Source organism: Nitrospiria bacterium (genome assembly GCA_036397255.1).
Classification (GTDB): Bacteria; Nitrospirota; Nitrospiria; order DASWJH01; family DASWJH01; genus DASWJH01.
Window position 1 is genome coordinate 1 of record DASWJH010000025.1, and the last position, 44,215, is coordinate 44,215.

40 protein-coding genes are annotated in these 44,215 nt (G+C 46.6%); 26 read left to right on the forward strand and 14 right to left on the reverse strand.

The annotated features are described in order from the left end of the window. Positions 1 to 324: 324 nt before the first annotated feature. Positions 325 to 639 (forward strand): co-chaperone GroES, encoded by a 315-nt coding sequence (locus tag VGB26_03445; protein ID HEX9756837.1) that lies wholly within the window; start codon positions 325 to 327, stop codon positions 637 to 639. A 71-nt stretch (positions 640 to 710) separates the two neighbouring features. Here the strand turns inward: VGB26_03445 and VGB26_03450 are convergent, their stop codons facing one another. Then, positions 711 to 1,433: a hypothetical protein gene (locus VGB26_03450; protein ID HEX9756838.1), complete on the reverse strand. Its 723-nt coding sequence runs from the start codon at positions 1,431 to 1,433 to the stop codon at positions 711 to 713. Between the two features lie 154 nt (positions 1,434 to 1,587). Here VGB26_03450 and VGB26_03455 point away from each other — a divergent pair, with 154 nt between their 5' ends. The 8 genes from VGB26_03455 to VGB26_03490 all read left to right on the forward strand — a co-directional run bounded on the left by VGB26_03455 (position 1,588) and on the right by VGB26_03490 (position 13,802). Further along, entirely contained in the window at positions 1,588 to 2,433 is an 846-nt protein-coding gene (locus tag VGB26_03455) for an amidohydrolase family protein (GenBank protein ID HEX9756839.1), read from the forward strand. A gap of 340 nt (positions 2,434 to 2,773) precedes the next feature. Beyond that, on the forward strand, positions 2,774 to 3,595 hold the full coding sequence (gene rsmA / locus VGB26_03460) for a 16S rRNA (adenine(1518)-N(6)/adenine(1519)-N(6))-dimethyltransferase RsmA (protein ID HEX9756840.1): 822 nt from the start codon (positions 2,774 to 2,776) through the stop codon (positions 3,593 to 3,595). A gap of 40 nt (positions 3,596 to 3,635) precedes the next feature. Then, positions 3,636 to 5,327, forward strand: coding sequence for a ribonuclease J (locus tag VGB26_03465; GenBank protein ID HEX9756841.1), 1,692 nt, complete (start codon positions 3,636 to 3,638; stop codon positions 5,325 to 5,327). A 14-nt stretch (positions 5,328 to 5,341) separates the two neighbouring features. Then, complete coding sequence (locus VGB26_03470) at positions 5,342 to 7,558, forward strand: DNA translocase FtsK (protein ID HEX9756842.1); 2,217 nt, start codon at positions 5,342 to 5,344, stop codon at positions 7,556 to 7,558. A 15-nt stretch (positions 7,559 to 7,573) separates the two neighbouring features. Beyond that, positions 7,574 to 8,260, forward strand: a complete 687-nt coding sequence (locus VGB26_03475) for an outer membrane lipoprotein carrier protein LolA (protein HEX9756843.1) — start codon at positions 7,574 to 7,576, stop codon at positions 8,258 to 8,260. A gap of 424 nt (positions 8,261 to 8,684) precedes the next feature. Further along, positions 8,685 to 11,060 (forward strand): vitamin B12-dependent ribonucleotide reductase, encoded by a 2,376-nt coding sequence (locus VGB26_03480; GenBank protein ID HEX9756844.1) that lies wholly within the window; start codon positions 8,685 to 8,687, stop codon positions 11,058 to 11,060. Positions 11,061 to 11,532: 472 nt separating this feature from the next. Continuing rightward, positions 11,533 to 12,369, forward strand: a complete 837-nt coding sequence (locus VGB26_03485; GenBank protein HEX9756845.1) for an alpha/beta fold hydrolase — start codon at positions 11,533 to 11,535, stop codon at positions 12,367 to 12,369. 569 nt (positions 12,370 to 12,938) lie between these two features. Next, complete coding sequence (locus VGB26_03490; GenBank protein ID HEX9756846.1) at positions 12,939 to 13,802, forward strand: SPFH domain-containing protein; 864 nt, start codon at positions 12,939 to 12,941, stop codon at positions 13,800 to 13,802. Positions 13,803 to 14,140: 338 nt separating this feature from the next. Here VGB26_03490 and VGB26_03495 read toward each other — a convergent pair whose 3' ends face one another. The 5 genes from VGB26_03495 to VGB26_03515 form a co-directional block, all read right to left on the reverse strand. Continuing rightward, entirely contained in the window at positions 14,141 to 15,700 is a 1,560-nt protein-coding gene (locus VGB26_03495; protein HEX9756847.1) for a radical SAM protein, read from the reverse strand. 162 nt (positions 15,701 to 15,862) lie between these two features. Next, entirely contained in the window at positions 15,863 to 16,591 is a 729-nt protein-coding gene (gene ubiE, locus VGB26_03500; protein HEX9756848.1) for a bifunctional demethylmenaquinone methyltransferase/2-methoxy-6-polyprenyl-1,4-benzoquinol methylase UbiE, read from the reverse strand. Further along, the gene (larB, locus tag VGB26_03505; GenBank protein HEX9756849.1) at positions 16,588 to 17,346 is read right to left on the reverse strand and encodes a nickel pincer cofactor biosynthesis protein LarB; all 759 of its coding nucleotides are present in this window, start codon (positions 17,344 to 17,346) and stop codon (positions 16,588 to 16,590) included. Before larB ends, ubiE begins: the two co-directional genes overlap by 4 nt. A gap of 17 nt (positions 17,347 to 17,363) precedes the next feature. Next, a complete protein-coding gene (locus VGB26_03510; GenBank protein HEX9756850.1) occupies positions 17,364 to 18,983 on the reverse strand; it encodes a Na/Pi cotransporter family protein in 1,620 nt (539 codons plus the stop codon). Continuing rightward, entirely contained in the window at positions 18,980 to 19,996 is a 1,017-nt protein-coding gene (locus VGB26_03515) for an NAD(P)H-dependent glycerol-3-phosphate dehydrogenase (GenBank protein ID HEX9756851.1), read from the reverse strand. The genes VGB26_03510 and VGB26_03515 overlap by 4 nt, the downstream gene beginning before the upstream one ends. A 166-nt stretch (positions 19,997 to 20,162) precedes the next feature. Between VGB26_03515 and VGB26_03520 the strand changes: the two genes are divergently transcribed. The 8 genes from VGB26_03520 (at position 20,163) to VGB26_03555 (ending at position 30,909) form a co-directional block, all read left to right on the forward strand. Further along, the gene (locus VGB26_03520) at positions 20,163 to 20,915 is read left to right on the forward strand and encodes a prepilin peptidase (GenBank protein HEX9756852.1); all 753 of its coding nucleotides are present in this window, start codon (positions 20,163 to 20,165) and stop codon (positions 20,913 to 20,915) included. Between the two features lie 10 nt (positions 20,916 to 20,925). After that, entirely contained in the window at positions 20,926 to 22,851 is a 1,926-nt protein-coding gene (locus VGB26_03525; protein HEX9756853.1) for an ATP-binding protein, read from the forward strand. A gap of 658 nt (positions 22,852 to 23,509) precedes the next feature. Further along, on the forward strand, positions 23,510 to 24,889 hold the full coding sequence (locus tag VGB26_03530) for a sigma-54 dependent transcriptional regulator (GenBank protein HEX9756854.1): 1,380 nt from the start codon (positions 23,510 to 23,512) through the stop codon (positions 24,887 to 24,889). Continuing rightward, positions 24,867 to 27,029 (forward strand): sigma-54 dependent transcriptional regulator, encoded by a 2,163-nt coding sequence (locus VGB26_03535; GenBank protein ID HEX9756855.1) that lies wholly within the window; start codon positions 24,867 to 24,869, stop codon positions 27,027 to 27,029. Before VGB26_03530 ends, VGB26_03535 begins: the two co-directional genes overlap by 23 nt. A gap of 262 nt (positions 27,030 to 27,291) precedes the next feature. Beyond that, positions 27,292 to 27,762 carry a GspH/FimT family pseudopilin gene (locus VGB26_03540; GenBank protein ID HEX9756856.1) on the forward strand — a complete coding sequence of 157 codons (471 nt, stop codon included), beginning with the start codon at positions 27,292 to 27,294 and terminating at the stop codon, positions 27,760 to 27,762. Continuing rightward, on the forward strand, positions 27,759 to 28,196 hold the full coding sequence (locus tag VGB26_03545; protein ID HEX9756857.1) for a hypothetical protein: 438 nt from the start codon (positions 27,759 to 27,761) through the stop codon (positions 28,194 to 28,196). Before VGB26_03540 ends, VGB26_03545 begins: the two co-directional genes overlap by 4 nt. A 244-nt stretch (positions 28,197 to 28,440) precedes the next feature. After that, on the forward strand, positions 28,441 to 29,175 hold the full coding sequence (locus tag VGB26_03550; GenBank protein ID HEX9756858.1) for a hypothetical protein: 735 nt from the start codon (positions 28,441 to 28,443) through the stop codon (positions 29,173 to 29,175). A gap of 369 nt (positions 29,176 to 29,544) precedes the next feature. Continuing rightward, entirely contained in the window at positions 29,545 to 30,909 is a 1,365-nt protein-coding gene (locus tag VGB26_03555; protein ID HEX9756859.1) for a hypothetical protein, read from the forward strand. Positions 30,910 to 31,061: 152 nt separating this feature from the next. Here VGB26_03555 and VGB26_03560 read toward each other — a convergent pair whose 3' ends face one another. Further along, positions 31,062 to 31,208 carry a hypothetical protein gene (locus VGB26_03560; GenBank protein HEX9756860.1) on the reverse strand — a complete coding sequence of 49 codons (147 nt, stop codon included), beginning with the start codon at positions 31,206 to 31,208 and terminating at the stop codon, positions 31,062 to 31,064. Between the two features lie 287 nt (positions 31,209 to 31,495). Here VGB26_03560 and VGB26_03565 point away from each other — a divergent pair, with 287 nt between their 5' ends. The 3 genes from VGB26_03565 (at position 31,496) to VGB26_03575 (ending at position 33,709) form a co-directional block, all read left to right on the forward strand. Continuing rightward, positions 31,496 to 31,897: a polymer-forming cytoskeletal protein gene (locus tag VGB26_03565; protein ID HEX9756861.1), complete on the forward strand. Its 402-nt coding sequence runs from the start codon at positions 31,496 to 31,498 to the stop codon at positions 31,895 to 31,897. A 73-nt stretch (positions 31,898 to 31,970) separates the two neighbouring features. Next, positions 31,971 to 32,570 carry a hypothetical protein gene (locus VGB26_03570; GenBank protein HEX9756862.1) on the forward strand — a complete coding sequence of 200 codons (600 nt, stop codon included), beginning with the start codon at positions 31,971 to 31,973 and terminating at the stop codon, positions 32,568 to 32,570. A 515-nt stretch (positions 32,571 to 33,085) separates the two neighbouring features. Further along, positions 33,086 to 33,709 (forward strand): NUDIX hydrolase, encoded by a 624-nt coding sequence (locus tag VGB26_03575; protein ID HEX9756863.1) that lies wholly within the window; start codon positions 33,086 to 33,088, stop codon positions 33,707 to 33,709. Positions 33,710 to 34,157: 448 nt separating this feature from the next. On the opposite strand, the gene VGB26_03580 is transcribed toward VGB26_03575, so the two are convergent. Next, entirely contained in the window at positions 34,158 to 35,024 is an 867-nt protein-coding gene (locus VGB26_03580; protein HEX9756864.1) for a PEP-CTERM sorting domain-containing protein, read from the reverse strand. 557 nt (positions 35,025 to 35,581) lie between these two features. Here VGB26_03580 and VGB26_03585 point away from each other — a divergent pair. Continuing rightward, complete coding sequence (locus tag VGB26_03585) at positions 35,582 to 35,839, forward strand: hypothetical protein (GenBank protein ID HEX9756865.1); 258 nt, start codon at positions 35,582 to 35,584, stop codon at positions 35,837 to 35,839. A gap of 82 nt (positions 35,840 to 35,921) precedes the next feature. On the opposite strand, the gene VGB26_03590 is transcribed toward VGB26_03585, so the two are convergent. Together VGB26_03590 and VGB26_03595 are read right to left on the reverse strand one after the other, a co-directional pair. Beyond that, the gene (locus VGB26_03590) at positions 35,922 to 36,161 is read right to left on the reverse strand and encodes a hypothetical protein (GenBank protein HEX9756866.1); all 240 of its coding nucleotides are present in this window, start codon (positions 36,159 to 36,161) and stop codon (positions 35,922 to 35,924) included. A gap of 670 nt (positions 36,162 to 36,831) precedes the next feature. Next, positions 36,832 to 37,074: a hypothetical protein gene (locus tag VGB26_03595; protein HEX9756867.1), complete on the reverse strand. Its 243-nt coding sequence runs from the start codon at positions 37,072 to 37,074 to the stop codon at positions 36,832 to 36,834. Positions 37,075 to 37,181: 107 nt separating this feature from the next. Here VGB26_03595 and VGB26_03600 point away from each other — a divergent pair, with 107 nt between their 5' ends. Together VGB26_03600 and VGB26_03605 are read left to right on the forward strand one after the other, a co-directional pair. Continuing rightward, positions 37,182 to 37,880, forward strand: coding sequence for an ankyrin repeat domain-containing protein (locus tag VGB26_03600; GenBank protein ID HEX9756868.1), 699 nt, complete (start codon positions 37,182 to 37,184; stop codon positions 37,878 to 37,880). A gap of 219 nt (positions 37,881 to 38,099) precedes the next feature. Next, entirely contained in the window at positions 38,100 to 38,243 is a 144-nt protein-coding gene (locus tag VGB26_03605; GenBank protein ID HEX9756869.1) for a hypothetical protein, read from the forward strand. Between the two features lie 577 nt (positions 38,244 to 38,820). Here the strand turns inward: VGB26_03605 and VGB26_03610 are convergent. Then, a complete protein-coding gene (locus VGB26_03610) occupies positions 38,821 to 40,098 on the reverse strand; it encodes a hypothetical protein (protein HEX9756870.1) in 1,278 nt (425 codons plus the stop codon). Between the two features lie 346 nt (positions 40,099 to 40,444). On the opposite strand from VGB26_03610, the gene VGB26_03615 reads away from it, so the two are divergent. The 3 genes from VGB26_03615 (at position 40,445) to VGB26_03625 (ending at position 42,189) form a co-directional block, all read left to right on the forward strand. After that, positions 40,445 to 41,086, forward strand: coding sequence for an NUDIX hydrolase (locus VGB26_03615; protein ID HEX9756871.1), 642 nt, complete (start codon positions 40,445 to 40,447; stop codon positions 41,084 to 41,086). Between the two features lie 399 nt (positions 41,087 to 41,485). Beyond that, entirely contained in the window at positions 41,486 to 41,767 is a 282-nt protein-coding gene (locus tag VGB26_03620) for a type II toxin-antitoxin system prevent-host-death family antitoxin (GenBank protein ID HEX9756872.1), read from the forward strand. Continuing rightward, positions 41,764 to 42,189: a type II toxin-antitoxin system VapC family toxin gene (locus VGB26_03625; protein HEX9756873.1), complete on the forward strand. Its 426-nt coding sequence runs from the start codon at positions 41,764 to 41,766 to the stop codon at positions 42,187 to 42,189. Before VGB26_03620 ends, VGB26_03625 begins: the two co-directional genes overlap by 4 nt. Positions 42,190 to 42,372: 183 nt before the next feature. Here the strand turns inward: VGB26_03625 and VGB26_03630 are convergent, their stop codons facing one another. From VGB26_03630 to VGB26_03640, 3 genes are all read right to left on the reverse strand, one after another. Further along, positions 42,373 to 42,498 carry a hypothetical protein gene (locus VGB26_03630; GenBank protein ID HEX9756874.1) on the reverse strand — a complete coding sequence of 42 codons (126 nt, stop codon included), beginning with the start codon at positions 42,496 to 42,498 and terminating at the stop codon, positions 42,373 to 42,375. 184 nt (positions 42,499 to 42,682) lie between these two features. Beyond that, positions 42,683 to 42,937: a DUF86 domain-containing protein gene (locus VGB26_03635; GenBank protein HEX9756875.1), complete on the reverse strand. Its 255-nt coding sequence runs from the start codon at positions 42,935 to 42,937 to the stop codon at positions 42,683 to 42,685. Positions 42,938 to 42,979: 42 nt separating this feature from the next. Continuing rightward, positions 42,980 to 43,468: a nucleotidyltransferase domain-containing protein gene (locus tag VGB26_03640; protein HEX9756876.1), complete on the reverse strand. Its 489-nt coding sequence runs from the start codon at positions 43,466 to 43,468 to the stop codon at positions 42,980 to 42,982. Positions 43,469 to 44,215: the final 747 nt, after the last annotated feature.

Genomic DNA, 44,215 nt, shown 5'->3' on the forward strand with positions numbered 1-44,215 from the left:
AATCGCCCATGAAAACGGGGAAAAGTCAACGAATGTTGATGAAGCGTACTCGAAGATGCGAAAACAGGCGGACATCTGCGCACCATGGCGGTTCCCTCTGTCCAAGTTCAATCTAAATGCGCATTAAAATACAGACTCTAAATAATAAACCTTGCTTCGACACCCTTTTAGCGAGGAAATCCAATCACTCCCGCCTAGAAGGCGGGGTCCTCTTGCTTGAGTCGCAGGTGGGAATCTACCCAGCGAGCGAGAGGGGAAGGCTCCATCCGGCTTTGCCGGTGGAGGGGCGACGCTAGCCCCAAAAAATAGAAAGGAGTATGCACCATGAAGTTTAGACCGCTTCAGGATTGGACGTTGATTCGGCCCAATCTCGCTTCAGAAAAAACCTCCGGGGGAATATATATCCCCGATGCGGCACAGGAAAAACCACAGCACGGAGAAGTCCTGGCTATCGGAGAGGGGCGTTTTAAAGAAGAAAAAGATAAAAAAGGAAAGGTAACGGAAAAAAAATTCGAAAAAACCACACTGAAACCGGGAGACCGTGTTTTCTACGAAAAATATTCCGGGACCAAAATTGAAATTGATCATGAAGAGTTGGTTATGGTCCGTGAGGAAGATGTCCTTGGATATATCCAATAATCACATCCGCGGGTAGCCCCTGTCCCCGGGTCTACCCGGTTTGTTCCATGGTTGAACATCCAATCCAACCTTCATGCCTCTCGGGAAAAAGGTTGATACCAGGGAATTTCTCCCACCGTTCCGGCCTCAAAAACCGAAACCTTCATTTCCGACCTCGAACTAGAACGCTCCATCTCCGCTTCCAGTTCACCGTTGATCCAGGATATGCCCTCATTGATTGCCCTGGGATGAATCGGCCCCGGATAAAGGAGCAGATCATATCCGGAAATCATATTAAAAGAGGAATAAAAAATTCTATTCAAAGAGGCCTGTGTGACTTCGGGAAGTTGAACCCAGGAATCATTTAAAAACCCCTTTAAACCCGCGCCTTTGACCAAACAAAGAAGGGGAAGAATTCCCAACCGAGGTTCTTTTCCTTCATTCACGGGATGAACATAGGGCCCCATGGGGATCAACCGGGTTTGGACAAACATATTGGCTAGTTTGCCAGGCTCCCCTCTCAGTCCCCAATCCAAATATTCCTCCCTGGAAAGGGGGCGCTCTCCTAAAATAACGGGATATCCAAAATGATCGGAAAGGATCATTCGTAGGTCTTCTGGCTTTTCCAATTCCCAAAAAAAATCTTTGCCCTCTCGTTTGAGTCCATATAAACCGGTCATTACCAAAACCATTGGAACCGAATAGTCGGCTTTGGGCCCCTTTTTAAATGGTTTTCGAATCTTTTTGACCATAAACACCCAATAATGATGGAGTCCGTTTTTCAATATCATAACAGAACCATTGTAAGGGTGCATCCTGTTTCCTTTGCTACCCATTTTCATCAACATGGATACCCTAAAATTGTTCTCAAATATAGTCTCGGTTAGGGGGCGTCTTGACAACCTCCCTTCGGAGTGTGATAACGTTTAGCCTATAAAATTTTTTGGGGATTTAAAGGAGTCCTTTGTTATGAAAGCCATCGACATGCATGTTCATCCCGGAACCCGCGAATACCTGGTAGAAGGCGGGGGAAAATACATGGCCGATGCCATGCGGTATTTCCACAAACACGGAGAACCGGTCAGTATCGAAGAGATGGCAAACGTCTATCAAAAAGCGGACATGATGGCGGTCCTATTGGCTTGGGATGCGGAAACCCATACAGGGCTTCCCGCCGTCACCAATGATTTTGTAGCCGGTGTGGTCAAACGCTATCCCGAAACCTTTATCGGATTTGCCAGCATCGATCCCTGGAAGGGAAAGATGGCCATTCAGGAACTCGAACGAGCGGTCAAGTCACTGGGACTAAAGGGACTGAAGTGCCACCCGATTGCTCAGGCATTCTATCCCAATGACCGCCGGTTTTACCCGTTATGGGAAACCTGCGCGGGACTCAAAATCCCTCTTCTCCTTCACACCGGAACCACCGGAGTGGGTGCGGGCGTCCCCGGAGGAAACGGTCTTAAATTGGATTATGGCCGACCTATTCCCTACATCGATGATGTGGCCGCGGATTTCCCAAACTTGACCATTATCGGGGCCCATCCCTCATGGCCCTGGCAGGAGGAGATGCTGGCCATCGCTGTTCATAAAACCAATGTATACATCGATCTTTCGGGTTGGTCACCAAAATATTTTCCGCCATCTCTGGTCAAATACGCCAACACACTTTTACAGGACCGTGTTCTTTTTGGATCGGATTATCCATTCTTAACCCCTGAGCGCTGGGTGGCCGATTTTGAAAAAGCGGGATTCAAACCCGAAGTTCATGAAAAAATCATGCTTCTGAACGCGAAAAAATTGTTGAAGCTTTAAATCCATCCTTAATAGACCAATTACTAAAGCTATTCACATTGCTAAATAAAAGAACGGTTTTTTTCCTTTAATTCTAAAGGAACGTTTAAAGGAGTCAGGAATAATAAACCCTTCTACCTCCCTTTTGTCCCTCCTTACAAAGGAGGGAAATTCAAAAATTGAAAAAAAATCCTGGATTCCCGCTTGCGCGGGAATGATGGCATTTTGGAAACTTTTAAAACTTTTAAACAGGTATGATTCAGAAAAATATTTTAAACAATTTGAGTGAAAGATTTTCTCTCCATTTTTTTTCTTCCCGATTCAATACTTTCCCTCCTCCCTTTATGATAAGATCGACTAGATGCATCCTCCCGAAAGCAAAAAACTACACAGACCCAAAAAATCCCTGGGACAAAATTTTCTGGTCAGTACTGCGGTTGCGCAATCCATTGTAGACCTTGCCGAATGTGACGGGACCGATACCATCATTGAAATTGGCCCTGGACGGGGTATCCTGACCCGGCTTTTGGCCCCCCGTGTCAAACACCTGGTCGCCCTTGAATTTGATTCCCGCCTGACCGAACACCTTAAAAAAACATTTGAAGGCCAGTCCAATGTTGAAATCATTCAGGCCGATGCCCTTTCTTACCCGTTTGAGGAAATTCCCAAACCGTTTAAGGTGGTGGCCAACCTCCCTTACCATATTTCAACCCCCCTCTTGTTTCGATTACTGAAGGAACGGAATCGAATCTCCATCATGGTGCTCATGTTTCAGCGGGAGGTGGCCCGTCGCGTGGTCGCCGTTCCCGGAAAAAAAGATTACGGCTCCCTCTCCCTATCGGTTCAGTATCAGGCAGCGGTCCGGATGCCCCTCCGTGTAAGTCGAAAATCGTTTTACCCCAATCCCAAGGTAGAATCGGCGGTGGTGACCCTACAGCCTCATCCTTCTCCTCCCATTTGCCTTGCCAATGAAGACCTTTTTTTTAAAATGATCCGGTCGGTTTTTCAGCATCGACGTAAATCGATCAAAAACGCGTTAAAGGAAGGCGGGTTTGAGGAACCGGCGGTGTCGGATGCGCTCCTGAAAAGCCACTTGGACCCTCTTCGTCGACCTGAGACCCTTACGCTGTCCGAATTCGGCCTGCTGACGGATCATCTCTTTTTTTCTTTGAAGAAACTGTGATATAATCACCCCTTGAATATTTTTGGGGGCCAAATAGAGCATGACACAACTATCAAATAATTTAACCCCTTCACAGGACCTTCCGCTCAAGATCATTCCCTTGGGGGGCATCGGCGAAATCGGTCTGAACATGACCCTTTTTCAATGGGGGGAAGATATCCTGGTGGTGGACTGTGGACTGATGTTCCCGGATGCCGAAATGCTGGGAGTGGACATCATGATCCCCGACATGCGTTATATTCAGGAAAACCGCCAGAAAATCCGGGGTTTGGTGTTAACCCATGGACACGAAGACCATATCGGGGCCATTCCGTACTTCCTTCGAGAGGTCAATCCGCCCATCTACGGAACCCCTTTAACCTTAGGACTGGTTGCCGAAAAATTTCGCGAGCACGAACTTCCAGAAGACCCGAAACTGTTTCCCATTCAACCCAAAGACACCGTCCAGCTGGGCGCTTTTACCGTTGAATTTATACAGGTCACCCACAGTATCGTAGGCGGGGTTGGCCTCGGAATTACAACACCCGTCGGCCGGGTGGTTCATACAGGGGATTTTAAAATTGATCATACCCCTGTGGATGGAAAGGTTCCGGACCTGTCCACCTTTGGTGAATATGGCCGCAAGGGAACCTTGGCTCTTCTCTCCGACAGCACCAACGCCGAACGGAAGGGTTTCACTCCTTCGGAAAGTGAAGTGGGAAAAGCCTTCCAGGACGTTTTTGCACAGGCCCCTGGTCGCATCATCATTGCCACCTTCGCCTCCAACATTCATCGGATTCAACAAGCCGTCAACGCAGCGGTCCGGACCAACCGGAAGGTTTGCCTCAATGGAAAAAGCATGGTCAATAACGCTGCCATTGCGCTTCAGTTGGGCTACCTTCACATTCCTAAAGACGTCTGGCTTGAAATGGACGACATTCAAAACCTGCCCGATCAACAAGTGGTCCTGATCACTACGGGGAGCCAGGGAGAACCCATGTCCTCCCTTTTTAGGATGTCCACGGGGGAACACAAACAATTTCAAGTCCATGATGGGGATACCATCATTCTGTCCTCAAGGGTCATTCCCGGAAATGAGCGGGCCATCGGCCGGGTGATCAATAACCTTTTTCGCCAAGGAGCGAAGGTCATTTATGAAAGGGTTTCGGACATCCATGTGTCGGGCCACGCCAGCCAAGAGGAATTGAAGTTGATGATCAATTTGGTGAAGCCAACGTTTTTTATCCCCGTCCATGGGGAATACCGGCATCTGGTCCATCATTCCATTCTGGCCGAACAGCTTCAAATTCCAAAAGACCGAATTTTTATTCTTGAGGATGGTGATATCCTTGAACTCACGAAAGATAAAGGGATGAGGATTGGACAGGTCCCCGCCGGCCGTATCTATATTGCGGGCAAAGGTCAGGGACCCATGGATGAGGTCACCATCAAGGATCGGCAACGCCTGGGCCGTGATGGCCTTTTAATTGTTCTATTGAGAGTGAATAAAAAAACATGGGAGTTGACCCATACCCCGGAACTTTTTTCCATGGGATTCATGTCCGAAGAGGAATCCCCTGAGGTCCTGGAGGATCTCAAGCGACACATCCGGGAAACGTTTGAAAGTGTTATAGAAGAATTGAAAGAAGACGAAAATGCCTTAAAAACCCGGATTCGAAATAGTTTACGAAAATTTCTTTTTAAAAATTTGGAACGCCGGCCCATAGTCATTCCCATCCTATTAGATCAATAAAAAGGGGAAAGGTCATGGCATTGAACAGAAAGCGATGGAAACGGTTCCAAGAGATGTGGGGGGTCGTTTTATTTGGCATTTCCCTTTTTTTGGCCCTCAGCCTTCTCAGCTTCCACCCTTCGGACCCCTCTTTCACCTCCATTTCTTCCACCCCGGAAGTTAAAAACCTGACCGGTAGAATCGGTTCTTACCTGGCAGATTTCCTCCTTCAACTGTTTGGGGGAGCGGCTTTTCTATTCCCAATGGTCACCCTCATATTGGGATGGCGAAAATTCAAAGCCCAAGAACCCTCCCGAGGGCTCATGGAGATTTCCGGAGGAATCCTATTTTTGTTGGGGGTTGCCGCTCTGCTGGGTCTCCACCATGAAACCATAAAAGGATTGTGGAAAAATTTAACGGGTTCAGCGGGGGGAATCATTGGAAGCCTTTTTTCCTCTTTGCTGGTCAATAATATGGCCTGGATCGGGGCCCATTTATTTTTAGGGGCGATGATCACCTTATCCCTCCTGATGTGCACATCGATCTCCCTTCAAAAAGGTTTGGAGTTTTTCCCCGCTTTGTATCAAAGGTGCAAAGCCCTGTTGAAGGAGATCAAAACGGAATTTACCATCTCACGGGAGAAAAACCGACGATGGGAAAAACAGGTGATTCAAAAAGCGTTTCAATTCACTGAGAGAAAACCCAAAATCATTGAACAGGCTCCCCCTCCACCCCCACTCCCTCCCCCTGCCACGGAGCAGATTCCCTTCCAATTTGTAAAAGGAGCCAAAGGCCGTTTTCAACTTCCACCCCTTTCCCTTTTGGATGGACCCTCTTCTTCATCGGGGAAAACCTCCCGGGAAGAAATGCTCAAAAATGCCTCCCTCTTAGAAAAGAAGATTTTGGATTTCGGAATCGACGGCAAGGTCACCCAGGTTCACCCCGGGCCTGTCATTACCATGTATGAGTTTGAACCCGCACCGGGGGTTAAGGTGAACAAGATTGTGAACCTGTCCGATGACATTGCCCTGGCCATGAGGGCCATGTCGGTCCGAATTGTGGCCCCTCTTCCGGGAAAAGCCGTGGTGGGAATAGAAATTCCCAATTCCCAACGGGAGGAGGTCACCCTCAAAGAAATATTAACGCAAAAAGAACACCTGGCCGAACGCCCGGTCCTTCCCCTTGCACTGGGCAAGGATATTTTTGGCCAACCGATCATCACGGACCTTTCCGCCATGCCTCACCTTCTGGTGGCGGGGGCTACGGGATCGGGAAAGAGCGTTGCTTTAAACACCATGGTTTTAAGCCTCCTTTTTTCGGCGAGCCCTCAAGAAGTTCGTCTATTAATGATCGACCCCAAAATGCTGGAACTCTCTGCTTACGATGGGATCCCACACCTTATTGCTCCCGTAATCACTAAACCACGGGATGCTGCCCGTATGCTTCACCGCATGGTCATAGAAATGCAAGACCGGTATAAAAAGCTGGCTGAAATGGGGGTTCGTAATATTGAAAGCTACAACAAGGCCATTTCCTTAAAAGAAAATTCTAAATCGGCAAAATCAGACTCAAAGGAGACGGAAGAAAAAACCAACCCAGAAAAGCTTCCCTATCTGGTTATTATTATTGATGAGCTGGCCGATTTAATGTTTTCCGTTTCGTCGGAAGTAGAGGACTCCATTACCCGGTTGGCCCAAATGGCCCGGGCGGCGGGAATTCATTTGATTTTGGCCACACAACGGCCTTCCGTGGATGTTCTAACCGGCGTCATTAAAGCCAATTTCTCCGCACGTATTTCTTTTCAGGTCACCTCTAAAACCGACTCAAGAACCATTCTAGACACCAATGGTGCCGAAAATCTATTGGGAAGAGGAGATATGCTTTTTCTGACCCCCGGAACCGGAAAAATTACCAGAATTCACGGTTCCTTCGTCTCGGATATTGAAATTAAAAAGGTAACGGAATTTATCAAAAAACAAGCCCCCACCCAATATGAGGATCTTCTCCCTTCCCCCACGGATCAGGAATCCGGGCAAGAAAGCGAAAGGGATCAATTCTACGAACAAGCCATCGACTTAGTCACCACTACAGGACAGGCGTCCATATCCATGATTCAAAGACGTCTGCGCATCGGGTTTAATCGGGCCGCCCGTATGGTCGAAATGATGGAAGAGGATGGCATCGTTGGGCCCTCCATTGCGGGAAGGCCCCGAGAGGTCCTAGCCAAAGGATTTACCCGGGAGCAAGGTTAAACCATGGTGCGCTTGATGACTTGGAGGGGGAAATTCCACGCTTCAAACCAAAAGATGATTTTCCCTGTTTTCCTTTTCCTGTTCGGGTTCACCCCATCGGCCCAAGCGGTGACATTAGAAGAATTGATTGCCCAGGTTCAAAATACCTATGCCCAACTAAATGATCTTCAGGCGGATTTTACTCAAGAAACCGCCTTTGAAGGTTTCTCCACTACCCATCGTCTGGATGGCATCCTATATTTAAAAAAACCCACAAAAATGAGATGGGATTACCGCACCCCCAGCCAACAGCAGATTTTTTTAGAAGGGGAAAAATTTACCTATTATATTCCAGAGCACCAACAGGTAGTGATTTCCTCTTTAACCCAGGAAACAGCCCAAGAAATTCCCATCCATCTACTGGCCTCCCTTTCCACACTCCAAAGGGATTATACAGTCACCTGGAAAGAGGAGCCCACAGGTGAACCTCTTTCTTATCAACTTCGCCTTCACCCGAAACGAACCCAGGAGACCTCCCATGTAATTGTGGCGATTAATCCAAAGAGCCATTTTATTGAAAAAATGGAAGTGGCCTCTTTGAACGGGAACCGTTCAAGCTTTTCCTTTTCAAATATTAAAGTGAATCAAGGTATATCCGATTCTCTTTTCAATTTTTCGGTTCCGAAAGGGGTAGAAATCGTTTCTCCACCAAAACTGAATTAGGACATTCAGTTTTTTGAAGATGACCTTTTTTTTAGCATAAATGGGTCCCAAACCACCTTTTATTCACCCCTGATTCACAGGTTCTCCACCCAAATATCCACAATATTTAGTCTTACTTTTAAAAAAAACACAATATATAGAATTTTTTCTTGACTTCTTAAAGCCGCGTGCTATATTAGCGCCCTGGGTTAGGCCCCGGACAGCATTGTTCTTTCGAAAGGAAATTTCGTCCATCTGATCCAAGGCAAAATATACTCCAAAATTTTCTTTGCCTGTCCCAGTAAAAAAACAAGCTCTACATCTTGTGAAATCAAGTTCAATCCATCATTTTTGAAATGACTTATAAAAACCCTTTTTAGATTAGGAGGAGATATTCATGGAGACCCTTCAAGATTTTCATTCTTCGGGCGATTCTCTGCAACCAATGGAAAAGCACTACCCCCGGTCACCTGTTTCATCCCAAGAGTCTGAACCTCTCTCTGCTAATGCACACCGGGTTTTGGAAAAAAGGTATCTATTGAAAGATGAAACGGGGAAGGTCGTGGAGAAACCCGATGAGCTCTTTCGTAGGGTTGCCAAAAATATCGCGTCTGCCGACCTCCAATACGGTAAAACCAGTACGGAGGCGGTAGAGGAAGCCTTTTACCAGATCATGCGGTCACTTGAATTTCTTCCCAACTCTCCCACACTGATGAATGCGGGTAGAGAGCTACAGCAGCTTTCGGCCTGTTTTGTTCTTCCGGTTGAAGATTCAATGGAGGGAATTTTTGAAACCGTCAAACAAGCCGCCATTATTCACAAAACGGGGGGAGGAACGGGCTTTGCTTTTTCCCGCCTTCGCCCAAAGGAAGACATGGTCCGAACCACTGGGGGAGTGGCTTCGGGACCAGTTTCTTTTATGAAGGTTTTTAATCATGCAACAGAAGCCGTCAAGCAGGGAGGTACCCGACGTGGGGCCAACATGGGAATTCTAAGGGTAGATCATCCTGATATTCTTGAATTTATCCAATGTAAAGCCGATAAAAAAGAAATAACCAATTTTAATATCAGCATTGCCATCACGGACCGTTTTATGGAAGCCTTTCAAAAAGGGGAATCCTATGACCTCATTAATCCTCGAACCCAACAAATCGTTCGCCAGTTGAATGCCCGTGAGGTCATGGACCTCATTGCTCACAACGCATGGTTGACCGGGGAACCGGGCCTTTTCTTTATTGATGCAACGAATCGCACAAACCCCACACCCCACATCGCTGAAATGGAAGCCACCAACCCTTGCGGCGAGCAGCCGCTCCTGCCCTATGAATCCTGCAATCTAGGCAGCATTAATCTGGAAAAACATATGTACAGCGTTGGAGGAAGGCTTTCAATTGACTGGGTCAAATTGGGCCAGACCATCCGGACCTGTGTTCATTTTCTTGATAATGTGATCGACATGAACCGTTATCCCATCCCCGAAATCGAGGAAATCACCAAAGCCAATCGAAAAATTGGCCTGGGTATTATGGGGTTCGCGCGAATGCTGTTTAAGCTGGGCACTCCTTATGATTCAGAAGAAGGCATTCAAACGGGACGTCGGGTCATGAAGTTTATCCATGATATCGGTTACGAAGCATCAACCCAATTGGCTGAGGAGCGGGGAGTCTATGCCAACTGGAAAAATTCCATGCATGATCGAATGGGTTACCGGTTGAGAAATTCTTACGTCACCACGGTGGCACCCACAGGAACACTGTCCATGATCGCAGACACCTCCGGTGGGTGTGAGCCGGAATTTAGTCTGATTTGGTACAAAAATGTAATGGATGGAGAACACCTTCCCTATGTTCAGGAGGAATTTATCCAAACCGCCAAAGCCGAAGGGTTTTGGAACAAGAACCTTCTTGAGAAAATACAAGCCAACCACGGATCGGTCAGAGGGCTTTCCGAAGTTCCCAAAAAGTGGCAGGATATTTATGCCACCTCCCACGATATTGCACCCGATTGGCATGTCCGAATGCAAGCCGCTTTTCAGGAGTATTCAGACAGTGCCGTTTCCAAAACCATCAACCTCCCAGAGAAGGCATCCGTAGAGGATGTTAAAAAAGCCTATCTCCTGGCTTTTAAGTTGGAATGTAAAGGGATCACGGTTTACCGCGATGGCAGTCGGGACGAACAGGTTATGAATGTGGGAAAATCTAAAAAAGGGGAGGTCCTGGAAACCCGGGATAGGGAAAAAGCAGAACCATCAAGAGATGCAGAGCTCAGTCCAGAAACAGTCACTCCGTCAAAAATTAAGCCTAGGCCCTATAAACGGACTGGGACCACGGTCAGTAAAGAAACACCCTTTGGGACAGCCCATATCACCATGAACACCGATGAGGATGGCCCGGCAGAGGTATTTATTACCATTGGAAAAGCCGGGAGTGATGTGATGGCCATGGCTGAAGGTTATGGGCGGTCCATTTCGCTTTATATGAGAACGCCTTCACCGCTCTCCAGAAAAGATAAGGTCCGTGAACTGGTCAACCAACTCAAGGGAATCGGGGGATTTAGAACCATCGGCTTTGGTGGAAACCGTGTGTCTTCTCTTCCCGATGCAATCGCACGGGCTTTAGAGGAGCATTGGCTTCTGGAGGAAGAAGTGGGTGAGCAGGTGCCCTCACTATCGGGAAATAAACCTTCTCTGCACTCAAATGGTAGAAAAGGAAACGGCCCCGCTGCCTATCTTACCGGAAACATATGCCCGGATTGCCATATGCTGTTAACCCGGGAGGAGGGTTGCCAAAAATGCCTGGCCTGCGGGTTTTCGGAATGCTAATAACCTTAAAATCTTAGTTAGTTTTAAAGTGCCCCCTAGTGTCCTGTCCCGGGAAAACTTTGAATAAATTAAGGCCGTCATTCCCGCGCAAGCGGGAATCCAGAGTTTTAAAAAACAAAAGAATCCCCCTAATTCCCAGGAATCTGGCTCATGGCAAATAGTGCGAGGTGGGTGGGAATGATATCAATGTAATTCAGGTTATTGGGGAATTTACCCCCTTTCCCTATTTTCCCTAAAACTAGCCAATTCTCTAAATCCAATCACAGACTTTAACTGAACAATTCACTCCAAACCTAACCATAGACAACCTAAATCCCGCCCGCGATCAATACCGCTTCCTTCCTTAAGTCAATATTTGAGAAAATCTTATAAATGGTGTAGATTTCAACAGGAAATGATCCAATGAAAAACGGGACCTTTCAAAAGAAAATCCACTCCGATTACTGCAAGGCCATTATAAATGGTAAGAAAAATGCTCAGTGGATTCTTTGCGATTTTCCTTTTCCTTATCCTCTTTAGCCTTTTTGGCCTCCTCGTTTCGATCCGACCCCCACGAATCCATTCTCATGTTCACCCCGCTCAATATGTCTCATCTTTTGAGGATATTACCCTTAAGACGTCAGATGGCCTGGCATTAAAAGGATGGTTCATCCCGCAACCAAAGTCAGATAAAGTAATCGTGGCACTTCATGGATATCCCGCGGATAAAGGCGATATTCTACCAGGGCTGTTTTTTTTAAATAAGGATTTCAATTTACTTTTTTTTGATTTTCGTTATTTTGGTGAGAGTGAAGGATTCATAACGACCGTAGGAGCCCGGGAAGTAAGGGATCTTTTGGCCTCCCTCGAATTTTTAAAGACCCGTGGGTTTCATAAGATTGGGGTGTGGGGATTTTCCTTGGGTGGTGCCGTGGCGCTGATGAGGGCTGATCATTCTAGCGATATCAAAGCAATTGTTTCGGAATCTGCCTATGCAGAGCTCTCTTTAATGGCCAGGGAGACTTATCGCCATCTCTTAATCTTGAAATACCCTTTGGGCTTATTGACGGGAATTTGGGCAAAGCTCCTCTTGGGAGTGAATATTTATGATGTCTCTCCGGTAAAGAAGATTAAAAATAGTCAGAATCCCATTCTCATCATTCACTCCACCACTGACCAGGTTATTCCGTTCTCACATGCTCTTCTTTTAAAGGAGGCTCTTGGGAACAATCCAAAGGCAGAATTTTGGTTTAGGGAGGGGTTAAGCCACGGTCAGTTGGGAACAGAATACGAAAATCGGATTCGGGGTTTCTTTCAAAAATATCTTTAGAGATTTTCTATCCAGAAGAAGGAAAAAATCACTGAGTCTGCGAGAAGTGAAGGAGGTTGAAATCCTTCCCGAAGCATTGAACCTTGAATGATTCCCTTGATACAAGATTTTATTTGAAAATAAAACAAGGGTCGGACCAAGCTAACCTATTAAATGGAAAATAAAAATCAAAAATACACGCACTTTCCTGCCTTAAAACACCTTTTTAAATTCCAAAAAACCCGGTTAACCCAAATTTACCCTCCATTGTTTTCACTTTTAATCAAAACTTCAATCCCGTACATTGGAACGATCCCTGATTCTGAAGCTTTGAAAAATCCAAAGAAAGTTTAATAAAAAAAACCCGTTAAATCTTTTGATTATAGATAGATGGAAAAATCTTTTGACCCTTTAAAAATGCTGAAAATTGGGTGTTTGAATTTCCAAGAATTTAAGAGTATCCTTCCCAAAGTTTAAAAAGTTTAAAATGTTATATCACCTGGGAATATTAAACAGAAGGATTGAATTCCAAATCAATTCAGTTGGATAGACCCTTTCAAACAGGTTTTGCGAACAATTAGGAGCGTGTCATGAATACAGGGCTAATTATTGCGGCCATTATCCTTTTAATCTTCCTGGTCTTCATGTTCCGGATCGTTCCGGAATACCAACGAATTGTGATCCTCCGACTAGGGCGCGTACTTCCAAACCCCAAAGGTCCGGGCATTGTGATCGTTATACCCATCATTGATGTTGCGATAAGAGTAGACCTGAGAGAAAAGTTCTTTGAGATTCCACAGCAAACCTGCATTACCAAAGACAATGCCCCCATTTCTATTGATTTTCTGATCTATTCTCGTGTAACGGATCCTACTTCAAGTGTCATTCAGGTACAAGATTTCGCAGGGGCTTCTCAAGGGATTGCCACAACAACTTTACGTGCAGTCGTTGGCGATATTCCGCTAGATGATGTTTTGGCCCGACGAGATCAAATCAACCGGATTCTGCAATCAAAGATGGACGAGGTGACACAGCGTTGGGGGGTCAAGATTACCGGGGTGGAAATTCGGGAAATTACCCCACCGAAAGAAGTCCAGGATGCAATGACTCGACAGATGTCTGCGGAACGAGCGCGCAGGGCAACGGTGACCGAGGCAGAGGGACAGAAACAGGCGGCGATTGCTGTGGCGGAAGGTGTAAAACAGTCTGACATCCTAAAGGCTGAAGGAGAGCGACAGGCGGCTATCCTTCGTTCCGAAGGATTCGCATTAGCATTGGGAAAAATTTTTGAGGTAGCCCGGGGAGTGGATGAAAAAACCTTAAGCCTTCAGTACCTGGAAACCTTAAAATCTTTAGGAAGTAGCCCATCCACCAAATTTATCTTCCCAATGGAATTTAGTAATATGTTAAATACCTTTTTGGATAGTACCAAAAAGAGCTTCAAGAAGGAATAAGGTCTACTTTCAGGAAAGATCCAATCAAAATAATTCGTTTTGGGTCAGGTTGAGTCAGCGGGCACTTCCCTGTTTAGTGGGCTCAGAATTGTACTCATCTCGGAAATTTGTAGAATTCAAGGAATGTCGAACAAACAGGATTAACCAAGGTGTGGAGTACTTCCTGTACTAAACAACTTTGAAGTCTATCCCAGAATACAATATTTCTTTTCGGTAATCGCTAAACTTCTCTCCTGTGGGTCTTAAGCATTAGTAGGAGGTGAAATGGGTGGAAGAACCTGAGATCTCAGGGATTGACAGATTAGGTGGGTTTTACTTTTTTACAACTTTTTAATATTCTATTTTCCTTTAATAATATTTTCGATCTGAAGAAGCGCTTCCCGGCCGGAATCCTTCATCACACTTTGATACAAATTCTCATCGGCGTAATGGGACCCATCGGAGTGAATCCCGCTTTTTTTCAGTGAGGTCTCTTTTTCATCCCACGCCTTAAGGCAGGCTTTAGCGATGATTTTACTCAATGGTTGAGGGTTGTAGAGCATTTTCTTAATGGCAAGTGGGTTTAATGAGAGAGGGTTATAACCCTGGTAGAGATACCCTTCATCAATTAAACGCTGTTCAAAGCCCGTGTGGGGCTGAACGCCTAAGAAAAAGAGGGTTGGAAAGACCCTCTCCTCCCCCATGATTCCCGCAATTTTACGATAAGACCCAACGCTTTGAAGAAGGCCCTCCTCAGAATCACCGGGAGAATTCAGGGAATAGTTCAAGATCAGTTTCCCGGTAAACCCAGCCTCTTTTAGGTAACGGCAGCCCTCGTAAAGCTTTTCAACACTAAATCCCATATGCAGTTCATTAATGACTTTTTGGGATCCCGAAGTAATGGATACCTCCAGATCCCCCACACCGGAACGGACCATCAATTTTGCCAAATCCCGTGTAATCATACTGGTCCGTACATATCCGCTCCACTCAATATCAAACCCTTCTCTAATAATCCGCTCGAGCATTTCGGTGCATTGGGGATAGGCCTCCCGTCCGGTTATAAATTGTGCATCCGTAAACCAAAACCGCCGGTTTCCCCACAGCTCATAATGTTGCCTGAGATCCGCAATCACATCTACCGGGGGACGGTATCGAACCTGCCTCCCTTCTAAATAAGGATATTCACAGAATTGACAATCGTAGGGGCACCCCCGCTTGGTTTGAATCCCGATATTATCATTCTGATAAGCCGGGTATTCCGGGAAAATGCTGGAGAGGTAGGGTAAATTGAGGACCATTCCCTCAACAGGAAAATAGTTTTGGCGGTCCCCTTTGATGACCTCTTTCCCGCGACGGAGAATATACCGTTCATCGGATAGGTCTTTGCCCTCCACCATTTTCAGAACCGCCCCTTCCCCTTCTCCTAAAATGCCGATGGTTCCTTCCGGTAATCGTTGAATCAATTGTTCGGCAAAAACCCCAAAGGCCCCTCCCCCGATCATCATTTTTTTTTCTGGGAAATGCCGGTGTATCTGCCAGGGATAAGAAAGATTCTCGCGGATCCCCTTGTAATAAGATAAAAGGAACTGAAGCCCTTTTAAAGAAGCGCCAATACGCTTGATCGGATTTTGAGAGTAATAAAAATTAAACGCATATTTGAGCGAGGCATCTCCCTCGTGAGGAGCAAACACCTGAATATCACGCCATGAAAAAAGGATTAAATCGGGATTAAAATCCCCAACGGTTTTTAATAGATTTTCCCGTCGTTTCCTTTTGGGAATCAGGGAGAGGTCCAGAATTTTTTGTTGAACCTCTGGATGATGCTGATGGACATGGTGGGCCAGATAGGTTAGGCCAACAGGATAAACCTTTTTACATGGCAACCAGATATAAAGAACCGATCGAACCGAAGACATTTAAAACTCCATGGATCCCGAAAAATAAAATGTACCCTTATGGGTACCACGACTGGATTCAATTTTTCAACAAAGATTTTTCCAGGAAGTGCGATTTGAAAAATCCCCGGGGAAAAGTGATACAGGCAGACGGTTTAAGGGGGAAAGAAAACAAACCCGATTCTAGGGTTTCACACCCTGATGAATGGCCACGATCCCCCCCGACAAGTTGGTATATGCAACATCGGTAAAACCGATCTGCTGGATCATGGCTTTCAACGCCTCTTGATCCGGAAAATGGCGGATGGAATCCGGTAAATAATTGTAAACCCCGGTCTGATCTTTTGAAACCCTCTCTCCGATCTTGGGCAATATCGTAAAGGAATACAGGTGATACAGGCCCCGGAGCATCCCATTCACAGGCCGAGAAAATTCCAAACAGACCAATTTCCCACCGGGTCGAAGAACCCGAAAAATCTCCCTAAAAGCCTGTGGTATGTCCACCACATTTCGGATACCAAATCCAACGGTGGCCGCTGCGAATACATCGTTTGGAAAACAAAGGGATTCCGCATTTCCCTCCACCAGCCTAATCCGGTGGGATAGGCCTTGCTGGTTAATTTTTTTCTTCCCGCAGGAGAGCATTTCCCGGTTTAAATCCAGCGCTGTGATCTTCCCTTTTTCTCCTGCCTCAACCCCCAGCCGTAAGGCAATATCCGCCGTCCCAGAACAGAGATCCAGAACGCGATCCCCTTCCTGGATTCCCGCTTTCCGAACCGCTAACCGCTTCCAGTAGTGATGGAGCCCAAAACTCAATAGAGTATTATTCAAATCATAGGAGGGGGCAATGGAGGAAAACATCCGCTGCACGGTTTGCTCTTTAGTGTGGGCAGGCGGTTGGAAATCTTTCACTTTGAAACCAAAAGAATCCGTTGAGCCAAACACGCCGCCCCAAATCCATTATCAATGTTCATGACGGCGATCCCATTGGCACAGGAGTTCAGCATGGTTAACAGGGCGGAAAACCCTCCCAGACCGGTTCCGTATCCCGTACTGGTGGGAACGGCAATTAAGGGAATGCGAACCATCCCCCCAATCACGCTGGGGAGTACCCCATCCATTCCCGCCACCACGATGATGACCCGGGCCTTGAATAGAAGTTTCTTTCGATCCAAAAGACGATGAATACCAGCCACCCCCACATCATACAGGGTTTCAACAGAATAGCCCAAAAATTCTAACGTAACCTTCGCCTCCTCCGCAACAAAAAGATCGGAAGTCCCCGCGGTAATAATGAGAATTCCTGATTTTCCTTTCCGTTTTCTTTTTGGGCCGAAGGAAACGGTCACCGCCCGTGCCTCTGGATGATATTTTGCTTTTGGGATGAACCGTTGAATGGCGTGAAACACCCCCTCCTCTGCTCGTGTGGCCAAAAGGGGGGTTTGGTGTTTCACCAGGGTTTGGGCGATCTCGGTAATATGTTGAATACTTTTCCCCGGACAGTAAATCACCTCGGGAAAACCCTGACGGAGGGAGCGATGATGATCCACCGAAGCAAACCCTAGGCTCTCGTAAGGCAAGTCTTTGAGTTGAGACAAGACCTCATTCGAATCGATTTTTCCTTGTTTATAACGCTGAAGTAGACTTTTTAAACGTTTGGGGGTCATGAATGGGGATACCGGGTTCAAACACTTTCTACGATAGGATAGGCCAAACTGGTTACATGGTGATTGATCCGCTTCAAATTGGTTAAAATATCTAAATGGAGCGCGCTGGTTTCAATGGATTCTCGCAACCCTTGGTGAAGGCGTTCGATATGAGCCTGGCGGAGACCTCTTTCGTGGTGGTTGATTGAAACTTTTTCTTGGATCACCCGTTGGGCCAATTCCATATCTTGACTCGCAAACGCCGAAAGGGCAAGTTCAAAATTTCGGGAAACCATACCATGAAACTCCACAATTTCTTTTAATCCCTGCTCAGAAAATTTCAATCCTTGATATATTTTCTTCTTTCCAATATCCATTAGGTTTTTATCGATAATATCCCCAATATTTTCTAAATCACTGATGAGTGCAAGCAGCGCCACCTCCCGCTCGGATTGATCTTCCGATAAGGATTTGGAGGAAAGCTTGGTTAAATAAAGCTTGATCTCCCGGTCCAGCAGGTCAACCCAATCATCCCTTTTCTCGATATCTTCCAATAAGTCCTGATTATTCTCCTGAAAAACTTTCACGGTATCTTTCATCATTTCTTGAACCACATCCGCCATTCGGAGGGCTTCCCGGGTCGCCAATCCAAGGGCAATAGAGGGGGAATCCAACACATGGGGATCCAGGTATTTGGGTCTTAATTTACGATTGAGATCGGGTTGCTCCGGAACCATCCGGGTGACCAGCAAGGCCAGCGGGGTCGCAAAAGGAAGAAAAAGAGCGGTAATCCCAATATTAAAAAGGGTATGGGCATTTGCAATTTGCCGAGGAACCGAAGCGCTGATTGACACCACCCCCTGCTCAAACAAACCCATAAATGGAAAAACCACCAAAACCCCTAAAACTTTAAACAGGGTATGCGCCACCGCAACCCGCTTGGCTTCCGTATTTCCCCCCATGCTAGCCACCAACGCCATTGCGCAGGTTCCCACATTGGCCCCTAAAATAATCGGTATGGCAGATGAAAGGGGCATTAACCCTTGTGACGCAAAGGCAAGGGCAATGCCGATGACCGCCGCACTGCTGTGCATGATGGCGGTTAAAATGGCCGCCAGAATAACCCCCCAAATGGGGCTTTCGCTTAACTGAAAAAGGAGATCCCTGGCTAAATCACTTTCGCGCAAAGGAATCATGGAATCGGAAAGGGTTTTAAGGGCCAAAAAGATAAATCCAAAACCCAAAATGGTAAGACCCGATGAGCGCAACTTTCGCTGTTTCCCTAGGAAAAAGAGGGCGAAACCCAATGCAATCATGAGTAGGGAATAATCGAAAACCTGAAAGGCGATGAGCTGAACGGTTAATGTGGTTCCGATATCAGCCCCGAGAATAATGGCAATGGTTTGCCTAAGGGTGATGAGTCCCGCACTGGTAAACCCCACCAACATGACCGTGGTTGCACTACTGCTTTGAAGAATTCCGGTAATGGCAGCTCCGATGCCCACACCGAGAAAACGGTTTCGTGTCACGGTACCCAGGATTTGTCGAAGACGACCTCCCGCCACATCTTGGAGGCCTTTGCCGGTAAGGTGCAACCCGTAAAGGAGTAAGGCAATTCCTCCCAAAAGACCAAAAATCATCGGTTGAATCCCGTTCAATCCGCCCCCGTTTCATCCCCTGGAGGCCCCTCCATGAGACTACGCAAAGCTTTTTGAGGATCTTTTCCCTCGAAAAGAAGAGCGTGAACCTGGGAAACAATAGGCATGCGGACCTGGAACTTTTGGGCTAACCGATGGGCGGCCTGGGTGGTTCGGACCCCCTCGGCCACCATATGCATTTCCTGAAGAATCGTTTGTAAAGCAACCCCTTCACCCAACCGAAAACCCACCCGCCGATTTCGGCTGAGCTCACCGGTACAGGTTAATATGAGATCCCCGATTCCCGATAGGCCGTAAAAGGTCTGTTGCTCCCCCCCCATGGCTGTTCCCAACCGCGTGATTTCAAGAAGCCCCCTTGTAATTAATGCCGCACGGCTGTTAAAACCCAATCCCAATCCGTCTGCAACACCCGCCGCAATGGCCATCACGTTTTTGAGCGCCCCTCCGATTTGCACGCCAACCAGATCACTGCTGGTGTAGACTCGAAAACAGGGAGTGGTAAAAACCCCTTGGAGTTCTTGGGCCACCGAATTATTTTCTGAGGCTAATGTGACTAAAGTGGGTGAACCCTGGGCGACTTCCCGCGCAAAACTGGGTCCGGAAAGGACAGCAAGATACGGGTGGACCGAAGAGGGAAGCGTCTGTTTCATCACATCGGTCATGAGAGACAGGCTATCCGTTTCAATTCCCTTGGTCGCACTGACAATGGGAACCGGTTGAGAAAGAAGCGGGGCAAGGGTAGAGAGAACACCCCTTGCAAAATGAGAGGGAACTGAAAAAACAAGAAGGGAGGAATCCTCCAGGGCTTCCTCCAATGAGTTGGTAACATGAAGAGAAGGGTTTAAATAAATTCCTGGAAGAAAGGTTTCATTTTCCCTTTTTTCCAAAATTTGTCGGACCACCTCTTTTTCGAACACCCAAAGGCGGACCACATATCCTTTCTCTATGAGGAGATGGGCTAAAGCGGTTCCCCAACTTCCTCCTCCAATTACTGATAGGGTTTTCTGGGACAAGGGTAGACCTCAAATTTAGGAAAAGCATCTATATTATAAAGGAGCAAAAAAGAGTGTCAAGGTAAGTTAACCGGTTTTTTGGGCTGCTTGCTGGATTGTGAAGCTTATGATATATTTTTAGCATCCCATTGGAATTATTGAATTTCCTACTCTGGAGTCGAGGATAATGAATGATATGGTCTTGACATTCCTGGTGGGAGCCATTATTGGAAGCTTCCTCAATGTCTGTATTTACCGGCTTCCCCGGAAGGAATCCATCGTTTTCCCCGTATCCCATTGCCCTAATTGCCAAACTCCCATTCCCTTTTATCATAATATTCCCATTCTAAGTTTCCTGTTGCTTCGGGGAAAATGCGTGTCGTGTCAAAAACCCATTCACTGGCGATACCCGCTTGTAGAGTTGATCAATGCGTTTGGGTATATTTATATTTTCTCCGTTTTCGGAATGGGATGGATCAGTGCCACCTACGCGCTCCTCTTCTCTACACTATTGGTCGTTACCTTTATTGATTTGGAGCATAAAATCATTCCGGATTCCATTACCCTTCCCGGAATGGGCCTTGGCCTGCTGGCAGCTTCCACAGTTTTACCCCCGGGGTTTATCGATTCTCTCATCGGTCTCTTATTGGGAGGAGGGTTTTTTTATCTCATCGCGGTGGTCAGCAGGGGTGGAATGGGGGGAGGGGATATTAAACTCATTGCGATGATTGGAGCCTTCCTTGGATGGCAAAATGTACTGATGACCATTTTTGTTGGGGCTTTGGCGGGCTCCGTTGTAGGAATCTTTTTAATGATCTTCAGGGGAAAGGGAAGAAAATACGCAGTCCCATTTGGTCCATTTCTTGCTCTCGGAGCGGTGGTTTCCCTTCTATGGAACCAGGAAATCCTGAATTGGTACCTTTTGCTGCTCCGATCCTAAAAGAATTAAAATGAGCTTTAGAAAAAAAGGACAATCAAATAGTTGGCCTTTGGTGCGTCACCCCCTTTTTGAAAAAGGTGAGATCACCATCGCCACACAGCTGAAGCTCGTGTTTTTTGTTCTTCTTTCCTTTTTGGTTTTACTGAGCTTCCACCTTTGGACCAATCTCAAAGACCAATCCAAAATACTGCAGCAGGTGGAACAGGATAGGTTAAACCAAGCCAGTCTCCTGCTTCTCCGTGAGATCCATCAACATTCCTTGGAGGGAAAGACCTTGGCCCCCGTCCTTAAACAATGGGTCGCTCAATTTAGTGTGGACCGATTAACGGTTTTGGATTCCCAGGGGAATGACATCGCCCAAGTCTCCAATTTCTCAGATCCCACAACACCCAGATCTTATCTATCAGCGGAGGACCGAGCCCAAGTCCTGAAGGGCTATTCTTTAACCCTTCACACGGAAGGAAATGGCCATTGGAACATGTACCTCCCCATTCGAAAAGGAGAGGACCCGGTTTCCGGAATTTTGCAAATCGAAAATCAGGAAACACGTTTTAGGGTTCCAGACAGTTCAACCGCTACCTCTCTTCTCTTAAAACTCTTCGGGGTTGCAGGAGCCACTGTTTTAGGATATTCCTTTATTCGAACGGGGGTCCTGTCCTGGCGGAAACAACGTCAATCCCCAGAGGATATCATTCTACCCAACGAAATTAAAAAAGAAATTCATTTTAAACGGGACCAGAACGATTTTGTACTGGATACGTTCCAAAGTGTGGTCCATGAACTCAAAGAAAAAGAACAGGAACTAGAGCGCCTTCGAAACGCCGCTGAAGAAAAAGTACGGGATATCGAGAGCTATAACGAAAATATCTTAAGATCCGTATCCAGCGGGGTCATTACCTTTAACCCGAACCGTGAAATCACCACCTTCAATTCGGCCGCAGAGAAAATCCTTGGAATTCCATCTGACCAAATGGTGGGATTTTCATGTGAAGGTGCGTTTGGGCCCAACAGTCCGGTCTATCAACTTTTGGAACGGGCACTGAAGGATGAACAGCCCACGGCCCGGCAAGAGTTCGAAATGCAGTGGCCCGATCAGCGAAAAATTTGGGTGGGGGTGAGCACCTCATTATTGCGGGATCAACGGGAAAGGATCATTGGTGCGACCTGCGTATTTACGGACCTTACCGAAATTCGTCGTCTTCAGGAACAGGTTGAATTAAAAAAGCGGCTAACCGTATTAGGGGAAATGTCAGCGGGTATTGCCCATGAGTTTCGGAATTTTATGGGAACCATTCTGGGTTTTGCCAAGCTTCTCTCCAAACAGGTAGACCCTCACGATCCCATGCAAAGTATGATTGACGCCATTATTCAAGAGCTTCGTGCCATGGAGCATTTAATTTCAGAATTACTAAATTTCAGTAAAAATACCGACATCAACTGCCAAGCCTTGGCCTTGAAACCGTTTCTGGAAAACGTGATGAACAAAGTCCCAAAAAGGGAGGATGAAAAACCATGGGAGATTGTCATGGAAATTCCCGAAAATCTTCCCCCCATTTATGGGGATGAAATTCTCCTCCGACAGGCATTCTCCAATTTAGCGAATAACGGGATAGACGCAATGGAAAATGGTGGAGTCCTTCGCGTCGCCGCTTACCTGATTCCACACTCCACCGTTGAAATTACCATTCAGGATTCCGGCAAAGGGATACCCCCAGAGGATCTAGAAAAAATATTTCTCCCTTTCTTTACCACCAAGGAAAAGGGAACGGGAATGGGTTTGGCTTTGGTCCATAAAATTATCCTTTCCCATAATGGGAGAATTGAAGCCAAAAGTGAGGAGGGAAAAGGGTCAACATTTCATATTTACATCCCCACATGGGGAACCCTTTCTGAAACCTGCGGCGATAGGAAAAAAGGTGAGGAGTGCGGGGGCTAAAGCCGTTGGAGGTTGGAAGCGATAGGCAGTTTGAGGTAAAAATCTCCCTTGCTGTCATTCCCTCTACCCCTCCGTCATTCCCGAATGATTTAATCGGGAATCCAGAAGGTTGGAGGTGATAGGCCAGATTGAGGTAAAAACCTCCCCTTGGCGTCATTCCCGCGGAGCTTGTCCCCGTATGGTTTAAGCGGGGAGCCGGAATCCAGAAATGCAACGGAAAGGGAGTTTTATATTATAAAATCTCCCCTAACCCCTCTTTTCCAAAGAGGGGAGTTTTTTAGGAATTTTCCCCTTTAGAAAAAGGGGGCCTCCGTTTCTCTCCCCCTTTGGAAAAGGGGGAATAAGGGGGATTTGAGGATTTAGTTTTTTCTCTGAATACACCGCAGTTTTGCTGCGGGGATCTTTATTAAGGTTTTTTGGGCTTTAAAACGAGTGTTGCATCTTGGAAAAACATTTAAAAAATTGATGCCGTCATTCCCGCGGAGCTTGTCCCCGTATGGTTTAAGCGGGGAGCGGGAATCCAGTTCAGAAAGACTTGATTCGGGGTCAAGCCCAGAATGACTGTCAATGTAAGGAAATTATGACGCAATTAACAAGATTTACTAAACAAACAAGAAAAACGAGACTTAGTCATGGCCTATGAGAGGACGGAAAGTATATGAGTTTAATTTTGGTAGTGGAAGATAAAGAAAGTATGGCTCAAATGTTATCGGAAACCTTGAAGGTTGCAGGGTATCAAGTACTTCTGGCCAAAGACGGGAGGGAGGCCAGTCAACGGCTAAAAGAAAAAAAAGTTGACCTGGTTTTAACGGACCTTAAACTTCCTCATAAAGGAGGCCTCGAGGTGTTACATGAGTCCATGGAAAGAAACCCACTCACCCCGGTCATTCTCATGACGGCCTTTGGAACTGTAGAAAATGCGGTCAAAGCGGTAAAAGAAGGGGCGTATGATTTTCTGACCAAACCCGTTGACCCTGATCACCTGTTACTTTTAATGGAAAAGGCTCTTGAAAAACAAAAGCTGTTGAAGGAAAATATGGTTCTTCGGGATGAGTTCTCAGGGCACCTAAAATTTCCAACGATCATTGGAAAAAGCCCCCCCATGGTTCAGTTGTTTGAAAATATTCAAAAAGTTTCCCAAAGTCATTCCACCGTTCTTTTATTGGGAGAAAGCGGAACGGGAAAGGAACTCTTTGCCCGGGCCATTCATTATTTAAGCCCCCGGAAGGACGGGCCCTTTGTGGCGGTCAACTGTGCCGCGATTCCACGGGAGCTCCTTGAAACTGAATTTTTTGGTCATGAGCGCGGCGCTTTCACCGGAGCCGTAGGGAAAAAAATGGGAAAATTTGAGCTGGCCGACAAGGGAACAATTTTCATGGATGAAATCGGAGATCTAGACCTCTCCCTCCAGGCAAAACTTCTGCGTGTATTAGAGGGCTCAGAGTTTACCCGTGTGGGGGGAACAACCCGATTAAAAATGGATGTACGAGTGGTGGCCGCAACCAATAAACAACTGCAGCCCATGGTTTCTAAAAACACTTTTCGGGAAGACCTTTATTATCGCCTAAGCGTGTTTCCCCTTATCATTCCCCCCCTTCGGGAGAGACGGGAAGACATACCTGCTTTGGTGGAACATTTCCTCAACTATTACAGCCGGGAAACCAAAAAAGAGATCATGGGCATGACTCCGGACGGGTTGAAAAAATTAATGAACCATCCCTGGACCGGAAATGTCCGGGAACTGCAAAACTGTATTGAACGGGCGGTAATTTTAACCGAGGGAAAACAGATTGGGCTAAATCATTTGGGGTTGAATGAAAATCGAAGTGAACAAAACTTCACGGAAATTCCTTTTGAAGGGACCTTGCAACAAGCCAGTGCCGCTGCCACCCGTTATGTCGAATCTCAGATGATCCGGAAGGTTTTAAAAGACACAGGGGGCAATAAAACCAAAGCCGCGGAAATTCTTCAGGTCAGCTACAAAACCCTTCTGACGAAGATAAAGGAGTACGACATTGAAAAACCCAACCATTCCTGATTCTAAACCATACGGTTCGGAGAAACCATGGGTGACCGGTTTTCTTCCCCATCAATTAATCCGTTATATGCAGGAGCATTATCCAGAAGAACATGCAAGGATCAACTACAAAGAACTCCTGGGAGTAGTCAAAGGGTTTGAACCGATCCCAGATCCACAATCGTTTTTAATTGACCCTAATCATTGGCTTCCCCAGGAAGTCCTGCAGGCGTTGTTAAAAAAGTGCGAAGAAATCACCGGCGACTCCAACATTGCCTATCAGGCGGCTCTTGATCATTTTCTTCCCAAAAAAGGAAAAACATCCACCCCTTTCGAAAAGGTGGCATCCCTATTGGGGGATATGCGTTTATCCTTCCTTTGTGCACCCCTTTGGGCAAGCGTTTACACCAACAACTATTTAAAGCTTCAACCTTTTCAAATTCCCAATGCTTCCTCTTCTATCGGTTTGCTGGCCCAGTTTATTCCTCATGCGAGAACACGGTGGAGCAATCATCTCCTGGTGCGTGGAAATTGCGAAGGGTTTGGGCGGCTTTATGAATTTATTGAAACGGTCTCGTGCGAGGAAGAGTACATCCAAATTCGCTTGGAAGACCTGGTGCTGGATTTTCCCGATTACCACCTCCTCACCAAAGGGGAAAGAAAAATATTCATTGAAAAGCAAACCAAACAGCCCGTCATTGAGGCCACCTCTGTCCTTTTAACCTCCGAACCCGTTCCCTCTATTCCGGAAGTAGAAGCATTCTCAAAGGATCTTTTGGTCTTGATTCCCCAAAATGGTTGGCTGGCCCCACTCACAAGCCATTCAAAAAATCATGCTACAGGCCAGGAGGAACATACCGCTTACCAAATACAAAAAGGGGGAACTCTTCACCGCCAAGGCACCCGTTTGACCTTGAAAAAAGGGTTGATCTTCAACGCTCCATATTCCCGTTATACGTTTCATTGGAAGGAACGCCCCTCCCGCAAAGAAAGGCCAAAAAATGTCCCCATCAAACAGGTCACCCATTTTATATTCAATCACCTAAGGGAGCTTAGCGCTTCACACCAAAAACTTTTAGGCGCAATCATTAAAAATGCGAAACTCTCCTCTGAAAACCAGGATTTGAGGCGGGAAGTCACCCATACCACCCGGTTTTTGGGTTTTGTGGGAACCAGTCACCCCATGAAACAGGTTTACTCTCAGATCCAAGCCGTATCCAATAAAGATGCCACGGTGTTGATCACCGGGGAAACCGGGACGGGAAAAGAACTGGTGGCCAAGGCCCTTCATACCCAGGGACCCCGGGCACAAGGGCGGTTCCTCGCACTCAATTGCGGGGCCCTTTCCGAAAGTCTTTTGGAGAGCGAACTATTCGGTCACGAACGAGGTGCCTTTACGGGTGCTGTTCAGCAGCACAAGGGAAAGTTCGAGCTGGCCCACCAGGGAACGCTTTTCCTGGATGAGATTGGAGAGATTTCCCCATCGGTTCAGGTTAAGCTATTGCGCGTTTTGCAGGAAAAATGTTTTCAACGGGTGGGGGGAACTCAGGAAATCCATGTGGACGTTCGAATCATTGCAGCAACCAATCAGGATTTAGAGGCTTTGGTAAAAAGCGGGGGTTTCCGCGGGGACCTGTTTTACCGGATTCATGTATTCCCCATTCATCTTCCCCCTCTTCGCGAGCGGAAAGATGATATTCCGTTACTGGTTGAGCATTTTATTCAGAAAATGAGACTTAAATATCGCCACCAGATTCAGCGGATCACCCCGGAAGCCATGGAAAATCTAATGACCTACAACTGGCCTGGAAATGTCCGTGAGCTTGAATACTGTATTGAGCGCTCAATAATTTTAGCGGGGAATCAAACCGAATTGGGCAAGGGGTTGCTTCCCCAAAAATATACACAAAAGGCCTATGGGGGAAATACCGCATTGGGGGAGATGTTCGATCAACTGGAATGGGATGATATTTCCCATTTTATTCATAAAAAAGGATCCATTGATTCCCTTCTCAATCAATTTGAATGGCGGATTGTCCAACGGGCCATTGAAGGAAATGGGGGAAATAAATCCCAAGCCGCTCGGGCCCTGAACCGAAGTTACCGTTGGCTTCGGAAACTGGAACAGCGCCAGGAACAGTCAGGCCAATATCCCCTATGAACAAACATAACCTTAGCTGAATAAACGTTCATCCCTTCTTGTCAGTCCTACCTCGCCCAGGATTTTGGAACCCTTTCCCCATCTCAGACCTTCCGCCTTAATTTAAACCCCATGAACAAGTCCCTCTGTACATGATTCCAGAAATCTACCCTCCCATCCCCGGCACTCCATTAAAGGTTTAAAAAATAAGCCTTTTGTAGAAATTTTCACAAAAGGGAACCCTTTTAAAATTCTGGAACAGAATTTGTATTCTTAAGAAAGCATGAGACCAAACACCGCCCAGGAAGGTTTTTCATTGTTGGAGCTGATGATTGCTTTGGCCATTGCAGGGATTTTAACCGGTCTGGCCGTTCCGTCTTTTAAAACACTTTTGTCGAACCACCGCTTAGAGGGGGCTGCTCAGCGGTTGGTATCCGATCTTCGTCTAGCCCGTCAAACCGCCATTGCCGAAGGAATCCCCACAGGGATCCAGCTAAACCCCCATGAAGAAAGTTATTTTTTGGAAAAGGGAATCGGCCTTCAACCCAGTCCGTTCGGTTTCTTGGACCTGAAAGACCCTCGGGAGGGATTTCCCGGAATCGATCTGGTTGACTCCACAAAAGGAAACCACTTGATTTTTTTTCCAAAGGGAACCACCAACAGCTGGACCACCATCACCCTTGAAAACCGCAACGGAAAACAACAGAAAATCACTTTAATCGGAACGGGGCGTGTTAAACGGATAAAACCATGAAAAGTGTCCTTTTTAAAAACCAGGGAACATCCCTTCTAGAAGTTGTTTTTTCATCCGTCATTTTTTCAATGGGTCTCCTCGGAATTCTTGGGATGGTGACACTGGGCCAAAAGGGAATGGAATCTGGAAATAAAACCACCCTCGCGGTTAATTTATCTCAGGAAAAAATGGAAGAAAAGTGGGCCGCTTCACCCGATTCAATCCTTTGGGATGATCTGGATCAAGATGGGAAGATGGAAACCAAAATGATCGATCTGGGTCAAGGAGAATTTACCAATGAGGATCAACCTTACAATGGGATGGTCAGACAGTGGTCCATTCAATACACCTTATCCGGATTAATGTTAATTGACGTCAAAACCCTCTGGAAGGATGAACATCAAAAAAACCGCTCTTTTTCCCTTCGGGGTCTTAGGGTTCAAAACAACTTATAAGAGGATAAACCTTGGTGTAATGTCCCGTACATACCTTGAATAAATTAAGGTCGTCATTCCGGCCTCCGCTCCGGTCATTCCCGCTTCCACTCCGTCATTCCCGCTTCCACTCTGTCATTCCCGCGGAAGCGGGAATCCAGTAATTGGACTCCGGGTCGTGATCCACGGTGTTAGTTCGGCCGGAATGACATCGATAATAATTAAGTGATTTTGGAAAAAATATCCTAGAGAAGAGAAATTTTAGATGAACCATTATTTACTCACACAAAACGGAATCAGCCTCGTTGAAACCCTTTTGGGAACAGCATTGACACTGCTCATCCTGGGTTTTGCTTTGGATTTTGGATCCTCTTGCTTAACACGTTTTAGCCAGATGGAACATCAAATTGAAATTCAGCAACAAACCCGTATCGGAATAGAAATGCTGATGCACGAAATCAAGAAGGCGGGTTATGGGCTACCCTCAGGTTGGCCCGCTTTTCTGGTCATTGGGCCTTCCTTTGTTTCCTTCCAATCTAACTTGGATGAAATCCAAACTCGCCTCACCTCAGATGCTTTCCCGGGAAGCACCGTCATTTTTGTTGAAAGCGGAAAAGGTTTTCGGGCGGGAAAATCCATTCTCATTTGCACCGGCGGTGTGTGCGAGGAGGGGATTTTAAACAATCATGGAAGCATCTTTAGCTTAACCCTTAAAAATTCCCTGAACCATTTTTTTCCTTCCGGAAGTTCCGTGAATGTTTTGAATCGGGTTTCCTATTATCTCAACCAGAAAAATCAACTTCTCAGGAAGGTGGACCAGGGGGGCACCAATGAAGTGGCCAATCAGGTTCAAACCCTAAAAATGAAATACCAAGATCATAAAGGAAATCCCACCTGGAATCCCTTGGCCGCCAAGCTGGTACGGATAACCTTGGAAACCCAAAGTCAAAAAGGAGATCAAAGATCCTATTCCTCATCCATCGGTATCCGGAATCAGTAGCTTAAAAAATAATAGGGATTTGATTTGCCAATGGCGCTCCCGCCATTCCCGCTTTCCTCATCCGTCATTCCCACGGAAGCGGGAATGATGAGCTTTATTTTCAGGGACCATACATTAAAAGAGTAAGGAAAAACTTTTTTGCTGTCATTCCCGAGTGGTTTTATCGGGAATCCAGTTTGTGTAATTTCAAAAAACTCTGGATTCCCCCTTCCGCGGGAATGACGAATTTTACCCGTTCACTTCTGCGATGGACCCAAACTAAAAATGAAAAAATCACTAATACAAAAACAGAATGGCTCCGCCTTTTTGCTCATTATTTTAATGTTATTACTCCTTAGCCTGTTGGGCACCTTTGCTTTTTCAAGGGGGATGTCTGAAATGGTTATCACCCGGAACTATCGGCATGAGGCGGTGGTTTCATACCTAGCCGAATCTGGAATTCAGCAGGTTTTGCTCTGGTTCAACCAACCTGAAACATTTTTTTTGAACCATCACTTTAATAATGGTTACACCGGCTCCCCACAATTGTTTTTCCAAAAACGATGGAATATCTCTAATGGAACCCCCACCTATTTTAATAATGGTAAAAGCCAATTCACTGGAACACCGCAAAACCCGGATCTGTTAATATCCGTCCCCAATGACGATCCCTTTCTCAATGATCCCGGAACCGGTTTATTCAAAGATTTCTCTGACCTTGGAAAAATACTCCAGCTAAAAATTTACCAGCCTTCCGGGCCTGAAGGTCTTTGTATCGTGGAGAGCCGGGCTGAAGGAAAATCCGGTTTTAAGAAAACCATTCAGGTGGAACTAACAGCCAGTCCCTTGATCCCCTTGAACGCCTCCATTCAATCTGGAATTGGGTTTAATGGAAAAGGAGTTCCCGTTTGGGCCCATTGGGGAGAGGTGTGGGTTTCAGGGAAAGGAAGCTTGGGGACCCGGCTTGACCAAATTCCCGTACTAAATCCCTTTGCCGCGACAAGCGGGGCCTCTTATAGTATTGGCCCCTTAGAAGACCCATGGGTTCAATTCCGAATTGAAGGATCCATCCAGTCTCCAACCCCTTTGGAATGCACCTCCTGCCCTGAACCCTATTTAATGAGTGGGCATGGGAATGTTCACCAAGACCAGGGATTTTATAACCCGGGTTTTTCGTTGAGCCTTTGGGATTATCAAACCGTGAAAGAATTTTCAAAAAGGTTCGGCCGGTATTATTCAACCGATTCCATGGGAAACCTTTATTTAGATGGCATTCAAGATGCACAAAACAAAAATAACCCCCAAGCGGTTTTTTCTTCTCAAGGGCCAGGAGACCATCAAGGATTGGTCTTCATTGATACCATCGATCAAAACCCTCCCACCTCCACCAACCAGGCAACATTAACGGTTCCGGTGGATTATTCCCAAGGCATTTTCTTTGTAAATGGAAACGTGGTATTGGAAAAGAAAGGCCCAGGAAAAACCCTTTCTGTTTCCACCCCTCCCCTTCCTCAAACAGGCACACCCGTATCAAAGGTCTTAATTTCGAACATAAACATCAATGGTGTTATTTACACCAATGGCTTTTTAAAAACCGTTGGGTCATTAAAAGCCTTCGGTTCTCTACATGCTCAAGGCGGGTTTGTCCAACCGGAGAACCTGGAGGTCTGGAAAAACCATAACCACTCTCTAGGCCGTTTTCATAACTTACCTATGGCCGTTTTTTCCCAGGGCAGCTGGAGAGAAACCTACTAGATGAGTATTGCACTCAATAAAACGAATTTTTTTATTTAGATGCCTCCAACCTTTTCCCTTTTCCCCTTCCTCCACCCGTCATTCCCGCTTTCCTCCTCCGTCATTCCCGCTTTCCTCCTCCGTCATTCCCGCGGAAGCGGGAATCCAGTGATCTAAGATCTTTCCCCCCTTCCGGGATGCTTACCATGGGTATTGGGGGCCAAATGTCCTTCCTCAAGAACCCCTTGGACATGGCCGAAATAGGTCAAAAGCCAGGCAAGCCCCTTATGCTTGACAACTTCCCCCTTTTTTAATAGCATGATCTCTTGTCACCTATGATATCTAAACAATTTCTGTATTTAACCGGCTTCTAAACACCCTCCATTTGTCTTCGATCTGCTCACCGCAGGCCCAATCAGTCTGTTTTGAGAAACATCGAAGGATGAAAATCCACGGGAGGGGGTTTCCGCACGGACCGCGAAAGGCCACAGCCATAGGAAGGAGGGGAGTTATGTGGAACTGGAAGGATGAGGTTTCACCTCAAACAAAACAGCCGCAGGAGAGTAACCCGTTTAATAAAACCAACGTTGAAACAAGGAGGACAAGTATGGGACAAACGGCTATCATCGGACAGTCGATCTACATCAAAGGAGAGCTGACCGGTAATGAGGATTTGACCATCGAAGGAAAGGTGGAAGGAAAAATCGAGCTAAAAGATCACCATTTGACCATCGGACCAGGCGGAAATATTAAAGCCGATCTCAACGCGAGAACCATTACCATTCTTGGTGAGGTTCACGGAAACGTTACCGCCACGGAAAAAGTGGAGATCAAAGAAGCCGGGAAACTCAGAGGGGATATCCAGGCACCACGGGTAGCCATTGCAGATGGAGCCTTCTTCAAGGGAAGTGTGGATATGCAACAGGATGCCAATGCCTCCAAAGAGAAACCCTTACGAGAACAAAAATCCTTTTCCCAACCCTCCGAACGGGTGGCTGTAAAGGTTTAAGGTTTGCGCCTCCATGTTACCAAAGCAACGACCTCCCTCCTCAGGTTCACTAGCAAGGGGTTTTCTTCCATCATTGGGAGAAACCCCCTCGCCACAGGTGCATCGCACCAATAATCTCAAGCGTTTTATAAAAAGTCTGACGACCATTCCCAAGCCCCATGTTTTAGACATGGGAAGACTTTGCGGCCAGAACATCGATTGGCTCCTCCAAAAAGGGTGTAAGGTTTACATCGATGACCGATTCGTCACCTTAAAACCTCCCCCAAAACCGGTCCCCACCTCACGAAAAGGAGAATGGAAATTACCCCCTTCTCCCCCCATCGAACCCTTGGAATATCCGGCTCACTTGTTTGATGGCATTTTGTGTTGGGATCTTTTAGATTTTTTAGTATTAAAACAAGCCCAGGAATTAATCGGGGGAATAAAAAAAATAATAAAACCCAAAGGATTTCTTTTAACTTACTTTAACTTCAATAAATCGAAACCCCCTCCTCCCGTCCGCTACCGTATTATTCAGGAGGACCAGCTTCAATACGAAATCCTTCTGTCTTCCCAAATTTCCCGGCGTGTTTATGAAAACCGTGAAATTGAAGCACTCTTCCAAGGCTTTGAAATCATCAACTCCACCTTCCTCAAAAATCAAATGCGGGAAGTGTTGGTTCAAAAGCAATAATCCTCGCTCAAGGTTTGAGGCTATAGGCACCCTTTTTGAGGAGGCGTAAGGAGTAAGGCCCCCCACTTATTCCCTCCCTTTGTAAGGGAGGGTTGGGGAGGGTAGAAGCATTTTTTTGAGAAAACGTGAGGGGGGAAAGGTGAGGGGTAAGGGGACGAAGAACCAGAAAAACAAACGAGTGTAGTGTGTCCAACACTTGTTTACATCAATTCCGAAAATCCAAACCGTCATTCCCCCCTTCCCCTTTCGTCATTCCCACTTTCATCCCCCGTTATTCCCGCGGAAGCGGGAATCCAGGAATTTAGGATGTCTATTAGAACATTGGGTTACCCCCTCACCCTTAACTCTTTACCCCTTACCGCCTTTTTAAAACCTTCACCCCTAACGCAGTTTTAAAGAGGCATCTAACCTTCTTCCTCTAATCAACAGTTGATTGAAAACATGGAAAGGCGTAAATTACGGTTCAACATAGGGTAATCTTACCTACTTCGCTGTTTATAGAGGGGAAAACAGAGATGTTCTCTTGGTTAGTGCGGTTCATTGAACACCATCCAAACCTTCATCGTAGTTTGCTGCTCATTTGGCGGCTGTTTCCGCCTCGGCTGGCGGGATTTCTAAAAGGACTGCTCGCCAGAAAATGGGTGGTCGGTGCGGTAGCCGTCATGATTGATGAGAATAAATCGCCTCCGGAGGTTCTTTTGGTAGAACACAGCTATCGCCGTAAAGGCGCATGGGGCCTTCCCGGGGGGTCACTCGAATCAACTACCGGAAATCCGACCAGAGGTGGCCATGAGGCATTGCCTGACAATGTGGTCGAGTCCGCGCTCCAGCAGGAAATATTTGAGGAACTCGGTATCGGGATCACGGTGTTTCGCCTCCTGAGAATCGATGCGATACCCTATGTCTCAGAAGAACCGGGCCCCTATCGGTTGGACTTTTACTTTCGCTGTGCCCCACATGACGGATTTTCACTTTTGCGGCAAGGCCTGAGTTCCGGACAGATCAAACCCCGCTCCCCCGAGATTAAACAAATCCGCTTCGTCCCTTTGACCGATCTGAGAAAGTTCGACCTATATTCAACCGATTTTAGATTTTTACTTCAAGACCTTCCTCGAATTGAACCTGCCCTCTTTACCTAGTTTATCTGGTTTGTCTCGTTTGTCTGGTTTGTCTGGCCGTAAAGCCCCGAGGGGCTGGGGCCACGGCCCTTTTCGGGGTTGATCTGGTTTTTCTGATTTGTTTCTACCTCCATCCTCAAACCTCCAACGGATTCCGGTTTGTCTGGTTTATCTCGTCTGTCTGGTTTATTGGTTTTACCCATCACACATTGCTCATAACGGGTTCTCACTCCAATTACCCATCACCCTTTACTCATCACTGTCCCTACCACGCCTTACGTTTCACGTATTTTAAAGGGATTGCCTCAATCCTCCAACCTCAAACGCCGTTTCCCTTCCCCTATAACTTCCAACGTTATTTTCCCTCCTTTATTGGACCCTTCCGTTGAAAATCAATAAAACCACATTAAACAAAAAAAACCCACCGGCCAGAAGACCAATGGGCATGTATCAATCAGAATTAAAAAGCCTAACTCCTGAACTTTTTTCTCATCAAGGCTATCCCTACAAGTCCAGAGCCGAACAGAAACAGGGTTGAAGGTTCAGGTACCGGTTTGATGAACGTTTCGGGCCTGATGGTAAAACTGCCCCCCGGGGAAATGATATGGTCCCACTGAAAGCCCCACACCACGTCGTCCGTAACCGGACCTGCGGTGTTATCCAAATTTGGCTCCTCCGGCCCACCCAGGAGGTGCTCGTAATCATCTTCAATTTCAAACCTGTCCGGAACGGGGGCAAGGCCCTTTTCGATGACGGCCATATCCTCACCTTCCCAATCTCCGAACCCTTCCCCTGTAAGGACCGCCCTACGGCCATTGAAAATTTGGCCTGTATTGTCTTCCAAGCCGAAATCGGAGATTTTCATAAAATGGAAGTCCAAAGAACTGTCGGGATCGTTATTCGTGATGGTGAATTGCTGATTCAGGAGGGCCCGGCCACTACCCAGAGCTCCGCCGATGAGCCGATGGGTCACATCCACAAAGAAGGAATCGGCCGTTCCGAATCGCAACTCGACCTCCGCGTCATTCACCTGCTTCACTTCCAAATACCGGAGGTCCACAAGGTTTCGAACATGGTTGGTTTGCCCAAGTGGCCCCACCCCATAGAAGAGGGTTTGGGACGATAGGTAATCAACCCCGTCGATGGCAAACTCCACCAAACCGGGGAAGGTCACACCAAGATCCAACTCCACCCAACCGGATGCGTTTCGATCGGACAAGTAAACGTTAACAACAACATCGTCATACAGATCAAAGGGAACTGCATGGCTGATTGAAGCGGTAAACACAAAAATACTGATCACCAGGGAGATACTGAACACACCCAAACTTCTCATGGTCATCTCTTTCAATAAAAGCGGTTTGCCCAGATCGGATGGAAGGGTATTTCCAATTTCCAAGATGATAGGAGCATATTAGAAATACTTAAGGAGAAAGTCAACAAATATTTAGGTGATTTTCGCTTCAGGACAACTTAGGATAAACCCTGAAATTTTAGGACATCTTTAACCGTTCCTATTGTTAACCGATAAATTGCAGTCCTCGTCTCTTGGGTGTATACAGGGGTCTTCGTATGGTTTGGTTTGTTTGTCTGGTTTTTTTGCCTCCAACCCTCCCCTCTTACTCCCCCTCCCTCGACGGGAGGGGATGAAGGGGAGAGTAGAGACATCTTTTTGAGAAGACGTTAGGAGGGAGGCGTGAGGAGTTAGGAGATTAAAATCGTTAGAGGCGGGAAGCTTGTTTAATGTGAAAACCTCCCCTGCCGTCATTCCCGAATGAATTAATCGGGAATCCATTAAGTTCGACTTCCTGGTGGGGGACTTCCTGAAAACCACATCTATGTTATATTTATACACAGGGGGCATCGACTGATAATCAATTCAAGGGTGGGTTTATGAAGGAAATTTTGAATACCATTATTTTTGGTGGGTTTACCGCACAAGAGGTTTTAATGGTTGCAGGAGTTGCGGTTGTTTTTTGGATAGCCATCAGAATAATGGTGAGGGTATTCAAGAAAAAAGAAAGCAGTCAAGTCTTCCAGTTTGTGGATTGTCTAAACTGCGATTGGCACGGAAAAGTGAGCAGGTATGCTGGACGTTGCCCTAAATGCAATCAGCCTTTAGGGGAACGGAAAGCACAGCACATTGCTTAAAAGGCAAATTACAATACCCATTGAAAATCATACCCAAACCGTTCCCGCAAAAATTCAACTGACAGATGGGAATCACCGGCCCTTATTCCCTATCTCCACCGGGCTCCTCGGTCATTTCACCTTCCATCTCTTCCCCCTCTTCTTCGGACGGCATGGGCTTTTCATCCATGGGTTCTCCCATTTCTGATGCAGGAGCTTCCATAGAAGGCATACCCTTTTCTTCCGCTTCTTCCTCCTTCGGTGTACAACCTAAAAAAGCCACGCCAAAAACTACAAAAGCACAGCACAAAAATAGTGACCCCTTTTTCATTATCCTGCTCATATGCGTTCCCTCCTTATGGTTGATTTACACTCTATATAGAAAGCGGAATAAAACCAAAAAACCGATACCATAAAGAAAAGAGTTGCCGAAAGAGGATTTGAACAAGAAAGGGAGTCTTGTCACCTCCTGCCTTCAATTGCAAATTCCCGGTGATGATACCCCATAAATGGAAGAGAAACAATGAGAAAAGATCAAATGATTTTTTGGTTTGGTTTTTCTAATTTATCTTGTTTTTTTACCCCTGGCTCTTTACCCATCGGTTAATTTTTTTTATACAACTAGACAAACCAAAAAACTCAATAAACAAGACAAACTAATTTAATCGGTCCTTACTGAAATTCGCTTAAAAAAATGAAATGATCAGAATTTTCTTAAGAGCCAAACAACCCTTTTGGTTAACCAGAGAGTTGTCTTTTTCCGACCCTTTTTACCATATCTTTACATAACCTTTATTTGTCCTTTAAAGAGAAAGAGCACTTTGGCCACAAGAGAGAGAAAACTTTAACAAAATGAATGCTGGATGGGTTGTTTCAACATCCAACTAAAGGAGGAAAACCAATGGCACCCGTGGGAGGATTTTTTGAATATGGGATTGCCGCATTACTGGGTGCAGCCGTAATGTTGGGGTTTAGCATTTGGTCTTTGGTAAAGATAGACCGGTAAGCCTTTTTCAATGAACTTGGTAGGAATCAATAGGCTCAGTTTCACACAAAAGCCCTTTTATCTGGCGCCTCCAAATTCCTGATCTTCCAATGTTGAGTTCACTAACCCCCTTGAATCGGCTATCCGATGCCCGCTCCATGACATGCACGGTCCCTATCAATGGGAAGTATGGGGCTTGAGGTTTCATGTCCCGATCATCAACTTGGGGAGACAGAAAGGTGATCCGGTCAGTACCTTGGCCACTTTTCATTATTTATCTGCCTTCCCAGGTAAAAGGAAATTAATGTATATGGATGGGGGGAAGGAAGCATCCCAAAGGAAGAGATTGAAAATAGGAAAAAAAGGAAGGAGGAGACCATGGAAAAATTTACAAAGGCGCTGAGTCTTTTCGGAATCGGTTGGGGAATGGTTTTTTCCGTTGGGATGGGGGACGTGTCCGCTCAAGGCCTTCATGTACGCGTGGACCCCGCAGATATTTCTCCAAGAACAACATTGATGGATGCCGGTTGGAACGGTCGTTACGCAGAAGTGCAGGACTTGGTGAAAAAGTCGGACGGCTACGTCAACATCCAAGACCCCAACGGAAGAACCCCTCTGATGGCCGCGTCCATTAATGGCCATGTTTCCGTCGCAGAAGTCCTTTTGGCCAGTGGTGCAAACGTCAATATCAAAGATAAGAATGGGGAAATGGCCTTGATGCACGCGGCACTGAACGGCCATACCGTGATCGTCCGGGCACTCCTCGCCAAGGGTGCGGATGTCAACGCAAGGACGAATGCCGGCGAGACGGCCTTAATGATGGCGGCATCCCGTGGCCATTCCCCTGTGGTCCGAGAATTGTTGCGACATGATGCGGAAATCAACGCGAAGACCGGGGAGAATGAAACGGCCTTGATGCTGGCTTCCCAATTCGGGCACGTTCGAGCGGTGCAAGCCTTGTTGAAAAAGTCCGACGTCGGCGTCGGATTCAGAAACAAGGAGGGGGATAACGCCTTGTCCCTCGCGGCGAGGGAAGGGCATAACGTCATCGTGCGGCTATTGGTTCAGCCTAGATAAAAAATTCCGGAAGAAGGAAAACCGGCGGGAGACGAACGGTAGGCAAGGCTCTGGGAGTCAAGTGGCCTGGGAACGGGAAAAACCGCTATATTTTGTACCGATGAATTTCGGTACACATGCCTGTGGTGGAAAATGGGTGGATAACTTTATACGGGAGGGCATTATGATTGGGTCTGAAGGGCCCGTATCGCGGATTTGATTAATTTCTAAGGGAAAAATGTGATTAAAATCCAGGCAATCTGCTCTTTTCCGACGGTCGATCCTATTTATATTTTAATTTTTATTGAAATTTCCACAGGATTTCCACAGATCGTGGGGAAAAAGCCGGTGGGCCTGGGGTTAAAGGTTAGTGGTTTGAGGTGACACCTTCAACCTTTCGCTTCCACCCTCTTATCCCCCAACCTCTAACGCTTCCCCTCTTACTCTTACTCTTACTCTCCCTCCCCCGATGGGAGGCCGTGCCCCCGCCTGCCGGACGGGCAGGTTGCCGACAGGCAGGGGATGAAGGGGAGGGGGTGTCGTTCCTGAACATCTTCTACCCCTCCTCACCTCCCCTTACAAAGGGGGGGAATTTTTTTGTTGTCCCTCTTCTGTAAGGAGGGACATAAGGGAGGTAGAAGGTTTTCCCCTCACGCCTCACCCCTCGCATCTCACGTATTTTAAAGGGATTGCCTCAAGCCTCCAACGGATTCCGGTTTGTCTGGTTTTTCATGTTTATTTTGTTTATTTTGTTTGTTTAGTTTTTTTGGTTTTTTTGGTTTGTCTCAAGGTGTCATTCCCGCGAAAGCAGGAATCCAGGACTTAATATTTTCCACGAACTGGATTCCTGCCTGCCGGCCGGCAGGCCCGATTGATTCATTCGGGAATGACAGCAAGGGATTATTCCCCTAACGCCTAACCCCTCACGCCTAACGGTTTTAAAAGGAGTCCTCATTCGACGCTAAATATTCTGCTCCATCAAGCCTGGCACCCATCCATGGCTGTTCAGTAAGGAGGTTAACATATCGGTTCCCGGCATTCCCGGCGATTTCGTCAGCGCTTCATCCAGAATTTTAAGAAGATCAAGGACCCTCATGACACGAAAATTGAGTTTCTCCGCATACTCGACAATCTCCGCAGGAATGGGTTGGTCCCTTTCTTTAAGGTCCGTACTTTCCATGAAGGTGTTTACAATGATGAATGCGGGGAAATCTTCTTTGAGACCGTTCCTGTCTCTGTTCAGATTGGCCTGACTGACCGCTGCCCGGTCAATATCGGCAGTCAAACCTCTCAGCTCGACAAGCATCCGCCGATCGGCTTGATCATCCAGGAGCCAGAAATTATCCTTGAATTCCGGTAAACGTTCGGTCTTTATCCCTAACCCCTTGGAAAAAATTTCCATAACGATTTCGAGAAGTTCTTCATCGCTATCCACCAGGGCCAATTTGTACCGGTCATATTCGGTCAACTTCCCGTCAATTTCGCTTATTTCTTTCTCCAATGTTTCACGCTGTTTAATCAAGGTTTCAACCTGTCCCCTTAAAATTCGCTCAGGGCCTAATTTAAAATCCGCCATCCAGGCGGGCACCTCCGAGCATAATTTTTCTTTGAACGATTGGATCGCTTCCGTCAGCGTCCTGAAAAATTCATGCACACTTTCTTGTCCATTTCCAGCGAAGTGACAGGGTAAAGAGATCACACGGCCGCTCAGGGAAAAACCGACGATTCCTCCCGCTTCCGTTTGGGCGATGACATCCGGCGGCTCAGGGACCTCAAAAACGATGCGCGCAACACCGTATTTGGAGATATATTTGCTAAATAGCTGACGTTTCACCCTCAAGTGAACCAGATCGGCCTTGCTGGACGTCAGTTTTATTCCTTTTTCTTTGAGAATGCGGACGGCAAAGTCCAGGTGTGAAAGGGGGCCTAACTCGACACCCGCATAGGGCTCCACCTTCCTAACCTGAAGGGGTTGAAACAGGAAGCAAACGATTTTATTAGGAAAGTCCATAAAAGTTTGTAGTTGCCGAAGCCTTTTTGTAAATTCATCATAATGTTCGGGTTCCTGAGCCTCAGGGTCCGTGATAAAAGTACCGAACGGTAGGTATAATAAATCATACTCCGAAAAAGCGGGACATTCCGAATTTTCAAGATTTCCGAACTCCACCTGGAACGATTTATTGTGGAGTGTCCTCGAGGGATAACCTAGTTTATCTGCGGGGTAGACAAGGGCTCTCATCTTCTTTCAAAGATTCGTCCATGAATTTCGACCAGAATAATTCAAAGCCAACGAAAAATCAATTGTCTAGTTTATTTGGTTTGTCTGGTTTATTTGGTTTTTTTGGTTTGTTTTGTTTGCTTCCAACCTCAAACCTCTCATCATTTCCCTCCTTTGTAAGGAGCACCCTTGCTCTCCTTCTCAAGATACAAGGAGGGACATAAGGGAGGTAGAAGGCCTTTGCCTCCAACCTCGAACCCATTCTCCCTCTAGTAATTCACGGTTGCATGAAGTCAATGAAAGGGGTAAATTACAGGCGAAACGGCAGTCTTACTTATTTCGCTGTCCATAGGAAAGGCAAACAGAGATGTTCGCTTGGATCGTTCGGTTCATTGAGCACCATCCTGAACTTCATCGTGTTTTGTTGAGTATGTGGCGGTCGTTCCCACCCCGGCTGGCCGGTTTCCTGAAAGGATTGCTCGCCAGAAAATGGGTGATCGGTGCCGTAGCCGTCATGATCGATGAGAAAACGTCGCCCCCGGAAATCCTTTTGGTTGAACACAGCTATCGCCCGAGAGGCGCATGGGGACTTCCCGGCGGGTCGCTCGAATCCGCTCCCGGAGACCCTGTCAGAGGCGGCCATGAGCCTTTGCCTGACAATGTGGTCGAGTCCGCCCTTCAGCAGGAAGTATACGAGGAACTCGGGATCGGGATAACGGTGATCCGCCTTCTTAGAATCGATGCGATACCCTATGTTGCAGAAGAACCAGGCCCATTTCGATTGGACTTTTACTTCCGTTGTGCCCCACGTGACGGATTTTCGCTTTTGCGGCAAGGCCTGAGTTCCGAACAGATCAAACCCCGCTCCCCCGAGATCAAACAAATCCGTTTTGTCCCTCTGACCGAACTCAAAAAATTCGACCTGTATTCGACCGATTTCAGATTTTTACTCGAAGACCTGCCGCGGATTGAACCCACCCTGACTATATTGAGGAACAATGGAATCTAATAACGCGTTTGTTTAGCTTGTCTGATTTGTCTGGTTCATCTGGTTTTTCTTGCTTGTCTTGTTTGTCTTGTTTTCGCCTCAAACCTCTTACCTTTAATGTTCTCTTCTTTTCCCTGCCTGTCCCTGCCCGTCCGGCAGGCGGGCGGCAGGCAGGTTTGTAAAGAGGGACAAAGGGAAGTAGAGGTTTTTTGCCTCACACCTAACGCGTTTTTAAAAGAAGACTTTAGGGAAGGCAGAAATCCCTTACTTCTCTCTATCCCATCTCACTTCCCTTTACAAAGGGGAAGGACTGGAGGGGGAGGCCCTATAACGGAGAGGAATTTCTAGTTTCCCTCCAGTTTTGACTCCCGCTTGACGCTTTCAAGAAAAGTAGCTACAATAGCCACTTGAGGTGTGTCTATGAGCATTGTTGGGGTCAAAGAACTTAAAAATCGTTTAACGCAATATCTCCGCAAGACCAAGCAGGGTGAAAAGGTAATCGTCACGGAACGTGGGAAGCCCATTGCCGTTATCTCTTCTTCCAGAGGCGCCCTTCCTGCTACCTCGATAGAAATGAAGTTGGCGGACCTGGAACGGGAAGGCAGAATCAGGCTCCCCCAGAAGAAATTCTTAAAAAAGCTTCCCTCCATTAGAATATCGGGTTTACCCATTTCTGACACGCTCCTTGAGGATCGCGGGTGATCTACCTGGATACGAGCGCTTTGATTAAGCGCTATATCACAGAAACTGGATCGGACAAAATTCGTTCATTATTCACAAGCCAGGACCATCTGGCAACTTCTAAAGTTGCTTATGTGGAGGTTTATGCTGCCTTCACTCGCAGGAAACGGGAAGGAGATTTACCCTCAATGCGATATCAGCAGGTGTGCCGGTTGTTTGAACGGGAGTGGCCTGCTTATCTGGTGATCGAACTTCATGATGATATTCTTCGGTTATCGCGCGATCTGATAAAGAAGCACCCTCTCAGAGGATTGGATGCCATTCATCTTGCTTCCGCCAAATTAATAAAGCAAAAGATAAGTAAAGAAACCATCTTTGGTTGTGCAGATAACCGACTTTTGAATTCAGCTAAATCCGAAGGATTCAAATTACTGTCTGTATGACGTTCCTCTTCCCTTTCTGCGTGACCCCAATCTGATTTGTCTGGTTCATCTGGTTTTTCTTGTTTGTCTTGTTTGTCTTGTTCTCGCCTCAAACCTCTATCTTCCAACCTTTAACACTTTTACTCCTTCGTTAGGCGCTAACGGGAAGGTGAGAGAAACCTTGGTTTGATTAGATGGATTCCTTCAGGATATTCGAATTTTCAGGAGAGCGGGAGGGAAGAAGGATGGGTTGATCCGCTCTTCTATGACGCGCTCGGTTCCTTGTCGGGCCGGAAAAGGAACCTCCGTGTCACAGACCCCTTGAGCCATATTGATCGCCTTAATTTCCTCGCGTCAATCGACAATGCACGAATTTCGGACTGGACGATGTGATGTGCTAACTTATTGAGGGAAAGAGACAAAACATTATAAGGGCAGGTCCTTCTGCAGACACAACTTATTAAAAATCGTTCGGAGAAATTGATTAGGGTCTTCAATATTTTCCTGCACGACTTCATAATACTTGCTTCAGTTCTAGTTTTCCATATTCATGGTCGATCAGGTTTCTAAAACCCACCGACTTGACCATCCTTTCTGTCAACTCCACATCCAGGTAACCGTTTTCTTCCAACAAGTAGAACATTTCATTTGTACTGCCCGGCACACCGAAGCCCTCCTCGCTGACGATGTGCGCCGCGATGTCGATGCAATTCTGCACAGCCATCTGAAGATTGAACAGGATACTTTCCTGCCGGTCGAGATCCGCTATAAACGTCCAAAGGTCCGTGTTTCGTTTTTCGAGAACACGGCTTTAGTGTCTTTTCAAAGAACTGGCTTTCGCCAGTATCAGATCCAGATCCCTGTCAACCAATGGATCAACCGCCATCACCTTTCTGATCAATCCCGATTGCATCCGATTCCGGTAGGGACCGAATTCGGCGATTCTGGCCATCATGACCATTTTATGCCGGGCCAGTTTCCGCTGATCCCTGACCAGAATACATTTTCCCTTTGCAAAGACCTGCTTCCAAAGTTCCTGGCCGGCAACGTTCAATATCACCGGATCGATATCCTTTCTTAGAATACGGCCCAGCTCTACGAGATATTCGTTTCTCTTTTCACTGAATAAATCGCGATCTTGGGCATCCAAGACAATGCCAAGATCGACGTCGCTTCGATCACGTTCTTTGCCTCGAGCAAAAGATCCAAACAGATAAACCGCAATGACTTCTCGTTTGGCGCCGAAATAGGTTCTTATCTTTTCTTCGAGCACATTTTGTTTTGACGAACCGGTTACCACGAACTTATCGCCTCTCTATATTAGGTCCCGATGCCGGATACGAATTTTCACCGCACGGAAAGTTATAAAGTTTTTCCTGAGGTAAAGCAAGAAATAGGTAAACCCACCGAAACCACCGGACTGGTTTTCTGGTTCATTTTGTTTGTTTAGTTTGTCTGGTTTATCTCGTTTATCTGGTTCGTCTGGTTTATTTGGTTTATCTGGTTTTACCCATCACCCTTTACTCATCACTGTCCCTACCACCCCTCACTCTTCACGTATTCTTAAGGGCTTACCTCGAACCTCAAACGTTCTTCGCTTCACGCCCCCTCACCCCTAACGCCTCACCACTCACGTTTTTTTGCAAAGAAGGTCTCCACCCTCTAACCTTTAACCTCAAACGATTTTTCCCTCCAACCCCTAGCATTCAGGTTTCATTTCCCCGCGGCTGATCAGGAGTCCCAGGGTGATTCTGAGCTTTTTCGCCACCTCCTCCGAAACCTCCAGTTGGGGCTGCGCCTCCTTGAGGAGTTCGAGGAACTCGTCCGTCGCTTCAGGAATCCGAGCGTCAACCTCTTCGATCAGTTCTCCCGCTTTCTCCTCGTTCCGACAAGCGCGGTCGAACAGGTGTCACTGGTCATGAGAAAATGTACCAAAAATGGTCATGAAAAGTGTACCAGGTTTAAGGGGCATTCCTCATAAAAGAGGGGTACCATCGATCTTTCTTGTGAAGACGGGAGGGAGAGATGGTCGGAAAGGAGGAATGCA

What these genes read in the sequence shown, in the direction of transcription:
- rsmA (HEX9756840.1), top strand. Translation starts at nt 2,774, where the DNA reads ATGCATCCTCCCGAAAGCAAAAAACTACACAGACCCAAAAAATCCCTG.
- VGB26_03615 (HEX9756871.1), top strand. Translation starts at nt 40,445, where the DNA reads ATGTTCGCTTGGATCGTTCGGTTCATTGAGCACCATCCTGAACTTCAT.
- VGB26_03485 (HEX9756845.1), top strand. Translation starts at nt 11,533, where the DNA reads ATGCTCAGTGGATTCTTTGCGATTTTCCTTTTCCTTATCCTCTTTAGC.
- VGB26_03590 (HEX9756866.1), bottom strand. Translation starts at nt 36,161, where the DNA reads ATGAGCAGGATAATGAAAAAGGGGTCACTATTTTTGTGCTGTGCTTTT.
- VGB26_03555 (HEX9756859.1), top strand. Translation starts at nt 29,545, where the DNA reads ATGTCTGAAATGGTTATCACCCGGAACTATCGGCATGAGGCGGTGGTT.
- VGB26_03540 (HEX9756856.1), top strand. Translation starts at nt 27,292, where the DNA reads ATGAGACCAAACACCGCCCAGGAAGGTTTTTCATTGTTGGAGCTGATG.
- VGB26_03565 (HEX9756861.1), top strand. Translation starts at nt 31,496, where the DNA reads ATGGGACAAACGGCTATCATCGGACAGTCGATCTACATCAAAGGAGAG.
- VGB26_03475 (HEX9756843.1), top strand. Translation starts at nt 7,574, where the DNA reads ATGACTTGGAGGGGGAAATTCCACGCTTCAAACCAAAAGATGATTTTC.
- VGB26_03450 (HEX9756838.1), bottom strand. Translation starts at nt 1,433, where the DNA reads ATGCACCCTTACAATGGTTCTGTTATGATATTGAAAAACGGACTCCAT.
- VGB26_03595 (HEX9756867.1), bottom strand. Translation starts at nt 37,074, where the DNA reads ATGAAAAGTGGCCAAGGTACTGACCGGATCACCTTTCTGTCTCCCCAA.
- VGB26_03550 (HEX9756858.1), top strand. Translation starts at nt 28,441, where the DNA reads ATGAACCATTATTTACTCACACAAAACGGAATCAGCCTCGTTGAAACC.
- VGB26_03490 (HEX9756846.1), top strand. Translation starts at nt 12,939, where the DNA reads ATGAATACAGGGCTAATTATTGCGGCCATTATCCTTTTAATCTTCCTG.
- VGB26_03530 (HEX9756854.1), top strand. Translation starts at nt 23,510, where the DNA reads ATGAGTTTAATTTTGGTAGTGGAAGATAAAGAAAGTATGGCTCAAATG.
- VGB26_03600 (HEX9756868.1), top strand. Translation starts at nt 37,182, where the DNA reads ATGGAAAAATTTACAAAGGCGCTGAGTCTTTTCGGAATCGGTTGGGGA.
- VGB26_03445 (HEX9756837.1), top strand. Translation starts at nt 325, where the DNA reads ATGAAGTTTAGACCGCTTCAGGATTGGACGTTGATTCGGCCCAATCTC.
- VGB26_03465 (HEX9756841.1), top strand. Translation starts at nt 3,636, where the DNA reads ATGACACAACTATCAAATAATTTAACCCCTTCACAGGACCTTCCGCTC.
- VGB26_03495 (HEX9756847.1), bottom strand. Translation starts at nt 15,700, where the DNA reads ATGTCTTCGGTTCGATCGGTTCTTTATATCTGGTTGCCATGTAAAAAG.
- VGB26_03575 (HEX9756863.1), top strand. Translation starts at nt 33,086, where the DNA reads ATGTTCTCTTGGTTAGTGCGGTTCATTGAACACCATCCAAACCTTCAT.
- VGB26_03630 (HEX9756874.1), bottom strand. Translation starts at nt 42,498, where the DNA reads ATGGCTCAAGGGGTCTGTGACACGGAGGTTCCTTTTCCGGCCCGACAA.
- VGB26_03455 (HEX9756839.1), top strand. Translation starts at nt 1,588, where the DNA reads ATGAAAGCCATCGACATGCATGTTCATCCCGGAACCCGCGAATACCTG.
- VGB26_03470 (HEX9756842.1), top strand. Translation starts at nt 5,342, where the DNA reads ATGGCATTGAACAGAAAGCGATGGAAACGGTTCCAAGAGATGTGGGGG.
- VGB26_03585 (HEX9756865.1), top strand. Translation starts at nt 35,582, where the DNA reads ATGAAGGAAATTTTGAATACCATTATTTTTGGTGGGTTTACCGCACAA.
- VGB26_03525 (HEX9756853.1), top strand. Translation starts at nt 20,926, where the DNA reads ATGAGCTTTAGAAAAAAAGGACAATCAAATAGTTGGCCTTTGGTGCGT.
- VGB26_03560 (HEX9756860.1), bottom strand. Translation starts at nt 31,208, where the DNA reads ATGCTATTAAAAAAGGGGGAAGTTGTCAAGCATAAGGGGCTTGCCTGG.
- larB (HEX9756849.1), bottom strand. Translation starts at nt 17,346, where the DNA reads ATGACCCCCAAACGTTTAAAAAGTCTACTTCAGCGTTATAAACAAGGA.
- VGB26_03520 (HEX9756852.1), top strand. Translation starts at nt 20,163, where the DNA reads ATGAATGATATGGTCTTGACATTCCTGGTGGGAGCCATTATTGGAAGC.
- VGB26_03610 (HEX9756870.1), bottom strand. Translation starts at nt 40,098, where the DNA reads ATGAGAGCCCTTGTCTACCCCGCAGATAAACTAGGTTATCCCTCGAGG.
- VGB26_03620 (HEX9756872.1), top strand. Translation starts at nt 41,486, where the DNA reads ATGAGCATTGTTGGGGTCAAAGAACTTAAAAATCGTTTAACGCAATAT.
- VGB26_03545 (HEX9756857.1), top strand. Translation starts at nt 27,759, where the DNA reads ATGAAAAGTGTCCTTTTTAAAAACCAGGGAACATCCCTTCTAGAAGTT.
- VGB26_03480 (HEX9756844.1), top strand. Translation starts at nt 8,685, where the DNA reads ATGGAAAAGCACTACCCCCGGTCACCTGTTTCATCCCAAGAGTCTGAA.
- VGB26_03580 (HEX9756864.1), bottom strand. Translation starts at nt 35,024, where the DNA reads ATGAGAAGTTTGGGTGTGTTCAGTATCTCCCTGGTGATCAGTATTTTT.